Source organism: Prosthecobacter sp. GW821-HT29F12, assembly GCF_058803405.1.
In genome coordinates this window covers 57672-115342 of sequence record NZ_CM179517.1, presented here as the reverse complement: position 1 = coordinate 115342, position 57671 = coordinate 57672, and the positions used below count along the sequence as shown (strand labels likewise).

Genomic DNA, 57671 nt, shown 5'->3' with positions numbered 1-57671 from the left:
ATGACGTGGCGATCTATCGTGGGCCTGTGGATGTCGCGGCACTCAAAGCGAAGTATCAGTTTGTGCCTCCGCCACCACCCGTGGCGAAGAAAGAGGTGCCTGCCGGACGCGTGCTGGTGCAACTGGCCGAGGAAGGCATGCCCGAAGCCAATGCTTGGCCGAGTGAGCACCCCAAAGTGGGTGAAACCTACACGGAGGACGTGTTCGGCTTCTTCGATGTGCCGCAGAAGTATGTGGACACCGGAGTGCGTGGCGAGCGCCACGTCCCTTTCCTGCTGCGCGCTGCCGCCAGCGTGACATTCCCAAAAGGCAAACACCGCCTGCTGCTGCGCGCACGTGGCGCCACGAATCTCTACATCGACAACAAAACGATCCTCACCACGCCCTTCCCACCCAATGACAGCGATGGTCATCATCTGGTGACCGACCAGCAAGGCTATCTCGACTTGGGTCCTGACTTCCGTTTTGTGCCTCCAGGCAATCGTGAATCGTGGTGCGAGTTTGAAGGCACCGGCAAACCACAGTTCATCGTGCTGGAGACCCTGGTGGGCAGCTACGCTGGCAAGGCGGCACGCCGTCCCGAACTCGGTGAAACCGTTGTCGCCTGGTCTCAGCAAGGCACTGAAACCTGGAAACTGATCACCCCCGGCAAACGCGAAGTGGCTTATAACGATGCTGGCTGGACCGCTTACGAACAGGAGCGCAACGCCCACTACGCTGAGATCAACGCCAAGAAACGCGCCGAGCTGCGCGCACAGTCCGCGCCTTACTGGGCCACGCGCCGTAAAGCAGCGGAAGCATGGCTGGCCAAGAATCCAGCGGGCGAAGGGAGCATTGATGCGTTCATCGCCGCGAAGATCGACAGCGTGAAATCACAGGATGCCCACAAAGGCAGCATTGATTATTTCAAGGACATCCAGCCCATCCTCGAAGCCAAATGCACCGAGTGCCATCGCGGCGCGAAAGCCAAAGGCGGATTGCATCTCGACTCGCTCGCAGATGCGGTGAAAGGCGGCAAGTCTGACGGTGCTGCGGTCGATCCCGGCAAGCCGGATCACAGTTCCATCATCGCCCGCATCACTTCTTCTGATGAAGACGAGATCATGCCGCCCAAGGGCAAGCCTTTGACCAAGGATGAGATCGCGCTGTTGACCACGTGGATCAAGGAAGGCGCACACTGGCCGGAGATTCGTGCTGATCACCTCACGCTCACACCCCTGACGGATGACCTCACCTTCCTGCGCCGCGTCTACCTTGACACCGTGGGTGTGCCGCCATCGCTGGAGGAGATTGCCGCATTTGAAAAGAACCCCGACCGCAAGGCGGCCATCGACAAACTCCTCGCCGACCCACGCTGGGCAGACAACTGGATGGGCTACTGGCAGGATGTGCTGGCGGAGAACCCAAACATCCTCAACCCCACACTGAACAACACAGGCCCCTTCCGCTGGTGGTTGTATGAGTCGTTGCAGGACAACAAGCCGATGGACTTCTTTGTCACAGAACTCCTCCGCATGCGCGGCAGCGAGCGCCTCGGCGGCCCCGCCGGATTTGGCACGGCCTCGCAGAATGATGTGCCGATGGCGGCCAAGGGGACCATCGTCAGCACCGCATTCCTTGGCGTGGAAATGAAATGCGCACGCTGCCACGACTCACCTACTGGCAAATCGTTGCAGCAGGATCTCTTCGAACTCGCCGCCATGCTGGGCACGAAGGAAATCGAAGTGCCTAAGACCAGCAGCGTGCCGATGGATAAGATCCACGCTGGAGGTCGCAAACCTTTGATTCAAGTGACGCTGCAGCCCGGCACCAAAGTGCAGCCTAAGTGGCCCTTTGCTGAGTTCTGCGATGAAGCCGCAGCGAAACTTGCGGAAGATCCCAAAGACAGCCGCGATGTGCTGGCCGCCATGATCACCGCGCCGCAAAATGAGCGCTTTGCCCAGGTCATCGCCAATCGTGTGTGGGCACGCTTCATGGGCCGCGGCATCGTGGAACCCATCGAAGACTGGGAGAAAGGCAAACCCACGCATCCCGAGTTGCTCAAGTGGCTGGGTCGTGAATTCGTCAGCGGCGGCTACGACATGAAACACCTGGCGCGTCTTATCTTGAACAGCCAGGCCTACCAGCGCGCCACGGATCCAGCCTTGAAGCAGACCAGCCCTCTCTTCACCAGCCCAGCGCCACGGCGCCTGCAGGCGGAGCAGATTGTGGACTCGCTCTTCGCAGCCACCGGCAAGCCCTTCCACACCGAAGAAGTCTGCCTCGACATCGACAATACTCGCGACCTCAAGAATGCCATCCATCTGGGCAAACCGCACCGCAGTTGGATGCTCACCAGCACCAGCAATGAACGCGACCGCCCCAGCCTGGCCCTGCCCCGCATCCAGGCTGTCACGGATGTGCTCAGCGCCTTTGGCTGGCGTGGTTCTCGTCAGGATCCCATCAGCAAACGCGACGCCGATCCGAACGTGTTGCAGCCCGCCATCCTAAGCAACGGCACGCTTGGCATCTGGCTCACACGCTTGAGCAACGACCACGGCATCACCACCCTCGCGTTGCAAAACGAATCCCTCGACCAGTTCATCGATCAGCTCTTCCTCAAGCTCCTCACCCGCCATCCCTCCTCTGAAGAACGTGCTCTTTACACGAAGCACCTGAGTGCTGGCTTTGACGCGCGCATTCAGCCGGCATCTAAGAGCCAGACACCAGCTGTCACCCGCACCCGCGAAAAATACGTGAGCTGGTCCAATCACCTCGACGGCGAAGCCACCACGGTGCGCATGGCCCAGGAAACCGCCGCCCGTGCAGGTGACCCGCCGACGGAAAAACTCGATCCTGCATGGCGTGGCCGCATGGAAGACGTGCTGTGGGCGCTGCTGAACGCGCCTGAGTGGGAGTTTAGCCCATAAAGAATGACACCACCGGCCTCCACTACCCCACGAAAGTGAGGGGCCAGAAAGAATGAAACCGATCTTTTGCTAACGTTTGATATCACATCATGAAACGCCGCTCCTTTCTCACCTCCGCCGCCGCATTTGGCGCGGCACCGTTGTTTGCGAACAACACGCCTGTCCACATGCCGAAGGGCAAGGCGGAGCATTGCATCTTCATCTGGCTGGGAGGTGGCATGGCACAGATCGACACCTTTGACCCGAAGAAACTCGGCAACAACACGGACAAGACCAAGGTCGCCGGCTCGCTCTACAAGGCCATCGACACGACCGTCCCCGGTGTGCAGGTAACGGAGCACCTCAGCCAGACGGCCAAGGTCATGGAGCACGTGACGGTGATGCGCACGGTGAATCATCACGTCATCGACGAGCACGCCTTCGCCACGAACATCGTCCACACAGGGCGCATGATTTCTGGAAACGTGGTGTATCCCAGCATCGGCTCCATCATCGCGCATGAGCGCGGTGCCGTGGGTGGTGAGGTGCCGCCGTACATCCTCATCGGTTATCCGAATGTCAGCCGTGGTCCGGGCTTCCTCGGCGCGAAGGCGGGTTACGTCTATCTCACCGACACCAACACCGGCCCCGCCGGCTTTTCGCGTCCGGATTTCGTCGATGAAAAACGCGCGCTCACCCGTGAGCAATTGCTCGCGCCGCTCATGGCTCGTGCACCGAAGGAATCCGCCATTGCCGACTACAAGACCGCTCAGGAGCAGGCGCTCAGCCTCTCCGGCCCGCAGTTCATGCGGCATTTCAATCTCAAGGAAGAACCCGCCGCACTGCGCAATGCGTATGGTGGTGAATTCGGCCAGCGCTGTCTGCTCTCCCGTCGCCTTGTGCAGGCAGGGGTGCGTTTCATCGAGGTTTCACACAACCTCAACTTCATGAACGGCACCGGCTGGGACATTCACAACGAAGGCTACAAAAACCAGCACCTCCTCATTCAGGAACTCGACACCGCCCTTGCTGCGCTGATCCGCGACTTGAAGGACAAGAAGCTCCTCGACAAGACCCTGATCGTCGTCGGCACGGAATTCGGTCGCCCGCCAGAGTTCGATGGACGCGGTGGTCGTGGCCACCAAGGCACCACCTTCTCCATGGTTCTCGCCGGTGGCGGGCTCAACCACTGTGGTGCCTACGGAGTCAGCGATGAGCTATCCAAAAAGCCCGTCGAGAATCCCGTCCCTCTTGTGGATTTCCACGCAACGATCCATGCCGCGATGGGCATCGATCCCAGCAAGGAGCTGATGGATGGCACGCGTCCCGTGCCGATCACCGATGGCGGCAAGCCGGTTGCGGCTTTATTTGGCTGAGCCGAGGCTCCTGCCCTTCAAGTTTCGGCTTTCCCTTGCGAAGCTTCGCCATCCATCGGCGTACTCTTTGCACATGAAATCCGCCTCCCTGCTCTGCGCCCTCTCCCTCACCACCGCGCTCCTTTCCCACGCTGCCGATGACGACGGCTTTGTGCCCATGTTCAACGGCAAAGACCTCAGCGGCTGGGTGAATGCGAACTGCGCACCTGAGACATGGAGCATCAAAGACGGCATCATTCGCTGCACAGGCATTCCCACTGGCGCCATGCGCACCGAGAAGCAGTATGAAAATTTCATCCTGGAGTGCGAGTGGCGGCACCTCACCAGCGGCGGCAACTCTGGCGTTTTCATCTGGGGCAGCCCCATCTCCGCACCGGGCGTGCCCTTCCTCCGCGGCATTGAGGTTCAGGTGCTGGACCAAGGCTACATGAAGCACGCTGATCCCACAAAGCCGCGCTGGTTCACCACGCATGGCGATGTCTTCCCCATCCACGGCGCCACCATGGAGCCGCATGGCGACCATAACGGCCAGCGCAGCTTTCCCAGCGAGGAACGCAGCAAGTCCTCGCCCGAATGGAACCACTACCGCATCACCGGCAACAACGGCACGCTCACCCTCGCCGTGAATGGCAAGGTTGTCAGCGGTGGTGACAAATGCTTCTGGCGCAAAGGCTACCTTGCCCTCGAATCAGAAGGCGCATCCGTCGAGTTCCGCAATGTGCGCATCAAAGAACTGCCCTCCACCGGTGCCACCACCGCCGACTCCGCCCCGCTGGATCAAGGCTGGAAGCATCTCTACAACGGCCTCGATCTGCGTGGCTGGAAAGTGGCAGCAGGAACCGAAGCTCACTGGAAACCCTCCAACTGGAACATCAAACTCGAAGCGACCGACGGCCAGGAATCCACGCCACTGTGGAGCGAGGCTGAAATCGCCAATGGCGAATTCATCGCGGACTTCCAACTCCTCAAATCCGCCGACCTCAACACGCCCTGCACCGGCTTTTGCGTTCGTGGTCAAACCAGCCCCGCCGTCCTCATCGGCACCGGCAAAGCTCCCATCGTCTTCGGCCCGGATCAAGTGAAGCTCGGCAAATGGTACCGCCTCCGTCTCAAACTCGACGGCACGAAAGCCACCGCGACGCTGACTGAAACGCAGGAAGCCAATCCGCAAACCCTGGAAGCCACGCTCGAAGGCCCAGCGAAAGGCCACGTGGGCATCGCAGATTTCGGCACCCCGATAACCTTCGCAAATTTCTTTGTGCGGGAATGATTGGAAGTGCGATGGACACTCCTGTCCGTCGATCAGCGCGCCCTTCACACCCGGCGGCCAAGGTTTGTCCATCGCACCTTGCAGGAGAACTCAAAACGACTCCACTCACATCCCCAGCGCCTTCACCAAAAACGCCCACTCGTCCGCCGTCTTCTCGATCGTCTTGTTCAGTGCCGTCCCAGCCCCATGCCCCGCGCTGGTCTCAATGCGGATCAGCGTAGGCGGTCCATCCTTTGCCTGACACTCCTGCAAACGAGCACCAAACTTGAAACTGTGCGCAGGGACCACACGGTCATCATGATCACTCGTTAGCACGAGCGTGGCCGGATACCGCGTGCCGGGCTTGAGGTTGTGATAAGGCGAATATTTCAGCAGCGCTCCGAATTCCGCAGGGTTTTCCACGCTGCCGTAATCGCTCTTCCACCCCCAGCCGATGGTGAATTTCTCGAAACGCAGCATGTCGAGCACACCCACGGCAGGCAAAGCGGCAGCATAAAGTTCGGGACGCTGCGTCATGCATGCACCGACGAGCAAGCCTCCGTTGCTGCCGCCTTGAATCGCGAGCTTGGCGCTCGTGGTGTATTTGTGCGCGATGAGCCATTCAGCAGCGGCGATGAAATCGTCGAAGACGTTCTGTTTGCCCAGCTTGATGCCGGCCTGATGCCACTGGCGACCATACTCGCCCCCACCCCGCAGGTTGGGCATGGCAAAGACACCGCCCATCTCCAGCCACACGGCGCGTGAGACGGAGAAGCCGGGCGTGAGGTTGATGTTGAAGCCGCCATAGCCGTAAAGCAGCGTCGGATTTGAGCCATCAAGCTTCAGTCCCTTTTTGTGGACGATGAACATCGGCACCTTGGTGCCATCCTTGCTGTGGAAGAACACCTGCTGCGTCTCGAACGCGGAACCGTCGAAGTCCACTTTCGGTTTCCGCCACAGCTTGCTCTCGCCGGTTTTCAAATCCATGCGGTAGATGGCGCCCGGTTCGGTGAATCCGGTGAAGGTGTAGAAGGTGGTGGTATCATGGCGATGACCGCCAAAGCCCCCCGCACTGCCGATGCCGGGCAGTTCCACATCACGGATGAGCTTGCCGTCGAGATCAAAGCACTTCACCTCGGTCTTCGCATCCCGCAGATATTCGCAGAACATCTGCCCGCCCACCGTACTGACGCCTTCCAGCAGCACCTTCGGCACCTCGGGCACCACGATTCGCCAGCTGCCACGTTCCGGCTTGCGCACATCGATGGCGATGACCTGGAAGCACGGCGCATTCAGATCTGTGCGGAAGTAAAAGACCGGTCCTTCATTGTCGATGAAGTCATAGCGTGCATCGTTGTCCTTGAGCAGCTCCACCACAGGGCCGCCACCGGAAATCTTCTGGTAGAACACGCGGTTCTTCGGCTCCGTGCCAAGCCAGACCTGAATGACGAGATACTCGCCATCCTCCGTGACGCCGCCACCAAAACCCCATTTCGGCTCGTCCTTGCGCTCGTAGATGAGTAAGTCCTCGCTCTGCGGTTTTCCCAGCGGGTGGAAGTAGAGCTTGTGAAATTCGTTCTTTGCCGTGAGCGCCGCACCGGCCTTCGGCTCATCGTAGCGTGAGTAGTAGAAGCCGCTGCCATCTTTCCGCCAGGACACGCCGCTGAACTTCACCCACTTGACCACATCGTCCAGATCGCGCCCGGTGGCGATGTCGCGCACGCGGAGGGTTGTCCAGTCGCTCCCGGCTTCGGAGACGCCGTAAGCGATGAGCTTGCCATCTTCCGTAGGCGCATAATCAGACAACGACGTCGTACCATCCTTGGACATCGCATTGGGATCCAGCAGCACCTTCGACTCCCCTGCCAGCGACTCCGCCGTCATCAGCACCGCTTGATTCTGCAGGCCCGAATTGTGCGTAAAGAACCACCGGCCGCCATGCTCAAACGGCTGCCCCATGCGCTCGTAGTTCCATAGCTTCTGCAGCCGCGTCTTGATCTCCTCGCGACGCGGTAGTTTTTCCAGATACGAAAACGTCACCTGATTCTGCGCCTTCACCCAGGCCTTGGTTTCCTCCGAGTTGTCATCCTCAAGCCAGCGATACGGGTCGGCGGTCTTCACGCCATGGTGTGTGTCCACCACGTCTTCCTTGCGCGTCTGGGGATAGGTCAAAACTTCGGCGGTGAGAGAGGCGGTGGTCATGAGGAACAGGTATGCGGCACGCATGGTGGCATCCTGCCTGTCATTTCAAACTTTGCATTTTCCAATTCTCATTTTGCAATCCCACCCGCCCCCGCCACGCTCATTGCACATCTTTCCAGCCACCATGCTCATCTCTCCTGATCAATACGAAAAGCTCGGCACTTTCTACCTCGGTCGTGAATACGATCTCGCCTCAAAGCAGGTCAAAGACGACATCATCCTCTATGACTCGAAGGATCTGGTGACGCATGGGGTGGTGCTCGGCATGACGGGCAGCGGCAAGACCGGCCTGTGCCTATCCCTGCTCGAAGAAGCGGCAATGGATGGCGTGCCGGTCATCGCGATCGATCCAAAAGGCGACATCGGCAATGCGCTGCTCACCTTCCCCAATCTCACGCCCGAGGAGTTTCGCCCGTGGATCAATGAAGACGAAGCACGGCGCAAAGGACAATCGCCCGACGATTATGCAGCGGCACAATCCGCGCTGTGGCAGAAAGGGCTCGGCGACTGGGGCCAGAGCGCGGACCGCATCAAAAAACTGCGCGCCACAGTGGACATGGCGATCTACACACCTGGCAGCAATGCGGGGCTGCCCGTGTCCATTCTCAGCTCGCTGAACTGCCCGCCTGCCGAGGTGATGGACGATGCCGAAGCTCTCGGCGACCGCATCGAAAGCACCGTGTCCTCCATGCTCGGGCTGCTGAACGTCAATGCAGACCCGATTCAGTCGCCAGAGCACATCCTGCTCAGCAACATCGTCGCGTTCTGCTGGAAGAAGGGGCAAAACATCACACTGGAAAATCTGGTGCGCCAGATCCAGCAGCCGCCGATTCGCAAAGTCGGCGTGGTGGATCTCGAAAGCTTTATGCCTGAGGCCAAACGCACCACGCTGGCGATGAAGCTGAACAATCTGCTCGCATCGCCCGGCTTCAGCACCTGGCTGGAAGGCGAGGCGCTGGACATCCAACGCATGTACTACACGCCAGAGGGCAAGCCGCGCATCACCATCTTTTGCATCGCGCATCTGAGCGACACAGAGCGCATGTTCTTTGTCTCGCTCCTGATGAACCAGCTTCTTGGCTGGATGCGTACCCAGCAGGGCACCACCTCCCTGCGCGCCATCTTCTACATGGATGAGATCTACGGCTATCTCCCGCCGACGGCGATGCCGCCTTCGAAGAAGCCGCTCATGATCTTGCTCAAACAGGCGCGTGCGTTTGGCCTCGGCATCCTGCTGGCCACGCAAAACCCTGCGGACCTCGACTACAAGGCGCTGGCAAACATCGGCACATGGTGGCTCGGACGCCTGCAAACAGAGCGCGACAAGATGCGGGTGCTCGAAGGACTCGAAGGAGCAGCCAACACAGCAGGTGGCAAGTTTGATCGCCAGCTCATGGAGCAGACGCTAGCCGGACTGGGCAACCGCGTCTTCCTCATGAACAACGTGCATGAAGACCATCCCGTCGTCTTCACCGTGCGCTGGCTGATGAGCTACCTCAGCGGCCCGCTCTCGCGTCCCCAGATTAAGGCGCTCATGGACCCGATCCGTCCAAAGTCTGGTTCCAAAGCCGCCGCAGCCGAGGACGATGGCTTCGCTCCTCCCGGTGCGAGCAGTGCCGCTGCCACCAACCGCAACACCCTGCGACCAAAGCTGCCTGACGGCGCCACCGAACTTTTCCAGCCGAGCGACGATGACGGCGAGCGCATCACCTACACTCCTGCCATCCTGCGCAGCGCGACGGTCATGTTTGATGATGCAAAGCGGAAGATCAGCGGCCGCAGCATCATCACGCTTGTAAATGAGATCGACATCGAGAAGCAGAAGGTGCTGTGGGACAAATTTGTCGATGTGCCGAAGGATGACGATCTCTCCAAGTATGAAAGCGAACCGAAGGAGAACGCCGCCTATGCCGACCTGCCCGGACCCGCGCTGAAAACGACGACCTACACCAGCATCAAGAAAGACTTCACCGAATGGGTGTTTGCCAATCACAGCCTTGAACTCTTCTTCTCACCACTGCTGGAGGTCTATTCTAACCCAGGCGAGAAGCAGGACGAGTTCAAGGTGCGCATCACACAAACGACCCGTGAGCAACGTGACGCCGCCATCGAGGAACTGCGCGCAAAAACCGCGAAGACGATGAAGTCGCTGCAGGACAAGGCCGAGAAAGCCGCAAGCAAGGTGGATGTGCAGCAGGCCCAATCCAGCGGTGCCAAACTGAGCGCTGCCGTTGAGATTGGCAGCAGCATTCTCGGTGCCATTTTCGGCCGCAAGACCAGCCTCGTGAAAGCCAGCACCATCAGTAGCGCCTCCCGAGCATGGAAGGAAGGCGTGGATGTCAAAGCCGCCCAGAGCGAGCTGGATTCTCTCAAAGCCGACATGGCGGAACTGGAAAAGCAGATCGCCGATGACACGCAAAAAATCCGCGATCAGTATGATCCAGCCACGCTTGTGTTTGAGACCTTCAAGCTCAGCCCGATGAAGAAGAACATCCAGGTGACAGCGACGGGGATCTTGTGGCTGGCGAAGTAGAAGCCAAACAGCCGGGGTCTCCGACCCCGGCTGGAACTGCGGAGCTAGAGAAAGGAATCCCAGCACCTTGCTCAATACACATCCCGCCGATACCGCTTCGCTTCCTTCATCGCATGCACATAAGCAGCGGCTTCCTCAGCCGTCTTGCCACCCTCTTGTTCGATGATCGTATGCAGCGCCTTGTCCACATCGCTGGCCATGCGTGAAGCATCTCCACAGACATAGAAGATGGCCCCTTGCTCCAGCCAGGCCCAGAGCTCGGCGCTGTTTTCCAGCATCTTGTGCTGCACATAAATTTTCTCGGCCTGATCGCGGCTCCATGCGGTGCTGAACTTGGTCAGCGTACCGTCGGCAAGATAGGCTTCAAACTCATCCTTGTAGAAGAAGCAGGACTTGGCGCTGACTTCCCCAAAGAAGAGCCAGGCTTTGCCTTTGGCACTGGTGGCCTTGCGTTCTTCAAGGAACGCACGGAACGGGGCGATGCCCGTGCCCGGCCCGCACATGATGATGGGCGTCTCTTCGTGTGGTTCGGGAAGGCGGAAGCCTTTGCCATGATTCACGAAGCAGGGAATGAGCGTCTCATTCGGCGTCACGCGTTCAGCCAGGAAGGTGGAGCACACGCCACCACGCGCACGGTTGTGGCTGGTGTAGCGCACCGTGGCGACGGTAAGGTGCACCTCCGTCGGATGCGCCTTCTGGCTGCTGCTGATGGAGTAGAGGCGGATGTTCAGCTTCTTCTGCGTGGCCATGAACTCCTCAGGCGTGAACTTCGCGATGGGATTTTCCAGCAGCAGGTCCACGACAAAGCGGCCCCAGAGGTACTCTTTGAGCGCTTCTTTTTTCTCCGGCACGCTGAGGTCAGCCAGCAAGGTGTCACCTTCCGTCTTTTCGATGATGGCCTTGATGAGCTTGTTGTCGATCTCGGTGATGAGAGCACCTTCGATCAAGGCCTGCCGAATGGGCACCTCGGCGGCGGTCTTCGGGTGCTTGACGATTTCCGTGCCTGAGAAGCCGAGCGCCGCAAGCGTGTCATCCACCAGCGCCGGATCATTCGTGGGCTGCACGGCCAGTGAATCACCGGGCGTGTACTCCAAACCTGAAGCGCCGAGGTCGATCTCATAATGTGCTGTGTGCTTGGGCGCATCCGGTCCGGAGAGGTTGAACATCCGCTTCACCTTGGCGATGCAGGGGTTCTTGACGTTGTAAACGGGCTTGCCGACTTCAGGAGTACTCATGAGCGGAGCCTAGAAGGCCGCTTGAAGTTGTCAAACCTGCCCGACTTCAGCCAGGGAGAATCAACATGGCCTTGGCTCCCGCCGTGCCCTCACGATTCGTCAGTTCCACACTGCCGCCGTGCAGTTGCGCGACTTCTTTGACAAAGCAGAGACCGAGACCGGTGCTCTTCTTGCCGCTGTCGGGGCGGGGCAGCGAGTAGAAGCGCTCAAAGACGCGTGTGCGGGCATAATCCGGGATGCCTGGGCCTGAATCTTCAATCTCGATCACCACCTGCGCGTCAAAGCGATAACCCCGAACGGTGATGACACTCCCTTTCGGAGCGAAGTCGATGGCATTCTGCAGCAGGTTGCCCACGGCGATTTCGAGGAGCCAAGGATCCCCTTTGACCACGAGCTCGCCGCTGATATCACGCTCCAGCCGCACCTCTTTGGCCAGAGCGATGAGCGCCAAATGGTCCCATGCACCATCAAGCACTCTCACGAGATCGACACGTTCGCTGGTCTCAAGCTTCTTCTGCTTTTCAATCGCCGCCAGGTGCAGCAGGCGCTCCAGCAGATCGCGCAGCCTGCCAGCTTCGGCATGGATGTTTTGCAGAAAGCGAGCGCGTTTTGGCTCCGGCACATCGCCCTGAAGAATTTCACCTGCACCGAGGATCGCGGCCACGGGGCTCTTCAATTCATGCGTGAGGCTTTGCACGTAATGCTCCACGTATTCACGGCCTTCCAGCGCATCCCGCATGTCCTCCAGTGCCTTAGCGAGAGTCTTCATCTGATGCCCCGGCATGCGCGGAGAGGTGGAGCGCTCCCCACGGCTCACGGCCAGAGCATGCTGGGTCAGCACCTCCAGCGGGCGCGTGGCCCAGCGTGCCGCGAGATAAATGCCCAGCAGCATGAGCAGCACCGTCGTGATGATAGACCACTTCAGCCAGCGCTCCGTCTCCCACACAAAAGCCAGCACACCGCGCTGGGGCTTGGCCACGCTGAGCATGCCGATGGTCCTGCCATCATGCAGGATAGGAGCGCCGACATACATGACAATGGAAAGCGGATCGTATTCACTCATGCGGGAGGAGCGCGCGCCGTACTGTCCCATGAGGGTGAGGTTCACATCGCGATGATTGGAGATCGCACCCGGCTTCTCAATGCCAGCGGAGTCAAAGATCACACGCCCCTGCGAATCGGTCACATAGACCTGCATGTCCACCTTCGTCTTGCTAAGGTTGTAGATCTGCGCCTTGAGCTGGCGCTGCTGAGCCGCGCGCACCGCCTTCTCGACGACCTGCGGTTTGAGCACACCGTTGTCTGCATCCGCGCCGATGACTTCCGCGAGGATATTGGCCACATCGACCATCGGCTCTTCGATGGCTTCAAAGTACTGCCGCTCCACGCGGTGGATGAGCTGTGTAAAGAGCACAAACAAACCCACCGTCGCCACTACGGCGAAGCCCAGCAAAAAGCGCGCGGTGAGGCTCATGCGTCGGGCCAGGTTTCGAGAAGTGAGTAGCCCATGCCTCGATGCGTGACGATGGGGTCGAGCCCCTCACGCACGCCGCGCATGCGGGCGCGCAACGTTTTGACATGCGTGTCCACCGTGCGCTCCATGGAGGCATCCGGCTCTTCGGAGGCATGATCCATAAGCTGCTCGCGGCTGAACACTCGACCAGGATGCGCCGCGAAAGCTTTGAGCATGCGGAATTCGTAGCGCGACAGATTCAGCGCAGTGCCGAAGTAAATGGCCTGACAGCGGGTGTCGTCGATGACCAGCGGGATGGAGGTGTCAGAGCCATTCGCAGGGAGCGGAATGGCCGAGACACGCCGCAGGATGGCGCGCACGCGGGCCACGAGCTCTCGCGGGCTAAAGGGCTTCACCACATAATCGTCCCCGCCGATTTCCAGCCCCACCACCCGGTCCACTTCGCTGGATCGCGCGGTAAGGAAGAGAATCGGCAGCGACTGCGTCTTGCGGATCGTTTTGCAGACCTCAAAGCCTGTCATGTCGGGCAGTCCGACATCGAGTATGACAAGGCTGAAATCCTGCAATTTCATCTGCTCCAGAGCAGCATTGCCCGTGGCGGCACTCGTGACGGCAAAGCCGTCGGCTTCGAGCGCATACACGACATTTTCGCAGATGGAAGGCTCGTCTTCGACAATGAGGATTTTGGCAGGCATTTCGGCTGGGGTGAATGTTTGAACCGCTGACGGGACGCTGACAACACGCTTGTTTGGAATCTCTTCATCATCCGACTGCGCATCTTATCAGCACTCGCTATGAGTTGTTAGGTCAAGCCTGGGGAGATAGAGCAGATTTCCGAATCCAGTTCAGACTCGTTTTCAGGCACAGCGCAGAACTCATCTTCATCATCGAAGAGGACAGGCCGCCCGTTTTCATCAAGCGGGGCGCTGAATATGGGACTCAAGATTACTACCAGTACAAGACAGGCAGCCAGCAGCAGGGAGAGGCGGAATGCTTTCATCGACGTCCATGCTCAAAAGGGACGTGAAACCTTGATGAAGCCGGCATGAAATGGACGTGAAAACGCACTCCACAAATTCGACTTCCCCCAAAGGAAATCGGCTGGCAGCAGCGTTGGTTTACACTCCACCCATCGTCATGCCAAGACTCATCCTCTCCCTCCTGATCTGCAGCAGCATTCTCAATGCCGTCGAGGTGCCGCCTGCCCTGCGCGACTATGCGCTGCCAGACGCCGCCAAGCTACAGGACAATCAAGGCCGTGACAATGGCGTGCGGTTTGTGGATCTAAACGGCGATGGCCATGAGGACATTGTGCTCTCCAATGCGCGTGAGTACGGTGTGTTTCTCTTTGTGCCAAAGGAACGTGCCAAAAAAGGCCTGCAATGGGACGAAGGCTGGTCACAGGTCATGCGCGAAGGCAAGGCGGGAGATGCGAACAGCCTGCCACTGATCGTTCGCGTGGATGGCAGCGACAACGGCATCTCCTTTCATGATGGCGCGATGTGGAGTGGTACCAAGCAGCGCATTCCGTTTGCCGAACTGCTCAAGGTGCCCGGACCCGCGCCGAAGTCGCCGCAGGATTCTCTGAAGGCGCTGCATGTGAAGCCGGGATTTGAGGCGATGCTAGTGGCCGCTGAGCCGCTGGTACAGGATCCGGTGTTCATCGACTGGGATGCGAAAGGCCGCATGTGGGTGGTGGAGATGGGGGACTACCCCTTTGCCCCCGGCGAAAAGACCAAGGATGGCAGCGTGGGGCAGGAAAAAGTTTCTGACCTGCAAATGGGGCGCGTCAAAATCCTCGAAGACACGAATGCCGACGGTGTGTACGACAAGTCCACCCTCTTCCTCGACGGGCTGAAGCATCCCACGGGGCTCGCTCCATGGAAGAACGGGGTCTTCATCGCCAACATTCCGGACATTTTTTATGCCGAGGACACGGATGGCGATGGCAAGTGCGACAAACGTGAGACCTGGTACACCGGCTTCACCGCCGGCAATCCGCAGCATTTGGTGAATGGCTTCTGCTGGGGGCTGGATGGCTGGTTCTACGGAGCGAATGGGGACAGCGGCGGCGACATCACCTGTGTGAAGACGGGCAAGAAAATCGCCCTTGGCACCAACGATTTCCGCTTTGATCCACGCACCGGCGAGTTCGCATTGGAAGGCGGACGCAGTCAATACGGCAAGTGGCGCGATGATTTTGGCAACTGGTTCGGCAACAACAACAGCACCATCGGCTGGCACTACTGGCTGCCGTTTCGGTATCTCGAACGTCATCCGGAAGCGGTGGTAAAATCCATCCGCAGTGACATGAATGATGAGAGGCGCCTCTACCCCGCAAGCCCGCCTGTGCGCCGCTTCAATCAGGGTAGCGCAGTCAACACGCTGACCTCCGGCTGCTCGCCGATGCCCTTTCGGGACAACACCTTCGGCACCGATGGCGCGCAGGTGATGTTCATCTGCGAACCGGCCAACAATCTGGTGCATCGTGAAGTGTTGAATTACGACGGCGGTACCATCACCTGCAGACGCCATCCAGACGATGTGAAAAGCGAGTTCATCGCCAGTGAGGACAACTGGTTCCGCCCCAGCATGGCACGCACAGGGCCGGATGGCGCGCTGTATGTGGTGGACATGTACCGGCTCGTTCTGGAGCACCCGGAATGGATTCCGGCTGAGATCGCACGCGGTCTGGATCTGCGCGGCGGGGAGGATCGCGGAAGAATTTACCGCATCAGCAAGAGCGGGGCGGCAGCCGGATCGCCCAAAGGCGGGACTGCCATGCTCGATCCCATTGCTGCGATGGGTTCTGCCAATGGGTGGATGCGTGACACGGCGCAGCGTTTGTTGCTTGAGCGGAATGAGACCTCTGTGGTGGCCGCGCTGAAGCCATTGCTCGGCGCTGCACCGGCAGTGCGAATCCAGGCAGCATTCACGCTGATGCAGCTTGGCGGCATGAGCGAGGATGAAGTATTTGCCTTGATCCATCCGCTGACGCCGCAGGTGCGTGCCGCAGCCTTGACGGCCACAGGCATGCTGTCGGATGCGGTGTTCAGTGATTTTGAGAAGCTTCTGCTCAAGCAGGTGCCGCAGAAAGCCCCCAGCAAGGTCGTGATGCCGATGATCACCAACCAGAATCCGAACCGGCAGAAGGTCGTGGCCAAATACGTGACGGAGGCAGCCAGCCTCAGTGGAGATGCAAAACGCGGCGCGGCGGTGTTTCAGAAGGTCTGCATGGTGTGTCACAAAGTGCGTGAGCTCGGTGTGGAAGTCGGGCCTGATCTGACCACAGTGGCCACCAAGCCGCGTGAGCAGCTCATCGAGGCCATCTTCGATCCGAACCGCGCCGTGGAGCAGCGCAATGCCGCAACGCAGGTGACGAAAAAGGATCAGTCCCTGCTCGTCGGCCAGCTGGCCTCCGAAACACCGGGCAACATTACCATTCGACTCCCCGGCGGCGCTGATATCGTGGTGCTGCGCAGCGACATCCGCGAACTCAAAACGCTGACCACTTCGATCATGCCCGAAGGACTGGAGAGCGTGCTCAGCGCGCAGGATGTGGCAGACGTGCTTACCTACATTGGCAGCAAGCCCTGAGGGTACAGCCCACAGAGTTAAAAGAACCATGCCCTTGTTGGAATATGCGTGACATAGGGGCGGGTGTTTGGCTAGGCTTGAGCCATGAAGCGTGCGCTGTGGCTGTCCATCCATCTCTTTCTCACCAGTTGTGCGTCGGCCGGCTCAATCTCTTCATACACACCACAGCATGGAGACATCGTGTTCCAATCATTGCCTCACATTCCAGTCATTGATGCGATCGAAGGCAGCACACATTCGCCGTATTCGCACTGCGGCATTGTGGTGAAGCAAGACAACGTCTGGCATGTGCTGGAGGCCATCGGCCCGGTGCGGCTGACCCGGCTGGAGCGATGGGTCAGTCAAGGACGGCAGGAGGAGTTTGCAGTGTGTCGGTTAAAGCCCGCCTTTCAGCCGAAGATTGATGCCATGATCACGGCTGCGGAGAAGTTCATCGGGCTGCCGTATGACATCCAGTATGAGCTGGACGATGAAAAGATCTACTGCTCGGAGCTTATCTACAAAGGCTTCCTGAAGGCCAGTGGGGAGCGCCTGGGAAAAACGGTGAAGCTGGGAGATCTCGACTGGCGTCCGCATGAAAAGGTCATCCGTGCCATCGCGGGAGATCCGCTGCCGTTGGACCGGGAGATGATCACGCCGCGTGATCTGGCCAAGGCGGAGCAGCTGGAGGCGGTTCTACCGCTGGAAAAGCACCTCGTCACCACGCGGTGAGCGGACTCTACTTCACATCACGCCACAGCCAGCGCAGAGCCTCGGGCAGACTGGGGGCCATGCCTTTGCTGCCATGGAAGCATTGCGTCCAGTCGATGCGAAAGTCGTAGTTCATGTACTTCAGCGCGGCAGCCATCTGCTTGTTGGCGATGGGCCAGTTGCCAAATTTGTTGTCGAGATCGTTTTCGCCATCCAGCAGGTAGATGCGGATGGGCTTGCGCTCGGAGGCACGGATCAGTGAGGGATAAACATCTCCGCCTTTCAGATCCACGAAGGAGCCGACCCAGGAGAGCACTTTGCGGAATTTGTCAGGCCGCTCCCACGCGACGGTGAAGGAGCAGATGCCGCCGGAGGAACCACCTGCGATGGCCCAGGCTTCAGGCTGAGGTCGGAACTTGGTTTGATAGCGCTTCTGAACCTCGGGCAGAATTTCATCGATCAAGAAACTCGCATAAGCTGGCCCAAGCGAGTCGTACTCAAAGCCACGATTGGCGGCCTTCTCACCGGGCTTTTGCTTCGTCATGCGACCCGGATCAATGAAGACGCCCACCGTGCGTGGCATCTCTTTCTTATGAATGAGATTATCGAAGACCACCGAGGCACGCATCGAGCCGTTGGGATCTGCATGGCGCGAGCCGTCCTGCCAGACCATGAGGCAGGTTTCCTCTCCGGGCTTGAAGCCAGCGGGCAGGTAAACGGTCACCGTGCGCACAGTATCGGGAAAGACCTCGCTGGTGTTCCACTCAAACTTCTCCAGCCTGCCCTGCGGCACATCTTTGTGTGGCAGGCTGTCGGCAGTGTACTCGAAATGTTCGACGTGCACCGTGCCTGCGAGGTGAGGCATTCCTTCAGACTCCACGCGGTAACCGGTTTCGGTGAAGTTGGGCAGGTCAGTCACGAGCACCTGCAGGCCGTCCTCTCCCAAGGCTGTCATGTCGCCGATCAAGGTGCCATCCTGCTGCACGACTCGTGCGGGCTTGGGGTCAATGATGGCCCAGGCGACCGTGGTCGCTTCAATCTTTGCCGCCGCCCTGCCTTGTGTCAGGTTTTGCCTACCAAAAAGGCGCACGACCTGGTCATGCAGCATTTGCTGCGCCTCGGAAGTCGATGTTTTTCCCAAAGCCGCCGCGATCTGCCGCGGTGTGATGGAGGGCAGTCCACCCGGTTTGTTTTGAGCAGCACTGAAAGTGACTGCGAAGAGGAACAACGAAAGGAGGGCGAGACGCATGTGTGTGGTTCTAACGCCACATACTGCGGTGGAATATCGCTGATTTCCCTGGATGCAGTTTTAGCGATCCGAGTAATGACTCATCACGAAAGGAGCGGGAGCCTTAAGTCTCTGATTTAAAGCGCTGCCGTGAACGGCATCTTGCCATGTGGCAGTGCCGCCGTGCGCAGACGCGCCTCAATGCCTTCCATCATGGCGCGCACGTGGCGCCATTTGGTGCGGTCGCGCATGAGGTCCATGCTCTTTTCATACGATCCCCACTGAATGACTTCGATGTCCACATGGCGCACTCCCCAGTTGTCCATCATGGAGCGGTTCGGTTTGTACAAATCGATGGTGCCGGTGCCGACAAGGGCGCTGCCGTAATCATCCACCACATAGGTGACGCCGGGTTGGCCGGCGATGCGGAACAGCGTGCCGACTGGAAAACGCGACCAGTCTGCCGCAGCGCTGCGCACGTTGCCAAATCTCAAATTGGTGCCGATCGCATTCTTCACCCCATAGATGATGTGATCGCTTTCATCATGCGTGTAGGCGGTGGTGCGCACTCGCATCTGAGAATTGCGATACAAATTTGAAGCTGCCAGCAGCGGCGGCTTAGGATCATCCAGCACAAAGGTGTAGCGCTTGATCGTGCTGGGACGGAACGGAACATTGTTGGCCAAGGCCTTGCGCACCTCGTATTTGACGCCTGTTTGCAGTGGGGCGGACGATTTGTGCCGCATTTCTTTCCAAGTAGAGAGCAGCGATTGCTTAGGCAGAGCGCAGCTAGAAAGCGTGGCCATCAAGACACCACAGAGGCCAGAGGTCATCAAACGTGAGTTGTACATGGCTGGATAGTTTTGGAATTGCGAAAAAGATACCGTAATTTTCATATATCTTCAATATAAAAAGAATAGATTCCATATTGTTAAAGTTTAATAGACCTTAATTTCCATACCTTCTGGATAGGTTCACTTCTCGCCTTCAAGCCAGCCGAGCAGAGTGTGTTGCCTCCCCTTCCCTCTTATTCTGCCTGCTCGTCCCACAGCTTTCGCCAGTGGTCGAGGCGCTCTTTGATGCGGCCTTCGAGGCCGTTGGCGGTGGGGTCGTAGTACTGTTTCCCGCCTTCCAGACAGCGCTGAGGAACGAAGCCTCCCTCATAGTTGTGCGGGTACAAGTACCCTTCCCCATGGCCAAACTCTTTGGCAGCCTTTTTGTGATGGGCATCCCGCAGGTGCTTCGGCACAGGCAGAGTTCGTCCGTTTTTCACATCCTCCAAAGCGGCATCGATGGCGGTGTAGGAGCGGTTGCTCTTCGGCGCGGTGGCATTGTAAATGGTGGCATGCGCCAGAATGATCCGCGCCTCCGGCATGCCGATGAATTCGACGGCCTGCTGCGCAGCCACTGCAACGCGCAGAGCGTTACTATCAGCCATGCCAATGTCCTCGCTGGCGGCGATGACAATGCGCCGGGCGATGAAGCGGATGTCCTCCCCGGCATAGAGCATCTTGGCCAGCCAGTACAGCGCCGCGTCGGGATCTGACGCGCGCATACTTTTAATGAAGGCGCTGATCGTGTCGTAGTGCGCATCGCCGTCCCCGTCATACACCACGGTCTTTTGCTGCACGGACTCCTCCGCAGCCGCGAGCGTGATCACAATCTCGCCCGCGGCATTCGGCTGCGTGGAGAGCACGGCAAGCTCCAGCGCATTGAGGCAGCGGCGCGCATCCCCATCCGCCACGGTGGCGAGATGCAGGCGCGCGTCCGATTCGATACGGGCATTCATGCCACCCAGGCCGCGCTCCACATCGCTCAAGGCGCGGTCCATCAGCGCCTCAAGGTCGGGAATGCCCAACGGCTCCAGCGTGAAAACCTGGGAGCGGCTGACCAGCGGGCTGTTCACATAAAAGAAAGGATTGTGCGTGGTCGCGCCGATGAAGCGCAGCGTCCCGCGCTCCAGATGCGGCAGCAGCACATCTTGCTGCGCTTTGTTAAAACGGTGAATCTCATCCACAAAGAGGATGGTCGTCTTGTTATAGAGCCGGATATGATGCCCCGCATTCTCCGCCTCTTTGCGGATGTCCGCCACGCTACTCTCCACGCCGCTGAGCGTGACGAAGCGCGATTTCGTCTCCTGAGAGATGATGTGCGCCAGCGTCGTCTTGCCCACCCCGGGCGGTCCGTAGAGGATGATCGAAGAAAAGCGGTCCGCCTGCACGGCACGGCGCAACAGCTTGCCCTCGGCCAGAATGTGCTGCTGGCCGGCATACTCCTCCAGCGTGCGCGGCCGCATGCGGGAGGCCAGTGGCGCGCCTGCATGGTGCACCGCTGCACCCGCACGTGGTGGTTCAGGGGGCGGTGAGGCAAAAAAATCGTCAGCCATTCAGGTCAGATGTAGTAACGATGAATGAAGCTGAATGGCCGCAACGGCAAATCGCAGTTTGCACCTGCTGCGGTTTGGTGCTCGATAGCACCTGACCATGAAGCTCTCCAAAAAAGCCGAATACGCCCTCCGCGCCCTCGTGGCGATGGGTCGTGAGCGCGAGGGCACGAATTTCTCCATCCAAGATCTGGCCAGCAAGGAACACATCCCGCTGAAGTTTCTGGAGCAGATCCTGCTGGCCCTGAAAAACGGCGGCCTCCTGCGCAGCAAGCGCGGCGTGGGTGGCGGCTACCAGCTCGTCACCCACCCGGCGCGAATCACGATTGGAGAGGTGGTGACGCTTTTCGACGGCCCGTTTGACCCCATCCCAGGGGCGGACCAAGATGCGTTGGGGCAGGTCTTCAGCGGCCTGCGCGACCAGGTGGCCCAGTGGTTTGCGGAGCACACCGTGGCACAGATCATCGCCCAGGAACGCTCGCGCGAGACGGTGTCGTTTGATATTTGATCACTTTCCGAAGAGCCACATGGCCAGGATCAGCGTCCATGCGATATTGAACACCTGACCACCGAGAAAGGCCAGCGCCGGCTTGCCCTCGCCCAGTGTAAAAAGTTCCCCCAGCCGCGTCTCCAGACCGATGCACACAAACGCAGCGGCGAACCACACATCGCGGAAGTTCTTGATCGGATCCTTGGCCGTTTTGAGCGCATCCGCCGGAATGAAATACGAGAACGCGATCGAGGCGATGACGAAACCGATCACAAACTTGGGAAAGCGATCCCAGATGACCGCCGCCGAAACTTTCTGCCCCGATGCAGCGCCACCGCGCAGCGTCCACCAGATGGACAGGATGAATGCAGCCACACCAATGAGGACATTCTGGGACATTTTGACGATGGAGCCGATGTCGATGGCCCTTTCACCAACGGCCTTGGCAGCAGCGGTGACTGAGGCAGTGGTATCCAGCGTGCCTCCAAGCCAGGCCCCAGCCACCTCGGCGGACAATCCCAGCGATTTGGCCACCCATGGCATGAAAAGGATCATCGGCAGTGCGCAGACCAGAACCAGTGAGGTCACATAGGAGAGCTTCTTTTTATCGCCTTGGATGGCACCGCAGGCTGCGATGGCGGCAGAGACCCCGCAGATGGACACTGCCGTGGCGAGCATCACGCCGAACTCGTCATCCACCTTGAGTTTTCTCGCGAAAAAGAAGCAGGCATACCAGACCACCGGAATCACCAGCACCGCCTGGATCATGCCCGGCACGCCAGCTTTCATGATCTCCGGCAGCGCAATGGTGGCGCCATGGATCACGATCCCCACCTTGATGAAAAATTCCGCACGGGCCGCGCCCCGCAGCCAGTCAGGCATGGGCAGCAAATGGCTCCATGCCAGGCCCAACCCCAGGGCAAACACGACATACTCCACCCCCCAGGCCTTGATGCTCGAAACCGCCGCGATCTGCTGAGAAGCCCAGGCCAGGGCAAGCACCACCACCGCTCCAAACAGCACCCGTGGCCCAAAAAACAAAGCCGCGAAGGCAGCCAGCGTCCCCATCATCACCCATACTGACGGAGCCCAACCTGCTGCCAGAGCCCCTAAAATCGGCAGCCCTGCCAGCACCGCCAGCCAGTCTTCATTATTCCACCAATGGTTTGCAGCAGGAGGTTGGGAGTCGGCAGGCGGGGTGTTGTCTTCAGGCATGGTTGAATGGGTAAAAAAATCGCGGTGGAAAAACCACCGCGATTCAAACGCCCGCTGAGAAGGAGATTTTACTGCCAGTTGCCAAAGGCATAGGGATTGTTGCCGGGCTGCTGGCCATAGCCATTGCCGGGGTAATAACTGGACTGCTGGCCGTAGCCGTAATTTGGCTGCTGGCCATAGCCATAGCCATTCTGAGGCGGGCAGCTCTGCTGGCCATAAGGCTGGTTGTAATTCGACTGGCCGTAACCTTGCTGGGGATACTGACGCTGGCTATTGCTCAGCATGCTGCCAGCAAGGGCACCGAGGACGCCGCCGATGGCGGCTCCTTCCAGGCCCCGATGGCGCTGATTACCGATGATGCCACCCGCGCCAGCACCGATGAGAGCGCCTGCGACGGTGCCGCCTGCCGAGGAGCGGCCATAGCCGCCGCCACCGCCATAGCCTTGATTGTATCCACCGTAGCCGCCCCCGCCGTAGCCATAGCCGTAGGGATCAGCGCAGGAGGTCAGGGTGAATGTCAGCAGCAGGGTTCCAAAGGTCAGCGTGCGAACGAGGGAAGTCTTCATGAGGAGGTGATGTAAATCTTGTCCTGCACTCTGACGCGTCCTTTCACGAACTATTCGATTATATTTCCGCTACATCTCCAAATGCATCCCGGCAGTTGCAAAAAAACCATGCTGCGGCTCGTTGTCGGCCCACCATGAAGATCCTCCCTGCCCTTCTGCTTGCCACGCTCGCCGCCGTTTCCCCGCTCGGGGCGGCAGATTCGTATGACATCGTCGTCTATGGCGGCTCCTCCGGAGGAATCACGGCGGCTATCCAGGCGGCACGCATGGGCAAAACGGCGGTGCTCATCGAACCCACAAAGTTTCTCGGCGGCCTGACCACCGGCGGGCTGGGTGCCACAGACATCGGCAACAAGAAGGCCATCGGCGGCATGTCGCGTGAGTTTTACGCCAACGTCTTCAAGTACTATAATGACCCGGCCAAGTGGCAGCACCAGACCCGTGAGGAATACTTCGCTAAAAAGCAGCACGGCAACACGGGCAGCGAAGACACCATGTGGACCTTCGAGCCGCATGTGGCCACGGAGATCTACGACTCCATGCTGGCCACCGTGAAGGACAAGGTGACCGTGGTTTTCAGCGAACGCCTGGATCTGAAAAAGGGCGTGGTCAAAGACGGCACACGCATCACCAAGATCATCATGGAGAGCGGCCGTGCCTTTGAAGGAAAGATGTTCATCGACGCCACCTATGAAGGCGATTTGATGGCCAAGGCCGGCGTGAGCTACGCCGTGGGTCGCGAGCCGAATGCGCAGTTTGGCGAAACGATCAACGGCGTGCAGAAGGTGAAAACGATCCACCATCAGTTCACCAAGAACGTCGATCCCTATGTGAAGCCCGGCGATCCGAAAAGCGGCGTGCTGCCCGGCATTGATCCCGGCGACATCGGCGAAGATGAAAGCGGCGACCGCAAGCTGCAGGCCTACAACTTCCGCATGTGCACCACCGACGTGCCGGAAAACCGCCGTGATTGGGAGAAGCCCGCCAACTACGACGAGAAGTGGTTCGAACTGGCCCTGCGCAATGTCGAGGCCGGTGACGAACGCATCTCCTGGGCTCCCACCTGGATGCCGAACCGCAAGACCGACACGAACAACAACTTCGCCATCAGCACCGACTTCATCGGCCAGAATTTTGATTACCCAGACGCCGACTATGAAACCCGTGCGAAGATTTGGAAAGCCCACGAAGACTGGCAGAAGGGCCTCATGTGGACCTATGCACACCACCCCCGCGTACCTGAAAAAATGCGTGCCGCCTTCCAGAAACTGGGTCTGGCCAAAGATGAATTCAAAGACAACGGCAACTGGCCCCGCCAGCTCTACGTGCGCGAAGCACGCCGCATGATCGGCGGCTACGTCATGAGCGAGAAGAACTGCAAGCGCCGCGAGATCGTGGAAGACAGCGTGGGCATGGGTGCCTACAACATGGACTCGCACAACGTGCAGCGTTACATCACCAAGGAAGGTTTTGTGCGCAATGAGGGCGACATCCAGATCGGCACCCGCCCCTACCCCATCAGCTACCGCAGCATCACGCCGAAGGCGGAGGAATGCACCAATCTCCTCGTCCCCGTGTGCCTGAGCGCCACGCATATCGCCTACGGCAGCATCCGCATGGAGCCCGTCTTCATGGTCATGGGCCAGAGCTCCGCCACCGCCGCCGCCATCGCCATCGACTCCGGCAAAGACCTGCAGCAGATCGATATGGCCAAACTCAAAGAAAAGCTCCTCGCCGACGGCCAGATGCTCGACTTTGAATCACCGCCGATGCCGGAACATGTCTCGATCAGCAAGGAGAAGCTCGGCGGCATCGTCGTCGATGACAGCGAAGCCGAGCTCACCGGCTTCACTTCAGAAGGCCACAGCACACCGGGCTTTGTCGGAGAAGGCTATCGCCACGATGGAGATACCGCCAAAGGCGAGCAGAAAGCCCGCTTCACCCCCAACCTGCCTGCCGCAGGCCAGTATCGCGTCGCCGTCACCTACACCGCCTTGGCCAATCGCGCGGACAACGTTCCCGTCATCATCCACCACGCCGATGGCGAAGCCACCGTGGTCGTGAACCAAAAGAAGAAAGCCCCTGAAAAAGACGTGCTTCTCCCCTTGGGCACCTACCGCTTTGAAAAAGGCAAAGCCGGCTGGCTCGAAATCCGCAACGAAGGCACCAAGGGCCACGTCATCATTGACGCGGCGCAGTGGGTGCCTGCGAAATGAGTGGATCGATTTTATAAGGAAGGCAGGAACCAGCTTGGTTTCCTGCTTTCCTCATTCCTGGCTTTTACATGCGGCGGCGTTGCAGAACTATCGCGAGGGTGGCGAAGAGAAGCAGCAATGCACGGGAGGGTTCGGGGACGGCAACGATCAGGACACCAGTGGTGAAGAGTTCGGACGTATCCCAGATCAGCCCTGCTGTCAGCGTGGGCAGATCATACTGAATGGTGGTGACGGACACAGGGCCGGTCAGGCCAGACCAGTCGAAGAGCCGCCATTGATCGCCTTCTGCCCAGCCGGTCATGTCGTTGGGAATCGAAACTCGCAGCAGTGTGTCCGCATCCAGACTCACAGCACCAGAAATGATGGCGCGGTCGGCCGCAGCGGCGTTGCCGGTGTTGTCCCCCTGCCCGGCTCCGGAGAAGAGATCAAAGTTTAGGACAGAGGCTGCTGAAAAACTAAGAACACCTGTGCCGGAGGTTTGAATGGTGAGCGTGCTGGCCGCCGACGGAATTCCCCCAGCCTGCTCCGTGCCGATCTGCAAGGTGCCGCCAGTCAGAGTCACGCTTTGATCCGCGCCCGGGGCAACGCGCCCGCTGCCGCCAAACACCGCGCCGGACTGGACTGCGACCGCCCCCAGCCCGGTGCCAGAGCCAGTCGCAGTGGTCACAAGCAGGGTGCCTTGAGTCACCGTCGTACCGCCGCTGTAAGTGCTGTTCCCGGTGATGATCCAGGTGCCCGTTCCGACTTTTTCGATCTTGCTGGTGATGCTGACGTTGACGTCGGGCAGACTGACGATCTCATTGGCTCCGGTGTTGGTGCCCCCAAGGCGCAGCACGCGCTGCACAGGGTTGCTGCCTGCGGCGGTGAAGGGAGAGGTGAATTTGACCGTGCCTGTTCCGGTGTTTTCCAGAACTGCGGTCACTGAGATCACATCGGTGGCCACGTCGGCGTTGCTGATGTTGATCGGGCGGTTGGTCACGGAGTCGGTGTCTCCAATGTAGCGCAGTGTGGCCAGCACATTGTAATTCTGTGCGGAGGTGGTGGCCGTGGCCATGTCGATGATGCTGGTGGCGCTGTTGTAGTCGCCAGTGCCTAGCGAACTGGCCTGCCCCCGGTCCGCGAGCGAGGTGACTTCGATGGTGTTCTGCAGCAGCGTGGTCTTGCCCCTGTAGGTGTTCGCCGCGCCCAGCTGCAGGGTGCCGAGCGAGATGGTCAGATTGAGGTTGTTTTCGTTCGCACCTGAGCCGCCGATGAAGCCACTGCGAAAATCGAAAGTACCTGAGACGTAGTGCAGGAAGGTGCTAAGGCTGGTGGTTCCGCCCACGACCGCATTGTTCGAGCCTGTGCCTTCCGTGCGCAGCCCGCCATACTGGGTGACGGCATAGCCGGTCGAGGTGCTGCCGAGGATCAGCTTCCCGCTGGTGCTGCCGCTGCCCAGCGTGAATGTGGTGCCGTAGTAAATGGCATAGCTGATGGAGGAACTGGTGGTTTTGACGAGTTGCAGCGCGCCATCCTGAATCCGCGTGGCGCCGGAATAATCTCCGGTGGTGTAGCTGGTATCGTACTCGTAAATGACCGTGCCTGCGCCGGTCTTGGTCAAGGCTGTGCCTACAACGGTGCCGCCTGAGTTGGTGGTGTTTAAAATGCGGCTGCGGATGGTCAGGGGGGCGTCGAGGTTGTTCTGAAAGATGGTCAGCTCTGTGGAGCCCACCGCCGCGCGTATGCCACCACCGGTGATCGTCGTGAGATTCGCGCCGACATTGGGCGTGACCAAAATGCCCCCGAGGGTGAGGACGACAGAGCTGGCGTCCTGCGTGAGGGTCGTGGCCTGGGATTGATTGAAACGCAGACTGCCGATGCTGGTGCTCGCGCTCAGTGTCGTGGCGGTAATGCCCGAGGCTATGTCCGCATTGTCAGCCAGAGTGGTGGCGGTGCTCAGCGTGTAACCGCTGATGCTGGAGAGCCCCACAAAAAAGCGCAGTCCGGAAACCGCCACCGTGGTGGCCGCCCAGTCATCCAGCCCAAGCGTGGCAAACGCGACGCCACCGGCGCCGGTGACCAGGGCATTGTCTGCGCCGCTTGTTGTTTTGATGGAGCCAAGGGTCGGCAGATCCAGACGCAGCGTGCCTCCCACCACCGTGCGGGAGATGGCGCCAAAGGTGATGTCCATGCTGCCAGTGCCAGATGATACCGCCGTGATGCGCGAAGAACCGCTGGCGATTGTCAGCGTGCCGAGAGCCTGACTGCTGGCACCGTCCACTTTGCCCGTGGTCTTGAACGTGCCACCGCCCAAAGTCAGAGTGCCTACGGTGCTGCTGAGGGTGACATTGGTGTAGAGCATGTTGGCCGCTGGTGCGTCCGCTGCGCTGAAGTCCAGATGCAGCACCCCGTTGTTCACGGTGGTGATGCCGGTGGCCGTGCTGGTGCCCATCAGGGTCAGTGTACCGCTGCCTTCCTTGGTGAGAATGCCCGAGGTGGCTGTGATGGCCCCATGCACCTCAAAGTTGCCGCTGCCTGAGAAGGTGTAACTGGTGGCACCGATCTGCGCGGTGATGCCGCCCGCAAGAATGAGCGTACCGCTGTCGGAGCCAAACCGTGTGGTGGACTGGATGCGCACCGTGGGCGTGATCGTATTGACGCCGCTGAGATTGCGGATGGCTCCGTCCAAGGCGATGCCATGGCCGTTGGCCTGGATAGTTTCGTTCAAGGTGATGCCACCAGAGAGGTTCAACGACGCGCCAGTCATTATTTTGGTAATGCCGGTCGAGCCCGTGGTGCCGAGAGCATTGCCGTCACGCACCTCCAACACGCCGCTGTCCACCGTCACCACACCGCTGAAGGTGTTCGCTGCGGCAAGCACCGTGCGTCCGACGCCATTGATCTCGAGGCTGACACTGCCGCTGCCATTGTTGGCGATGGAGGCATTGATGGTCAGTGCGTTCGAGGTGGACATGTTGGTCAGCAGCAGCTGCCCGGCGGCATTGTCCACGCCACCGGCGGTGAGAAAACTGCCGTCTCCGAGCGATCCAACCGCCAGCGCCTGGGCACCCTGAATGATCTGCACGCCGCCACTGTCGGCGAGCCGCAGTGTTTTGCCCGCCAGATCAAGCTGACGCACGTTGCCGGTGTCGGTCATGGAAAGTGTGGCCAGATCCGTCACCCCGGCGGTGAACGATACGGCACCGGTGGAGGAACCTGAAATTTGCAGGTTGGCAGTTGTCGTGTAGCCCGGCAGCACGCTGACGTTTGCACCTGTCTGATAGACAAGATCTCCGGCAAACACGCCGACCACCCCGTCGGTCAGACCTGCCCATCCTCCGACACGACCATCCCCACTGCGATAGGTGGCCCAGGCGCCCACCAGATCCTGGGTGGCACCGCCGACGCTGCCGGTGATCTGCCCTGTCACTGGAGCCGTGATGGCCAGCACAGCACTGCCCGTGCGGGTGATGTCGCCCAGGTCAACGCTCATGCTGCCGCCAAAGCCCGACACGAGCGTGATCGCTGTGGCGCTCTGCTGCACGCTGAGGCTGCCGAACGTCTGGCTGTTGGCCTTGCCTGCGGCACCGACGAGCTGCAGCTCCGTGCGTGTGGTCAGGCCTCCCAGAAGCTGCAGCGCTCCTGCCGTTGTGCCATGATACAGCATGTCTTGAGTCGATGCCGTCGCGGCGGTGAAGTCCAGAATGTTCACCCCGCCTTCGGTGCCTGCGTTTTCGGAAGTACTGACGTAGCTGAGAGCACGCCCCAGGACGGTGGCTCCCGTGTAGGTGCTGGGAGCAGCGTAGGTCAGAGTCAGCGGCAGCAGTGTGTTGACGGGTGCATAGGCGGTGCGGCTGAAACTCCAGCTGCCGCCCGTCTCGCCGATGCCGCCGCTAATCGTGGTGTTGACCGTGTTGATGTGCGTATGAAAACGGGCGTCACCGCTGAGAGTGATGGCCCCGCTGAAGGTGGAGTTGGAGGCGTCCACGCGAACCGCGCCGTAATTGGCGGCCCCCACGCCGGCAATGGTGAGCGCCGTGGTGTAAGTGCCGGTGCCTGTGGGATTGAAGATGGAGTAGGTCTTCACATCAATGCTGCTGAGGCTGCTGATGTAAGTGGGGAGGCCAACGCTGAGATAGATGCCGCTGGTGGCTCCGGCTGCGCTGCTCAATGTGAGCGTGCCAGTGAGATCAGGATTCACCGAACTGATGCGCACAAAAGCGGTGGTGGAACCACCCGATTTCTGAAAGGTGAGATTGCTGCCTTTGAGCAGTGACGTGAAGGTGATCCACTGGCCGCCTGTGCTGCCGCCAGAGGCTGCATTGGCAATGCTCACCAGCCCTCCCGTGCCGAAATTGAGCGTGCCCCCCGTAAACGCGTGAGCGGTGGTGCCGAGCGGAGCCCCCAGCGGATCAAAGATCATTCCGGCCAGCTTGATCTCACCGTCTAGAGTGAGCGTCCCCCCCGAGGTGCTCGAGGTGTAGCCAAATTCGGCGATCGCCACACCGCTGTTGTCCCAGGCGCTGTACACACTGTCCTTGTACCAGCGCAAATTGGTGCTGACTCCAGTGTTTGTACTCCAGGTGCCGTTGCCATTTTGAAGGCCCGTCGTGGCGAGATCACCATCCCATTGATAGGTTTGCGCACAGGCAAGGGATGTCATCAACAACAGGCCCAGGAATACTAGAAGTCGTTTCATGTGTGAGAGGGTGAATGCCCTCCCCGCGACTTGACCGTGGACTTCCATGACCAGCATAAGGCTGTTCTTCGATTCAAGTTTTTTGGGGGGGGACCTCTCACCCAAGCATCAGCCGTGCCTTCCCCCTCAACAGCAACCAGCTTGGCACAATAGTACCACTTTATGCGCCAGCCGTTCTAGTTGTGATTAAATGAATTTTCCCACCCGATAAAGGAGTGATTTATCACACTCAAAAACAGACCCAAAAATCAGCCATGTCCAACGCATGAGTGCGAAAAAAGCAACTTTGTCATGATTACCCTCATGCATCGTCACCGAGCGCTTTTGAACTGATCAAAGCTTGCTCTCATTCACTTCGGTCTTTTCATTTCGAACATGTCCTGTGTCCGGCAGTACCAGTTGGGACTCTGCATGCGGCCGATGGGATGATAGTTCCCGGGCTTCACCAGCCACGTTTCAGGATCCAGAATACCATCGCGCACATGCACGCGCAGCACTTCGCCAATGATCAGTCGGTTGTCGCCGATTTCGATGATGCTGTGGCTGCGGCATTCAAAGCTGGCGGGTGCTTCGGCGATGCGTGGCGGTTTGACCACGCTGCTCGGCACCGCGGTGAGCCCGGCATGCAGCAGCTCGTTTTCACCCGGCGGCAGCGTGGCCGCACAGAGATTCATTTTCTCGGCGAGCGCTTCATCGACGAGGTTGACGACGAACTCGTGCGTCATGCGTATGTTGCGCGCCGTGTCCTTCGGCACTCCGGCAGAGCGATCTCCGGGACAGAGGCCGACGATCGGCGGAGAATCCCCCAGCACGTTGAAGAAGCTGAACGGCGCCGCATTCACACGCCCTTCAAGATCGACGGTGGTCGTCAAGGCAATTGGCCGCGGGGTGACAAGCCCGGCGAGAATCATGTAGGCGTCTTCGCGCAGGGGTCCTGTAAAGTCGAGTTCCATGATCTGTAAATATAAGCGTGCAGGGAGTCAGAAGCCCCATTTTGTTACGAAGCAGACTCAGAAACGGACTCGGCACGATACGCTTTTGCCAGCAAAGTCACCGGCTGCGTCACTTCGCGGCAAGGATGACTGCCACAAGCGCGCAGCCCATTGGCGATCTGCAAATGACACCCAGGATTGCTCGTGGCAACCACAGGCGCCCCGGCCTGGCGAAGGTTGGCGATTTTTCGGTCCAGCAGCTTCTGGCTCTGCTCGGGCTGGGTGATGTTGTAGATGCCCGCGCTGCCGCAGCACCAGTTCGACTCCGGCAGCTCCTTGAACACAATCCCCGGAATGCTGTTCAGAATCTGCCGTGGCTGTGACACGACCTTCTGACCATGGCAAAGATGGCAGCTTTCATGATACGTCACCTCGCCAACACCTGCACCTGCGGTGGGTTTGCGGAAGCGGATCTGCACGAGCCATTCGTGGATGTCCTTCACCATCCTGTCCCACTGCTTGGCTTTTTCCGCATAGAAAGGATCATCATGCAGCAGGTGCCCATAGGTCTTCAAATGCGATCCGCAGCCGCCAGCATTGGTGATGATGGCATCGATATGATCGAGATCAAAGCTGTCGATCTGCCTGCGGGCCAGCTCGCGCGCGAGTTCAAGCTCGCCATTGTGCGCGTGCAATGATCCGCAACAGCTCTGCGAGCGCGGCGTGATGACTTCGCAGCCATTCGCCAGCAAGACATCCGCAGTATCGCGATTGATGTTCGAAAACGCCAGATCCTGAATGCAGCCCGTGAGCAAACCCACGCGGTAGCCTTTGCTCTGCTGCGGCACTTCCTCCGGCCAGATCAGGTCATCAGAAAATTTCTCCGCGATCTTCGGCGTCTGTGGCTCCAGCTTTTTCAGCGAGGGCGGCATGAGTCCAAAGAAGCCTACCTTGCGCATCAGCTTTTCCAGCCCGGTGCTTTGATACACACGCAGCACACGCCCGATCAAACGCAGCAACCAAGGACGCATGAAGATGACATTCAGCGAGAGCCAGCGCCAGAAGTCGCGCTGCATGCCGTCATTCACCTGCGCCTGTTCGACTTCAGCGCGCGCCGTTTCAAACAGCTCGGCATAGTTCACTCCAGCCGGACACGCCGTTTGGCAGGCAAGACATCCCAGGCAGTAGTACATTTCATCGGAAAGCGCCCTGGTAACCTCCAGGTTGCCGTCCGCCACCGCACGCATGAGCGAGATGCGTCCACGCGGGCTGTTGCGCTCCATTTTTGTCTCCACATAGGTGGGACACGTCGGCAGGCACATGCCGCAGTGCATGCACTGCTGCAGCACGGAATAGTCGATGGATTTGAGGAGATTGGCAGATGGCATGATCAGTTCCTCAATCAAAAATCTTCCCGGGGTTCAGCAGGCCCTGGGGATCGAGGGCTTGTTTGATGCTGCGCATGAGTTCGTAGCTGCCTTCGCCGAGCTGGCGCCTGAGGAAGCCTTTTTTGGCGAGACCGACGCCGTGCTCACCAGTAACAGTGCCGCCGAGGCGGATGGTTTCATCCACGATTTCTTCGAGCGCGATTTCAATGCGGTGCATCTCTCCGTGATCGCGTTCATTCGTGAGGAAGGTGGGATGCAGATTGCCATCGCCAAGGTGGCCAAAGGTGCCAATCTGCAGCTTGTGCTTCTTCGCCACGCTGTCGATGAAGGCGACCATTGTGGCGAGCTCGCTGCGTGGCACGGTCACATCTTCGAGGATCGTCGTGGGCCGCACACGGGCCAGCGCGGAGAAAGCATTGCGTCGCGCGGCGGCGAGCTTGGCGCCTTCCGTCTCATCCGCAGCAGCGCGAACATCGCGAGCGCCGTTGGCTGTGGCGAGCGCCATCATCTGGGCAGCCTCTTCTTCGACGACAACGGGATGCCCGTCGGTCTCCATCAGCACCAGCGCCTCCACATCCGTGGGCAGACCGATCTTGGCATAATCTTCGACGCACTGCACCGTGACGCGATCAAGGAACTCCAGCGTGCAGGGAATGATCTTCGCGGCGATGATGGCGGAGATTGTCTTGGCAGCAGCGTCCATCGAATCATACAGCGCCAGCATCGTTTTGCGCGCCTTGGGCCGCGGCAGCACTTTCAGGATGACTTCCGTGATGATGCCCAGCGAGCCTTCGCTGCCGATGAAGAGGTCCTTCATGGAGTAACCCGCCACGTCTTTGACGCACTTGTTGCCAAGGAAGGTCAGTGTGCCGTCGGGCAGCACGACTTCCATGCCCATGACGTAATCGCGCGTGACGCCATACTTCAGTCCGCGCAGACCGCCGGAGTTTTCAGCCACATTGCCTCCGATGGTTGAGATCTTCATCGAGCCAGGGTCCGGCGGATAAAACAGGCCCACCTTCGCGGCGGCATCGTCGATTTCCTTGGTGATGACACCGCTCTGCGCCCGCACCGTGAGGTTTTTTTCATCGACCTCGATGAGCTTGTCCATCTTAACGAGGCAGATCACTAGACAGCCTGCCAGCGGCACGCTGCCACCGCTCAATCCGGTGCCTGAGCCACGGGTGACCACGGGGACGTCGTTTCTGCGAGCGAGTTTGACGCATTCGGACACTTCCTCGGCGGTCAGCGGAAAAACGACCGCACCGGGACGCTGCTTGAGGGCGGCGGTTCCATCGAAACTGTACGGCACAATGTCCTCCGCTGAGGTAAGTACTCTATCCGGAGCTAGGATTTCCTTCAGAGAGTGAATAAAGGGGGCTTCAATTTGGTTCACGGCGGGCATTCTGGCGAGTTCGAGGTAGAGCGTCAACGCGGGCTGTGGTTGATTATGATCACATGAAATTCAATCACCTCATTCGTTTCACTCCCATTTATCAAAGCCGCGTCTGGGGTGGCCGCCGCATGGAGACCCTCCTGGGGGCCGCGCTGCCGGATGCCACCACTCCCTTTGGTGAAGCCTGGACGGTGTGCGACCGCCCCGAGGCCCCGAGTGTGACAGCGGATGGCGTGACTTTGCATGAGTTCTGGACGAACCACCGCGAGGCGGTGTTTGGCAAAGCCCTGCTGAAATCCACCAGCCCCACCTTCCCGCTGCTGATGAAGATTCTTGATGCCTGCGATGATCTCTCGATTCAGGTTCATCCGCCCGCGAGCATGGCCGAGGAATTGAAAGGCGAGCCGAAGACTGAGATGTGGTACATCGCCCATGCGGATCCGGGTGCGAAGATCTATGCCGGTCTGAAACCGGGAGCGACGCGCGCGGATTTCGAAACCGCGCTGCAAAACGGCACGGTGGCCGATGTCGTGCATGTGATCGAGGCACGCACGGGCGACTGCCTCTTCATCCCAAGCGGCCGCGTCCATGCCATCGGCGCAGGCTTGCTGATCTATGAAATCCAGCAGAACAGCGATACAACGTATCGTGTCTTCGACTGGAACCGTTTGGGGCTGGATGGTAAACCGCGCGCACTGCATGTGCAGGAGTCCATGAAGAGTATCGACTTCACGGATTTCGAGCCCGGCGTGCAGCAGGTCCAGTCCAACGGCACGCTTGTGAACTGCGAGTATTTCAACGTCAAAGTGCTCAGTGGATCAAAGCAGGCAGGTGTCCCAGGCGAAAGCCTCACAATCGCTGTCGTCAGCGGCAAGATTACCGTCGGTGGCACGACTCTCAAAGCGGGAGACTTCGCCCTCGTTCCCGCGTCACTCGCCTCACCCTCACGTTTGGTGAAGCCCGCAGACGCGGAAAGTCAGTGGCTGGAGATCCGCGTGCCTGTGTGATTCAGCCGGGCATTCCCGCCCGCCCTACTTTTTGGCCTCAGGCACTTCGGCTTTCTTCACCTCAGGCACTGCCTGCTCAGCAGGCTTGGCAGGAGCAGAGGCTGGCGCAGGTTTCTTGATCTCAGGCACAGGCTGCTCGGCAGGTTTGGTCGCAGCAGGTGCGGCCGCCTTCTTCGTTTCAGCCGCAGTCTTTTCGACTTTCTTGATCTCCGTCTTGGGCTTTTCAGCGACCTTCTCGATCTTTTTGACCTCAGGGTCTTTTGGTGTGCTGGGCACGGCGATGAATTTGGCCTTCTCCGGATCCATCTTCGGCAGCTTCCCCTGCGGCACGGGCGGCAGTTTTTTCTCCGGAGCTGGCTTGGGAGCGGCCGCAGCAGACTTAGCCTTGGGCTCAGGTTGAGGAGCCTCCTTGTCACAGGCAACGAGCAGCAGAGCGATTAGGCACAAGCGGTGGTTCATGAGGCACGAATGGACACCGAACGCGCGTGCGCATCAAGCCCCTCAACTGCGCTGATCGCGCTGACAATGGGGTCGGACTTCGCGCAGCTTTCGCGATCCAGACGAATAATGCTGGTGCGGCGCTGAAACATGTCCGCCGTGATGCCCGGGAAGGATTTGCCGGAGCCGCCGGTGGGCAGCGTGTGGCTGGGACCAGCGAGGAAATCGCCGACGGCGACCGGGGAATGATTGCCCAGGAAGATGGCCCCCGCCGTGCGAATGAGCGGCAGGATGGTGTCTTCACGCGTGGTGATGAGCGTCAGATGCTCGGGGGCAAAGTCGTTCGCCAGACGCGCTCCGTCCTCCAAACTGGGGACGAGCATGAGGAAAACGCCTTTCTCCAGCACCGGGGTCAGTTGAGCCTGACGGCTGAGCGTTTGAGACTGCTCCCCGACCTGCGCGACGACGGCATCAAGCAGTGCGGCATCGTCCGTGAGGAAACCCGCCATGCTGTCCTTGCCATGCTCAGCCTGCGCGAGGATGTCCGCAGCGATGAAGGCAGAATTGCCAGACTTGTCAGCGAGAATCAGCACTTCGCTCGGTCCAGGCAGCAGATCAATGGAGACGACACCAAAGCTCTGGCGCTTGGCCTCGACCACATAGCTGTTTCCAGGACCAAAGATTTTGACCGCCGGACGAATCGTGGCAGTGCCAAAAGCCAGCGCCGCAATGGCCTGCGACCCGCCGATTTTATAGACCTCGGTGGCACCCGCGAGTTTCAGCGCGGCAAGCAGCCCCGGATTGACCGTGCCATCGCGCCCACAGGGGGTGCAAACAACGATCTCCGGCACGCCAGCAGCCGCAGCAATGGCAACGGTCATGATGGAGGTGGAAACCAGCGGCGCGGTGCCTCCCGGCACGTAACAGCCTACACGCTCGAAAGGGTGGAAAACTTCGCCGACCGTGGCTCCTTGCTCATTGGTGAATTCCCAGCCCTGGCGCATGCTTCGCCGGGCGAAGGCGGATACGTTGCGGTGGGAGGATTCGAGGGCGCGCTTGAAAGTGGGGTCAGCAGACTCCCAGGCAGCCTCCAGTTCCGCCTGCGGAACGCGCATTTGCTCAGCAGTGAGCTTGGCTCCGTCAAATTTCTCCGTGAGTTCCAGTACGGCAGCATCACCACGCTCGCGCACGGCCTTGATGACACCTGCGACCACCTCACGCACGGCATCGCTGGCCTCAGCACGGCGGTTGAGGGCGGCGGCAGCAGTGGCGTAGTCGGGATCGGTGGGGCGGATGATCTTCATCGGGTAAGTTTACGTGCCAAGAGAGGAGGCAGAGTCAAGGATTCAAGAGGGCAAGGGGGGCCTATCGCCAAACAACATGCACGACATCAGACCGCCTCAAGGCAGAACAGCGGAAGAAATCAGCGGCTTCGGTCAGTCCTCATCAGCTCCCGCGTCACAGTCGTCTAGATCCTCACCGGCACCAGCGTCATCCCAGTGCTCGTTCGGGTCGTTGCTGCGGCTTGCCTGCGAACTCCTATGCCGTTTCTCATGGAAATACGATGCGAGAGCAATGCCCGCCATGAGCCCGATGATGACAAGAAAAATCGCCATCGGATCTGTCCTCAACAGGTTTACGGCACCACTTCACCGGAGCCGGTGTACACCCACTTCTCCACACGTCCGTTTTTGATGCGGGCCTGGGCTTCGGTCTCGAACTTGCCAAACATGGTCTGCGTTTCGTATTTCACGTTCACAGTCCAGTATTCGGCGCCGTCGATTTTTTCCTGCGTGGGATCGCTCCAGGACTTGATGTTGTCGGGCTTGATTTCGGTGACCTCGCCGGCCTTCATGCTGGCAAGGAGCAGCGGATAGGAGCCGTCAGCATCTTTGGTGGGCTTGTCATTGCTGCTGCTTCCGCCACCTGTGGAGGCGGCCGGGGCGTTTTTGGCGCGCTCAGCTGCGGCAAGGCGGTAGGCATGGGCTTTGCGGGCGTTCTCGGTCTGGACGACCTTCACCTGCTCATAGGCAGCGGTGAAAACATCCTTGAAGTCGGTATCATCCATGGCTACGAGGCCGCGCATCGGAGAACCAGCGGAGGCTCCCACCACCAGATTGGTCCCCTCCTGGCCCATGACGAAGATTTTGGTGCCCGCCTTGAAGGTGGTGGCCGCAGTGGCCTTGCCCATCTGCATCTTCAGTTCGAGGTCTTTCTTCATGGTCACCTGCTTGGGCGTGTTGAAGAAGCCCTTCGGCACCACGGCCCAGTTCTGGGTCAGCTCATCCACAGGGGGGAACACGGGAGCGACGAAAGCGTTCGGATCGATCTCCGCTGGCGCGGGGGCTTTGGCCATCTCAGGTTTCGGCTCCTCAGGCTTCATTTCTGGCTTAGGCTCAGGCTTGGGCTCAGCTATGACGATCTTCGGCTCCTTTTTCACCGGCTTCGGCGCGGGAGCCACGGCCACCTCTTTCTTGGGCTCTTCCTTTTTAGGAACGTGCTTGGTAAACTTCATGGCATCAGCAAAAGGCGGATACACATACTCGTAGGAGACGTAACCGACGGCGATGGCCAGGGCGATGACAATAAGAGGTTTCATGGCAGTGGGGGAGTCTAGGAGAGAGGCCGGAAATAATCAACCGCCCTCATGCACCATTCTGGAAACGGGCCAGCCGGGGTTTTCTTGGGCTTGATCTCCCCTGCCCCACGCGGCTTGTGTAGGCCCATGCCTAAAGACGTGATCCGCGTGCGAGGTGCACGGCAGCACAACCTCCAAAACATCGACGTGGACATCCCGCGGCACCAACTCGTGGTCCTGACCGGCGTCAGCGGCAGCGGGAAGTCGTCCCTGGCGTTCGACACGCTCTTTGCCGAGGGCCAGCGCCGCTACGTGCAGAGCCTCTCCGCCTACGCCCGGCAGTTCCTTGGCCAGATGCAGAAGCCGGACGTCGATTTCATCGAGGGCCTGTCCCCGGCGGTGGCCATCGAGCAGGTGCATTCCAATCCGAACCCGCGCAGCACCATCGCCACCGTGACGGAGATCTACGACTACCTCCGCGTCCTCTACGCCGTGGCGGGCCAGCCCTACGACCCGAGCACCGGTGAAAAGCTGCACCGCAGCACCCCTCCGGAGATCGCCGACAAGGTGCTGGCTCTGGGTGAAGGCACCCGCGTCATGGTCCTCTCCCCCCAGCCACCGGCCAGCGGCGCGGACACCCGCACCCTGTTTGAAAAGCTCAAGCGCCAGGGCTTCGTGCGCGTGCGGCTCAACGACACCGTGGTGGAGCTGGAAGATTCCCTCAAGCTGGAGGACGCAGAAACACAGCAGGTGCAGATAGTCATCGACCGCCTCGTCGTCCGTGCCGACTCTCGCCAGCGCCTCATGGAGGCCATCGAAAGCTCACTCCATTGGAACGAGCGCGAGGTGCAGTTTCTCGTGAACCTCGACGGCAGCGAAGAAATCCTCAGCTACACCACCGCCTTTGCGAATCCGCGTACCGGCTACGTCATCGAGCGCCTCACCCCCCAGCATTTTTCCTTCAACACCCACCTCGGCGCCTGCCCCGTCTGCGAAGGCACCGGCACCACGCCCACGCCAGACCCCACCCTGCTGGTGCCGGACGAGTCCAAATCCCTGAACGATGGCGCCATCAAAGCCTGGTGGGCACGCCACCCGAAGGTAAAGCAGATTTTCAATCAAAGCATCGAGGCCTTGGCCAGGCACTTCGGGGCCGCGATGGACGTCCCCTTTCAAGACCTCCCCCAGGACTTCAAACACGCGCTCTTTCACGGCACCGGCGCTGCGCCCATCAGCACCGGCTGGAAAAAGACGGAGAACAAACGCAGTGTCGCCAAGCCCTTCGAAGGCCTGCTGCCCGAAATCGCCCGCATGTATCAAAACGCCGAGAGCGATGTCCTCCGTGCCGCCCTCTCGCGCCTGATGAATCCACAGCCTTGCACGACCTGCGGGGGCATGCGCTTGAAGCCGGAATCGCTGGCGGTCAAGCTGCGTGCTCAGGACAAAGAGCTGAACATCCACGACTTCACCGCTCTGCAAACCCGCGATGCCCTGCAATGGATGCGTGAACTCGAAGTAACCGAGCAGCAGAAAGCCTATGTCGGCGAACTACAGCGCGAGATCAGCAAGCGCATCGAATTCCTGGAGCAGGTCGGCCTCGGCTACCTCGCTCTGAACCGCGAAAGCGGCACGCTCTCCGGCGGCGAGATGCAGCGCATTCGCCTCGCCTCACAAATCGGAGCCGGACTCGCCGGTGTGCTCTACGTGCTGGATGAGCCCAGCATCGGCCTGCATCCCAGTGACAACGAACGCCTCATCCAGACTCTCCTTCGCCTGCGTGATCTCGGCAACACCGTGCTCGTCGTGGAGCATGACGAGGCCACCATGCGCGCCGCAGATTACATCATCGAGCTCGGCCCCGGCGCCGGGCAACTTGGCGGCAAAATCACCGCTCACGGGACTCCCGCAGAGATCGCGGCGAATCCGCATTCCATCACCGGCGGCTACTTGAGCGGCAGAGTGCGCATCGAGGCCAAGGCACTGCCCCAAACCCTGCTCACAGAATCACTGGGACCGCGCTCCAAGCACTCTCTCACCATCCACGGCGCCACCGAGCACAACCTGCGCAACGTCACCGCCGCCTTCCCGCTCGGCAGCTTCACCTGCGTCACCGGCCCCTCGGGCAGCGGCAAATCGACCCTCGTCGATGACATCCTCATGCGCGCGCTGCGCCGCCACTTTTACGACGCCAAAGACATCCCCGGCACGCACGAAAAAATCACCGGTTTGGAACATCTCGACAAAGTCGTCGTCATCGATCAATCCCCCATCGGCCGCAGCCCGCGCTCCAATCCCGCCACCTACACCGGCGCGTTTGGCCCCATCCGCGAACTCTTCGCGCAGCTCCCGCTGGCCCGCATGCGCGGCTACGATGCCGGGCGCTTCAGCTTCAACACGCCCGGCGGCCGCTGCGAAAAATGTGAAGGCGATGGCGTCATCAAGATCGACATGCACTTCCTCGCAGATGTCTACGTCACCTGCGAATCCTGCAAAGGCCGCCGCTACGGCGCAGAGACCCTCGAAGTCACCTTCAAAGGCAAGAACATTGCCGATGTCCTCGATATGACCGTCAGCGAAGCCGTACGCTTCTTTGACCGCAGCACCAGCATCGGGCCCAAACTGCGCACGCTGGAAGAAACCGGCCTCGGCTACATCCGCCTCGGCCAGAGCGGAGCCTCCCTCTCCGGTGGTGAAGCCCAGCGCATCAAGCTCAGTGCCGAACTCGCCAAACGCAGCACCGGCCGCACCCTATACGTCCTCGACGAACCCACCACCGGCCTCCACAGCGCCGACATTCAAACGCTCCTCGGCGTCCTCCTCCGCCTGCGCGATGCTGGCAACACTCTCATCGTCATCGAACACCACATCGATGTCATCCGCTGCGCAGACTGGATCATCGACCTCGGCCCCGGCGGCGGCACCGAAGGCGGCTACATTTTAGCATCAGGGACTCCCAAGCAGGTGGCCGCCAATGAGGGGAGCGTGACAGGAAGGTTTTTGCGACGCGAGGAGTGATGCAGGCACTCTTGCCTGCAACGAACATCCCATGTCTCCCTCCTGCGGGCAGGAGTGCCCGCATCACTTCAGCGCCCGGACCAGCGGCTTGCCCATGCACACCGGCGGCTCCTGAATCCCCAGCCCCGCTGAAAGCGTCGGCGCAAGATCCGTAATGCTGAACTCATCCGCATAGCGCCCCGCTTTGAAAGGAGCACCGTAGAAGATGATGGGGATATGCGTGTCATACGAGAAAGGCGAACCATGCGTCGTCCCCGTCGCCGCCTTCCCCGTGCCCGCGATGAGCCAAGGCTTGAGAATCAACACCGCATCGCCACTGCGCTCGCCATTGAACCCATTGGCGATGCGCTGGCCGATCACGCCCGGGGCGCGGCCTTCCAGCAGTTGGTCGCGACCATACACCGCATGAAACACACCTGTGGAAAGCGCCCACTCACGAATGAAAGCGGTGAGTGTCTCTGGCAGGAGCTTCTTCTCCTCCAAGACAGCGTGGTCATAGTAGAGGTTTCCATCCACCAGGCGTGGCTTCAGACTGCCTTTGGCAGACAAAAAGTAACGTCCCGCTCCAAAACGTTCCACCACCTTGGTCTGCAACTCTCCGAACATGTCAGCGACGGGCGGGCGGCCACCATCCAGTCCATCCTCCTTCGCATTTTCTGGATTCGGTGCCACGCCATGATCGGCGGTCAGTACCATCACCACATTGGCCAGCCCCACTTTTTTGTCCAGGTAGGCAAATAGCTCCTTCAACTGCCGGTCCAGCCGCAGGGTGATGTCCTGCACCTCCTGAGAATAGGGTCCAAACTTGTGGCCGCAGTAGTCGATGGAAGAAAACGAAACACAGAGCAAATCTGGCTGGGTCCCCTGCCCCAGTTTCTCCCCTTCGATGGCCGCTTTCGCGAACTCGGCCAGGAGCTGATTGCCAAATGGTGTGGAGAGGATCGGCTCATAACCTTCCGCCTCTTCCTTGATCACCTTGTGCGGAAAGGTGCTGGTCGTTTCGCCGGCCAGATGGGATTCGCCCACTGCCGCATCCGGCATGGGATACTGCTTCTCATCCAGCAGCCGGTCCCAGGTCTGCCCCACAAAGGCATCCGGCCTCTTGCTGTCGTTAAAAGCCTTCACCCAGGCCGGCAGCTCCTTCTGATAGTAGCTGCTGGTGATGAAATTTCCCGTGGCCGACTCAAACCAGTAGGCCCCCGTGGGCTTTTTCCCGGCGGGCAGGATGGCCCCGCGATCCTTGACGGACATGCTGACCACCTTGGAGCCCCAGTGCAACCGCATTTGATCCGCCACAGTCGCGCCGATGAAATTGCGCGGCGACATCTTGCCCACCTTCGCTTCCGGCTGAGTGCCCACGCCCGTCACGCTGGAATCCTCCACGCAGTACATCATGGCACCGCTGCGCTTGTCAAACCAGTCATTGCCGATGACCCCGTGCATCATCGGCGAGCTGCCGCTGAAGAAGCTCGCATGTCCCGGTGCGGTGACGGTAGGGTAATAATTATACTGGGCGAAGGTCATGAAGGCGCCTTTGTCCGTTAGCTCGCGGAACCCGCCTTCGACAAACTTGTGATGAAAGCGGTCCAGGTAGTCGTAGCGCAGCTGATCCACAAGAATCGCGACAACAAGCTTCGGGGCCTTGGGCGGCGCAGCCTGGGCTCCAACGGAGCAAGCAGCGAGGGCGAGGGCGAGGAGAGAGATCAGAGTGCGATACTTCATAGGTGAAATGGGAGCGCAGTAAACAACCGGAAAGCAGCGAAAGTTTCAAGCGCTTCAGATCATCATGAGTCTTGGCTGCACTCCTGACTTGAACTGAAAGGCAACCACAGGCATCGGAACTGCGTAAAATTCACACGAATGACCTCCCCTGAAACCACCCAGCTCGCAGCACATGTGAAGGGCATTTCCAAAAGCTTTGGCGATGGAGGTTCCAAGCTGCAGGTTCTGAAGGAGATTGATCTGGAGGTGCGCCGTGGGGACATCACCATGCTGGTGGGGCCCTCGGGCTGCGGCAAGACAACGCTCATCAGCATCATCGCCGGCACGCTCAAGGCGGATGCAGGGGAGCTTACCGTGTTTGGCCATGATCTGCGCAAGATGTCCACGGCGGCGATCACACGTTTCCGCTCGCGGCACATCGGCTTCATTTTCCAGTCCTTCAATCTCATCCCGACGCTGACCTGCGCGGAAAACGTGAGCGTGCCGCTGCTGATTCAAGGCGTAGGAGCTGCCAAGGCGGAAAAGCGGGCGAAGGAAGTCTTGGATCAGGTGGGTCTGGGAGACCGCTGCAAAAACCGCCCTTCGCAGCTTTCCGGCGGGCAGCAGCAGCGCGTGGCCATCGCCCGTGCGTTGGTGCATGAGCCACAGCTCATCATCTGCGACGAACCCACCGCCGCACTGGACGCAAAGAACGGCCACGTGGTCATGGAACTATTCGAAAACGTGGCGCGCGGCAAAGATCGCGCCGTCCTGATCGTGACCCACGACAACCGCATCTTTCACCACGCCAACCGCATCGCCAACATGGACGACGGCCGCGTGGTGGAAATCCATGACGTGGATGCCGACCATCCACCGCCAGAGCATTTAAAACAGGTGGAGCGGCTGTGAAAAAGCAGTCCAGTTGCGCCGCAACTGGAATCCTGATCACTCCGGTTGCGGTGCAACCGGGCTGCTTTCATCACCTTCCGGCTTCGGCTGCATGTCCGGCAATGAATCAAGATACAACGCCTCCACCTTCTCACGCGCCCATGGTGTGCGGCGGAGGAAGACAAGGCTGGACTTGATGCTGGGCTGCCAGTTGAAACAGTTGATCGGGATCATCCGGCCAAGCATCTCCCAGCCGTAGTGTTCGACGAGCTGCGTGACCATCATTTGAAGGGTGATGCCATGAAGCGGATTTTTGGGGCCGGCGGCGTGCATGATGAGTTCGTGGTATGAGTTTATTCTTCCGGCAGGTCGCCTGATTTCGCGGCTTTGACAATCTTCGCCTGCGCCTTCGCGTCCAGTGCTTTCACTTTGACATAGCTGCCATCAAAATAAGCGCGTGCACCATGATAGTAGCCGGTATTCGCCCCGATGACTTCGAGCTTCTTGTCGCGGAGGATGAAGCTGAGATTCGTCTCGTCGGTCTTTTCCTTGTCCCGGCCTTTGTCGCTGAACCAGCCAATTTTTGAATTCCATACCGCAATGCCCGAAAGCCCGCCCACATGCGAGGTGGGGCCGCGCACGCATTGGATGATGAAATGCAGATGCCCCTCGCGCTCCACGACCTCAATGCTGCCGCCGTAGCTGTCCGTCCAGTAGCCGGTCAGCGTTTCGTCTTTCCACTCGTGAATCAAACCTTTGAGCCACTCCGTGCGCATGTCTTCGAGGCCCGCGGCAGCCTCCAGATATTCCGGTGAATCGAGCGCCAAGTCACCCTGGGCATCCGCACCGGTGAACATGGGCGAGCGTGCCAGATAATCCCGATACTCCACCCACGCCCGCTGGTCTTCCTTGAGCTTGTTAAACTCCTCTTCCGGCAGCGTCTGCTTGGCCGCAGCCCAGGCTGTATTCAGGGCGCGATCGGCTTTCTCGAACGCCGCTTTCGCCGCCTTGGCATCCAAAGGTTTGTCCTGTGCACTGGCAGTGCAGAGGCAGACCGTTAGCGTCAGAAGTGTTAAGAATGAAATCGCGTTTCGCATGTGGCATCAGATTAGCTCCCGGCATCCGCATGTCCACGTTTTGCCGCCTGTTATTTCGCTCTCTTGATCATCAAGCTCCGGCAGGTTTTGAATGCATGTTCACGCCTTGCCAAACAATGTTTTAACTCTAGCCTCCGCCGTCTTCGCTCCCCTACGTCATCTACATGAATCTCTACGAACAATTCGTCCAATGGGCCGGCAGTTTGAATGCACAGCAGGTGGCGGACTGGCTGCGACATCTGGAATGGAACCGCGTAGTGCCGGAAATCACGGGTAAGTTCATCGGTTTCCTGCTCGGATTTGGTGCCAGCTGGTTCCTGCTCTTCCGCCGTCATTTGAAATCACTCGACCGACTGCGCCGTGGAGATTCGGATGATGTGCTGTTTCAGGCCCACTTTCTCGCGCCCGTGCCAGGCTCTGACAAATACGTCCTCCTCTTTCGCAATCTGATGCCGAGCACCACCGTGAATGATCTCTACGACAATCCTGCCGCACGGAAAATTGTGCGCGAACTGGCCGACATCACCACCCTGCGCAAGCCGGTGCTGCGCACGGAAGGCGTGCTGGGCTTTGAATTGCTCAACGACGCCTTTAACCACATCGCTGGACATCTGGCCATCACGCCATTCCCTCGTGAAACCTGGCTCTTCGCCATGACCTGCGAGGACCGCCAGGTGGTGCGGCGCAAATGCGTGCGCTGTTTCCTCGTGCGTCCTGCCGAGCTGGAACGCTTTGCCAACTGGCGCTGGTGCCGTGACAACGTGGTCTGCGAGCAGCCCTGGCACTGGTACCGCATCGTCGCACTTCACCAACTCGCCACCGTCTGGCAGGAAGAAGAGAAGGCCGCACAAAACCCCTCTCCAAAAACGCAGGGGATGCCGCTCGTGGACAAACACGCCACTCACCGCCGCATCCGCGCACTGTCCGCCGGCATCTTCGCCAACGAAAAACCCGTGGGCACGCCGGCACAGATCGACTGGCCTGCGCAGGAGTGGGAGCTCAAAAAACTGGGCCTCGATCTCAACGCGACGAACCCTTGAGCCATCTGAGCACGAGGATCAACGCGAACACCCCAAGCCCCACGCCCCAATACAAACGCGAGCGGTCAGGCTCAGGCGGGGGGGCTGACGATTGCCCCTCAATCTTCACCGTCTGCGGCAGCAGATCGGCGATCTGACTTAACTCCGGCAGTTGCTGCCCGGGCTGCGCCTGCGCCTTCACCATCTGCTTCCAGTCCACCGCCATCACGAGATCCACGCCGGGATTTTGCTCTTTCACCTGGCAGGAGCAGGAGCCAATGAGAAACTGCGCCGCACGATCCACCGTTTCCACCTTGATGCCTTTGCCCACCAGCGCATAAAGCACCCGGCCCTGCCCAAAAATCGGAAACGCGATCGGCTCATGGAGGCTGCGCAGGTCCGGCTCACTCGCCAGCAGCATCGCTATGAAGGCGCTCTCGGCAGCTTCATCGCGTTTCAGCCTCAGCGTCGAAAATGCCAGGCGCAATCCATCGCCAGGAATCGAAACGAGGCCGTTCTTCACGTCCTGCTGGTCGAGCTTCGGCAGTTCCATCACGCTGCTGAGGTATTCGAGGCGTTCTTCAAGAAATTTTGCCGCCGCCGCATCCTTCGTCTTGTCGCCACATTCCAGCAGCACCCACACGGCGCTTTCTCCATTGCCAAGCCGCTCTGCGATCTGCTGCCGCGCCGGTGAATCAACCAGCAGCTTGGCATTCGCCTCGGTATAATCCGCCGACCAGATCACCTCATCGTTCCGCATCGTGAGCGGCTGCCGCAGTTCAATGCGTTGCTCCGCGCCGAACGTGACCTTGAAGTTGCCCTCCAGCTTCACCCCATGCGGCACAATCACCCGATAAGGATCTGCAGCCCAATGCTCCAGTGCATAACGAAACACCGGGACGGAGCATGCGAACGCAGTGGTCGCGCACAAAAGGAGGATGAGGACAAGACGACGCAGCATGGGCACCGCACAATACGCAGCACTTTGGATGAATTCGCATCCCGTGCGCGTTTTAGTTCGATCATGCGACCGCTCCTGCTCCTCCTGCTTGCCCTTTCCACCGCCAGCGCCGACTGGCCGACCTACCTGCACGATGCCTCACGCGTCGGCGCGACCACAGAGGACATTCAGCTCCCGCTGCAGTCCGCATGGACCTTTGAATCCGCCTCCGCACCACAGATGGCCTGGGCCGGCGAGGATGGCAGAGTCTTTGAAAGTCACGTAACCCTGAACCGCATCCGCTTTGATGAGGTGTTTCATGTCGCCATCAGCGCTGGGAAGATCTTTTTTGGCTCGTCTGTGGATGGTCGCGTGATCTGCCGCGATCTCGCCACTGGCAAGGACCTGTGGTCCTTCTTCACCAATGGCCCCATGCGTCTGGCACCTGCCATCGCGGCGGGAAAAGTTTACGTGGGCTCCGATGACGGCTATGCCTACTGCCTCGACGCCAAAACGGGCAACCTCGTGTGGAAGCTGCGCGCCGGACCACACGACGAACGCATCCTCGCCCGTGGCCGCATGATCTCACGCTGGCCGGTGCGCACGGGGTTGCTGGTCGATGACGGCATCGCCTATTTCGGCGCGGGCGTCTTTCCACATGAGAAAGTCTTCATCTACGCCGTCGAGGCGGCCACCGGGAAGATCATCTGGAAAAACGATGCGATCAGCGAGAAGGACGCCGGCCGCAACGACCTCTCCCCCCAGGGCTACCTGCTCGCGACGAAGGACATTCTTTTTGTCCCTTCCGGCAGATCGCTCGCGGTGTCGATTGATCGCAAAACAGGCGAACTCATCGCCAAACCCGAACCCGGCTGGCGCGGTGATGCCGGCGGCCCCATCGGCGGCACGCAGGCATTCCTGGCCGACGATCAAATCTACGCCGTGGGCGAGCATCACATCCTCGCCCTGGATCAGGAGAAGCAGAAATCGGGCTACGCCTGGTTCGCAGGCACTCAGATGACCCTGGCCGGCGACATGGGCTACATGGCGAATGGCACCAAAATCATCGCCGTGGACCGCACCAAGCACGCCGAAGGCACCCGCATCCGCCACGGCCATGAAGTGGCCATCTCCAAGCTCAGCGCCGATTTGAAAAAACACCCCGCAGTCGCCGCAGCGAAGAAGTTCCAGGCCGCCGAAGCCGCCACGCGCAAGGTAAAGGACGATCCCAAGGCCTTTGCAATCGCTCAGGCGGATCTCGCCGCCATCGCCGAGAAATACGAACCCCTCCGCATTGCCTACAAGGCGAAGCAGGATGAGATCGCGCAGCACAAGGCCGATCTCGCCGCCTCCACGGATGCCGGAGTGAAATGGTCACTCGATACGCCCCATCAATCCGCACTGATCATCGCGGGCAAAACCGTCATCGCCGGCGGCAAGGGTGAAGTGATCGCCATTGACGCCGAAACCGGCAAGCAGGCATGGAAAGCAGCCGTGGATGGCGAGGCGCGTGGACTGGCTGCCTCAGACGGTCATCTCGTCGTCAGCACCACCACGGGCCGCGTGTATGTCTTTGGTGCCAAAGCAGCAGACATCATCGCTGAGAAGAAGCCGAATGACTTTCCTTCGGACAAAGCCCATGCAGAAGCAGCAGAAGCCATCTTGAAGCAAACCGGCATCACCAAGGGCTTCTGCATCGTCCTGGGCAACAACAAAGGGCAGCTCGCCTATGAACTCGCCAAACGCAGCCAACTCGTCATTTTCGGTGTCGATGCCGATGAGAAAAAAGTCGCCACCGCGCGCCGGGAACTCCTCGCTACGGGTCTCTACGGCACCCGCATCACGGTGGATCACCTCGATCTCGCGGTGATGCCGTATTCAAGTTACTGCGCGAATTTGATCGTGAGCGACAGCTCAGAGCCGCTGGGTATCCCGGCAGATGTGGCGCGGCACCTGAAGCCCATTGGCGGCAAGTTCTGCTTCAAGGCGACACCTCAAACTGCCGCATGGCTCGCCGCCACAAAACTGACGGATGAGAAAGCCACCCTTGCGAGCAACGATGGCTGGAGCGTCCTCACGCGTTCCTCCTTGCCTGGCGCGAGTTCATGGTCCCACCAGTATGGCAACGCGGCGAACACCTCCAGCACCGACGACCACCGCATCAAAGGCGGCCTGAGCGTGCTCTGGTATGGCGATCCCGGCCCCGGCAAAGTGGTCAATCGCCACGACGGAGCCGTAGGACCGCTCTCGGTGAACGGACGCCTGTTTGTGCAGGGCGAAGACAGCGTGATGGCCTATGACGCCTACAACGGCCAGCTTCTCTGGGAGACCAAGAACCCGGGTGCCATGCGCATCGGCGTGTACAACGCCCGCGAACCCGGCAACATGGCCGCGAGCGACGACTTCCTCTTCATGCTCATGGAGGATGAGTGCATTCAGTTTGATGCGGCCACGGGCAAGATCGTGCGCACCCTGAAAATCCCCGGTGCAGGCACCAAAAAAGATCTGCAGTGGGGCTACATTGCCTATCAAGACGGTCTGCTCTATGGCACCGAAACCGAGCGCGTCGAAAAGGCGGCGGAAGTGGCACGCCGTGGCAAGAGCGGTTCGATTTCGACCGATCGCATCTTTGCCTTTGATGTGAAGACCGGCACATTGAAATGGACGCATCAGGGCAAGCACATCTCCCACGTCAGCATCGCCATCGGAGACGGCCGCCTGTTCTTCATCGATGCCTCGCTCACCCCCGAGCAGCGCGCCCTCATGCTGGCAGAGGACAAGTCCGCCCTCGCCAAGCTCACCGGCAAGGAGCGTGAACTGGCCGAGGACCGCGTGAAAAACAACGACCTGCGCATGGCCGTGGCGCTCGATGCCGCCACCGGCGTCCAGCAATGGGCCAAACCCGTCGATGTGACGGATTGCAGCGAGATCGGCATCGGCGGCGGCGCCCTGACCCTCATGTATCACAACGGCCACCTCGTGCTCGGTGGTGCCAACGCCAACGGCCACTACTGGGAGCAGTTCTTGAGCGGTGAGTTCAAACGCCGCCGTCTCGTCGTGCTGGACGCGAACAAAGGCGACAAAGTCTGGGCCAAGGACGCAAACTACCGCCACCGCCCGGTGGTGATCGACAACGAAATCATCGCCGAACCGTGGAGCTACGATCTTTACACCGGCGCTCAAAAAACGCGCAAACATCCCCTCACCGGCGAGGAGTCCGCATGGATGTTTGCCCGCCCCGGCCACCACTGCGGCGCGATTTCAGCCACTCCTAACATGATGTTCTTCCGCTCCAAGTTCACCGCGTTCTATGATCGCGACAGCGACAGCGGCACCGAACATTTTGCCGGCCATCGTCTCGGCTGCTGGATCAATACCATCCCCGCCAACGGTCTCGTCATGATCCCCGAGGCCAGCGCGGGCTGTGTCTGCCTCTTCTCCATCGCCAGCACCGTGGTGTTTGAGCCACGTGAAGACCGCATGAACTGGGGCGTGTACAGCGCGGATGGCCCCTCCCTGCCTGTGCAGCACATGGCTTTGAATTTGGGAGCCCCGGGAGACCGCCGCGATGCACACGGCAAGCTCTGGCTCGGCTACCCACGCCCCAGCAGCCGTGCAGGCATCGATCTGCCGCTGGACTTCAAACCGCAATACACCAGCAAAACCGGCGGCGCGTATGCCTTCAACTCCGAAAGTCATTCCATCGCAGGCCACGATACCCCCTGGATCTTCACCAGCGGTCTGCGCGAACTGACAAAGCTCGACATCCCGCTTCTCGCCAAAGGCCAGCCGCCCGCGACCTACACCGTGAAGCTCATGTTTGCAGCGCTGGCAGACGATCAGCCCGGGCAGCGTGTCTTCGACGTCAAGCTCGGTGACAAGATCGTGCTTAAAGCCTTTGACCCCGCCACCCGCAAGGGAGCCATCGTGGAACAGTTTGAAAACATTCCGGTGACCGACAACCTCGTGCTGGAACTGATTCCCGCATCTCCCGCCAGCGCGCCCATCCTCAATGGCATCGAAATCCTGCGCACCAACGCCAAGGAAATCACCGGAGGAGTGGCGCAAAGGTAAGGCGCACCCCATGAAGCACTTCATCGTTCCACTCATCCTCTGCGCGTCTTCCTTCGCCGCTGACACTCGCGACGCTATCTTCCAAAAGAGCATCTCGGAGATGTTTCCGCAGCTCGTGGAAATCAGGCGGGACATCCACATGCATCCGGAATTGTCGAACGAAGAGGAGCGCACCGCCAAGCTGGTGGCGGATCGTTTGAAGGAGCTTGGTTTCACCGACATCAAAACCGGCGTGGCAAAGCATGGCGTGGTTGCGCTGCTGAAAGGCGGGCACGCTGGCCCCTGCGTGGCCGTACGTGCTGACATGGATGCGCTGCCCATCAAGGAACTGCGCAGCGTGCCCTACCGCTCACAAAACCCCGGCGTCATGCATGCCTGCGGTCATGATGTACATGTGACCTGCGCGCTTGGAGTGGCAGAATTGCTGTCGAAGCATCGCGACCTCGTCAAAGGCAGCGTGAAGTTTCTGTTTCAGCCCGCTGAAGAAGCCATGCCCGCCACTTTCAAAGGCGAATGGGGTGCCAAGCTCATGGTGGCTGAAGGCGCCATGGAAAATCCGAAACCTGCGGCGGTCTTCGGCCTGCACACCACAGCCGTGGTGCAGCCAGCGGGCACCACGGATGATGCAGCCCATTATCTGAAAGCCGGACAGATCGGCTTCACACCCGGGATCGACAATGCGAACAGCGACCGCTTCCACATCACCATCCATGGCAAGATGGCGCACGGTTCCGCGCCGCACAAAGGCGTGGATGCCATCGCCGTGGCCGCAGAGGCCATCATGGCGCTGCAGATGATCAAGAGCCGCCAGACCAACACCCGCCAGCCGCTCGTCATCAGCATCGGCACCATCAGCGGTGGTGACCGCGAAAACATCGTCGCGGAGAAAGTCGAACTCGGCGGCACCGTGCGCACCTACGATGCCGCATTCCGTGACGGCATCATCGAGCAGATGGAGCGCATCCTCAAAGGCGTCACTTCAGCCCACGGCGCCACCTATGAGATGGAGTACCGTAAAACCTACCCAAGCATTCTCAACGACCGCAAGCTCATCAATGCCACGCTGCCAGCCTTCAAACGAATCGTCGGTGAGCAGAACGTCATTGAACTCATCCCCGGCATGGGCGGCGAAGACTTCAGCTACTTCGCGCAAGTCGTCCCCGGCTTCTACTTCCGTCTCGGCGTGGCGAATGAGGAGAAAGGCATGACCTACGGCGGCCACACGCCCATGTACGACTGCGATGAAGAGAGCATCAAAACCGGCGTCGCCGTGATGGCGGCGGCAGTGTGTGATTTTCTGGATGCAAACAAATGACCATCACGGCGTTTCTGCATGACCATGCAGGCCAGCCACCTCCACCGCTTCGTCGTCTTCGCCATCACCCTTTGCGGCACCACGCTCTGTGCCGCTGATTACACGTCTCCTTACAAAGTCGAATTCACATTCAAGCAGGAAGATCTGATCGGTGATCTCCTTGAAGGACCACGCGGCAGCTGGAAGGATCAGGCGAGCGTGCCCTACCGCGACTGGTATGATGCCTCCTATCAAAAACGCTGGCGTTACTGGGGACCTGCGGCCAAGCATTTTGATCCTCCCGCAGGCATCGCATCCAAAAGCCCGGAGTGGTCGCGCCAGCGCGTCATTGCCACGGGCTTGCGCTTTGTCGGCTACACCTACCAGCACCACCACATCCCGGACTGGGAGCCGCCGGCAGACTGGCCCAAGGATGAGAAACAAACCACGCCAGTGACCAAGGGCCTCGATTGCAGCAACTTCACCGCCTTCGTTTACAACCTCGCCCTCGGCATCAAGCCGACCGGCGACGTCCAGGATCAATCCATGCTGACCGCCGCCCCCGGTCCCGGCGCAGGCCGCACCACAACGGTGAAACGCATCGAGCTTCCCTCCAAATACGAGGACTTTGAAACCACCCTGCTCACCGGCGACCTCCTGTTCGTGAAAAACAACAGGGGCGAAGTCTCGCACGTTGTCTTGTGGGTCGGCAAAATCGGCCGCAGCCCCGACGGCGTGCCGCTGATTCTCGACAGCACGGGCAGCGGCACCAAGGACAGCAACGGCGTGTCCATCCCCAACGGCATCCACCTGCGTCCATTCAAACGCGGTTACTGGTACGCCAGCAAGGCCAGCCATGCCCTGCGCATCATTCCAGAGGGACCGTAAAGCTGCAGCGCGGAGGAACCCGCCCCGGCTGCAAATGCCAGCATGAATCGTGCTGTCTCGTCCAAAGTACCAACGGCTGAAGAACACCCAACTGCTGGCACCGGGTGGAAGTGCCCCACGATCACCCCACGCAGGAGCTCTTTCTCCTCTCCCTGCCATTCAGGCTAATGGCCATAGACATCCAGAGGCTGATCTCCGCTCAGGTCTGATCGGCGGCAAACGCAAGGCAAGGCAGGGTTTCACCCCATGGCATCCTGAGCAGCATTCAACTATGCAGCCCCGAACGTGCGGAAAATCCGGACGTTTCTCGAAACCAACCCAACAAAAACATACTCATGAACAAACCCTCATCGAAAAATAATACCTTGCGAAGCAAGGGCTCCTGCGGGGGCCTTCTCGCATTGGCACTGCTAACCTTGGGCAGTCTTGACCCAAAAGTCAAAGCAGGCCAGATCTGGGATGGCGGAGGCGGGGACGCCTTGTGGTCAACTAGCACCAACTGGGACCTTGACACGGCGCCAGTTTATAGCGCGGGCATTCAGTTTGGGGGGATTGTGAACCTAACCCCGAACAATGACCTTGTCGGTCTTAGTGTCGGCGACCCTCTCGTCCCTCTCACCCCTGGCATCACCTTCAATCTGGGTGCGGGCGCTTTCAATCTCACTGGGAATGGGATCACTCTCAGTGGTGGTATCGTCAACAATTCGGCCAGCGTGCAGACGATTAGCTTTGGTGGTACGGGCATCACCCTGGGTGCAGCACAGACGTGGAATTCAGGCCTTGTCCCGTTGGGGGGGCTGAGTGTGGGCTCTGCGGTTGATCTGGCAGGTCAGGCACTGACGGTCGATGGCACCAACAATACAACCATCTCGGGTGCGATCTCTGACACGGTTGTCGGCGGCTCACTTGTCAAAAATGGTGCAGGAACGCTTCTTTTGAGCGGCACGAACACCTTCACTGGGACCACCACCGTCAATCAGGGCATCCTGCAGCTTCAAAACGGAGCAGCGATTGCAGACACGTCCGCAGTGACCGTGACGGCACCAGGTTCACTCGACCTGCTCACAAGTGAAACCATCGGCAGCCTTGCAGGCAGCGGCGACACCACCCTCAACGCCAATACCCTGACCACAGGCGGTGACAACACCTCAACCACCTACAGTGGTGTTCTGAGTGGCGTCGGCGGCTCACTGGTCAAAAATGGCGCAGGAACGTTCACGACATCGAACATCCTTCCCAACACCTATACGGGCACCACGGCAGTCAACGCGGGAACTCTCAATGTGCTGGGCACCCATGCCGGTGGCGGAAATTACACCATTGCCGCAGGCGCCACGCTTTCAGGCACGGGAATCATCACAGAGGCTGCGGGAGCTTCCATCTTCAACAACGGGGCGATTGTTGTAGGCGATTCCACAGTCATTCCTGTTGCATCCACACTCTCAATCACCACCTCAGGCGCAGGCGCGATCACCATGGGAGCCGGCAGTACTTTGGCGGTCGATCTCTTCACCGGTGCCGGTCTTGGAAACAACACCGTCATTCCAGGTTCTTCTGACACGTTCAACCTCGGCGGCAATCTCAATTCTGTTGCTGGCGGCACCCTGGTCATTGGCAATCCTACAGCGATGACAGGCTTCACGGGTGGAGACAGCTGGAAAGTGGTGAATCTCGTTCCAGGCTCCATTACCGGCAATCTGGGTCTCACCGGCAATCTCGACACCTCTGCTCTGAATCTCACAGCGACTCAGGTGGGCAATTTCAGCCAGACTTCCGGTGTCTTCACGATCATCGACACCATCACCGGTTTGCAAATGGCCAACGCCATGGGGCAGGCCGTGCTTGCCAGTACTCAGAGTGTCCTCACGGATGTGAATGGACGCCTGTTCTTCCTCCGTGCGGGTCAGGGCGACCTGTCCGATGACAGCGAGTACGACCAGGCCGTGGTCAATGATCCGGGCAACGGTTCTGGCAAGAACCCTGCACCAAGACCAACGGTTCAGCGCCGTCCCCAGACGGGTCTGTGGCAGGTTTTTGCCACGGCAAACTACAACAACGCCAGGCTCGGTGCTCTCGGCAGTCAGCAGGCGGGAATCCAGTCTGACAGCTGGAGTCCAGGAGTCGGCGCTGAGGTTCATGTCACACCGAATGTGGCCATTGGTTTCGCCCTCAACTGGCTGGAGTCCAAACAGACCTTCGGGAATGGCGTCGGCTCCATGGACATGAATGGTTATGCGCTGAGCGCCTACACTTCTTATGTGAAGAAGGCATTTTGGGCGGATCTCCTTTATAGCTTCGGCAGCTATGACATCGAAACGAACCGCAACCCGATCGGGTTCGGCATGGCTAACGGTAACACCGACGCCTACACCAACACGGTGCAGTTTAACTCGGGCTGGAACTTCCGTTTCCAGAACAACAGCTTGGTGACCGGTCCGTTCATTGGACTCGACTACACCCACGTCTCCATTGACGCCTATGGAGAGTCTGGTGGCGGCCTTGGGGCCCTGGCCTACAACAAACGTACCGCTGAGTCCCTGATCTCCCGCATTGGCTGGTCGGTGAGCAAGTATGTCAAAACAGACTTCGCCGTCATCACTGCACAGGCCCGTCTGAGCTACGAGCGCCAGAACTTGAGCAACAACAGCGGCGCCACCATTGGCCTCATCAATCAGCCATTCGTGGTAAGCGGCGGCAGTCAGAGCTATGGCCAGGATTACATGGTCGCAGGAGCTGGCCTGAACTTCCAGTTCACCCCGAACCTCGGCTTGCTGCTTAACTACCAGGGTCAGTTCTTCCGTCAGTCTGTGGAGGCACATTACGTCGGCCTGCGCCTCAGCTATAAGTTCTAAGTCATTAACGTTCACCGTTAAATCCCGGGAGGCATTGCTGAAAGGCAATGCCTCCTTTTTCCATGGATGCTAGGTGGTCTTTGCACCAGCACCTCACATGGATTACACTCCTTGCCGCTTCGAAAAACGGCGGTTCACACTGCCCCAACCACGAAATTCCGATGGATCATATTCCGACAGCTGATTCCACCTGCGCTTCTGAAGAGATCACCGCCAACTGGAGCGATGAAGTGCTGGAAGGGGTTGATTTCTCTCGTTGCAAGTTCTCCAACTGCACCTTCGAGAGAACCACTTTCAACAGGTGTACTTTTCAGAGTTGTGAATTCGAATCATCTGACCTCTCTTTGGCCAATGTGACAGGATCTTCTTACAGTTCCGTCATTTTCCGGAACTGTAAGCTGCGAGGCATCAACTGGTACCAAACCGGATTTGCATTCAATGCGACCTTTTTAGACTCACTACTGGACTACTCCAGCTTCTTTGGAATGAAGCTTAACAAGACCAGGTTCTCAGGCACCCGTATGAAGGAAGTCGTGTTCACCGATGCGTCAGTTCGTGAAGCCAAGTTTGACGGGTGTAATCTTGCGGGCGCTGTCTTCAATCACACAGACCTAGAACGAGCGATTTTCACGGGAGCCCAGAACTACGTGATCGATGTGACCCAGAACAAGGTCAAAGGCGCCGTTTTCGAACTTCCAGAGGCGATGAGCCTGCTCTCCTGCCTGGGGATCGAGATCAGATAACTGATGGGCCTGAAGCCCACAGCCAGGCATTCACCCGCGTTTCGCCCGCAGCACATCCTCCACCTCACCCAGCGGCAGGCAGTTGATCACGTCTTTGCGCGTGAGCCAGCCTTTGCGCGCGGCTTTGATGCCGTAGATCACCGCCTGCAATCCGTGCGTGCTATGCGCGTCAGGATTGATGCTGCATTTCACGCCTTTCGCTTTCGCGAGCTTCCACCAGCGCCAGTCCATGTCGAGACGCCACGCGCTCGCATTGAGCTCAATGATCGTGCCTGTTTCCGCTGCCGCATCAATCACCGCAGCCACATTGACGTTGTAAGCTGGGCGCTGCAGCAGCAGCCGGCCCGTGAGATGTCCCAGCATGGTAACGTGCGGATTTTCAATGGCACGAATGATGCGCTTCGTCATCTCGGCCTCGGGCAGATTGAACACGTTGTGCACGGAGGCGACCACGTAGTCGAGTTGGCCCATGATCTCATCACTGAAGTCCAGACTGCCGTCCTTGAGGATGTCCACCTCGCTGCCGGCAAAGATGCGGAAACCCTTTTCGGCCATCTCTTCATTCAACGCCTTGATCTCCTGAATCTGCGCCAGCAGCCTCTCTTCGCTCAGCCCGTTCGCCTGGAAGGATGACTTGCTGTGATCGGCGATGCCGAGGTACTGCAGGCCGAGTTCATGCGCGGCATCCGCCATCTCGCGCAAGGTCGCGCCGCCATCGCTGGCGGTGGTGTGGTTGTGGAAAACACCACGAAGATTTTCAAGCAAAACGAGGCGCGGTAGCCCACCGTGCTCAGCCGCGTCGATCTCGCCCGTATTCTCACGCAGCTCGGGGTCAATGAAGTCGAGATCCAGCGCGCGGTAGAGTTCCGCTTCATCATGAATCGGTGGAATGACAGGCGCATCCGCATGATCCGACACCGGAGTGAATGCATACTCATTGAGCGACCAGCCACGCGCGAGCGCACGTTGTCGGATGGCCACATTGTGCTCCTTGCTGCCGGTGAAGTAGGCGAGTGCAAAGGGGAACTCCTTGCTTGATACGGCACGCAGATCGCACTGCACCCCGTGAGTCACATGCACGCTGGCTTTCGTCGGCCCTTTGGCGATGATATCCACCACCAGTGGCAGTTGCACAAAGTCCTCGATGACCAGCTCCGGCTTCCGAGTGGCCACCAGGAAATCAAGATCATGCACCGTCTCCTTGCCACGGCGGAAACTGCCGCACACCTCGGCGTGCGAAACGTTCGGGTGCTGACGCAGCGCCTCCAGAATCTCCTGCACCAGCGGCTGCACCAGATCCAAACGAAACTCCGCCGCATGCTGCTCACGGAAGGCAATGCTTTCGAGAATTTTCTCCACCGTTTTACCGCCAAACCCGGAAAGCTTTGCCGCCTCGCC

At 59.5% G+C, this 57671-nt stretch carries 39 protein-coding genes (2 of these 39 cut by a window edge); 17 read left to right on the top strand and 22 right to left on the bottom strand.

Features of this window, described 5'->3' with window-relative positions:
• The 3 genes from AC3RLQ_RS00385 to AC3RLQ_RS00375 all read left to right on the top strand — a co-directional run.
• Positions 1-2909 carry the 3' portion of a DUF1553 domain-containing protein gene (locus AC3RLQ_RS00385; protein ID WP_493033294.1) on the top strand. It extends 700 nt beyond the left edge of the window, so the window shows 2909 of its 3609 coding nt (coding positions 701-3609); the start codon falls outside the window, past its left edge; its stop codon occupies positions 2907-2909.
• 89 nt (positions 2910-2998) lie between these two features.
• Positions 2999-4264 carry a DUF1501 domain-containing protein gene (locus tag AC3RLQ_RS00380; RefSeq protein ID WP_422321274.1) on the top strand — a complete coding sequence of 422 codons (1266 nt, stop codon included), beginning with the start codon at positions 2999-3001 and terminating at the stop codon, positions 4262-4264.
• A gap of 73 nt (positions 4265-4337) precedes the next feature.
• The gene (locus AC3RLQ_RS00375) at positions 4338-5534 is read left to right on the top strand and encodes a 3-keto-disaccharide hydrolase (protein ID WP_493033292.1); all 1197 of its coding nucleotides are present in this window, start codon (positions 4338-4340) and stop codon (positions 5532-5534) included.
• A gap of 105 nt (positions 5535-5639) precedes the next feature.
• On the opposite strand, the gene AC3RLQ_RS00370 is transcribed toward AC3RLQ_RS00375, so the two are convergent.
• Complete coding sequence (locus tag AC3RLQ_RS00370) at positions 5640-7739, bottom strand: prolyl oligopeptidase family serine peptidase (protein WP_493033290.1); 2100 nt, start codon at positions 7737-7739, stop codon at positions 5640-5642.
• Positions 7740-7839: 100 nt separating this feature from the next.
• Here AC3RLQ_RS00370 and AC3RLQ_RS00365 point away from each other — a divergent pair, with 100 nt between their 5' ends.
• Positions 7840-10248, top strand: a complete 2409-nt coding sequence (locus tag AC3RLQ_RS00365; protein ID WP_493033288.1) for an ATP-binding protein — start codon at positions 7840-7842, stop codon at positions 10246-10248.
• A 71-nt stretch (positions 10249-10319) separates the two neighbouring features.
• On the opposite strand, the gene AC3RLQ_RS00360 is transcribed toward AC3RLQ_RS00365, so the two are convergent.
• The 4 genes from AC3RLQ_RS00360 to AC3RLQ_RS00345 form a co-directional block, all read right to left on the bottom strand.
• Entirely contained in the window at positions 10320-11483 is a 1164-nt protein-coding gene (locus tag AC3RLQ_RS00360; RefSeq protein WP_493033286.1) for a diflavin oxidoreductase, read from the bottom strand.
• 46 nt (positions 11484-11529) lie between these two features.
• Complete coding sequence (gene creC / locus AC3RLQ_RS00355) at positions 11530-12957, bottom strand: two-component system sensor histidine kinase CreC (protein WP_493033284.1); 1428 nt, start codon at positions 12955-12957, stop codon at positions 11530-11532.
• On the bottom strand, positions 12954-13652 hold the full coding sequence (gene creB / locus AC3RLQ_RS00350) for a two-component system response regulator CreB (RefSeq protein ID WP_493033282.1): 699 nt from the start codon (positions 13650-13652) through the stop codon (positions 12954-12956). The genes creC and creB overlap by 4 nt, the downstream gene beginning before the upstream one ends.
• 107 nt (positions 13653-13759) lie before the next feature.
• Positions 13760-13957: a hypothetical protein gene (locus AC3RLQ_RS00345; RefSeq protein WP_493033280.1), complete on the bottom strand. Its 198-nt coding sequence runs from the start codon at positions 13955-13957 to the stop codon at positions 13760-13762.
• A gap of 137 nt (positions 13958-14094) precedes the next feature.
• Here AC3RLQ_RS00345 and AC3RLQ_RS00340 point away from each other — a divergent pair, with 137 nt between their 5' ends.
• Both AC3RLQ_RS00340 and AC3RLQ_RS00335 read left to right on the top strand, forming a co-directional pair.
• Entirely contained in the window at positions 14095-16554 is a 2460-nt protein-coding gene (locus AC3RLQ_RS00340; protein ID WP_493033278.1) for a PVC-type heme-binding CxxCH protein, read from the top strand.
• Between the two features lie 84 nt (positions 16555-16638).
• The gene (locus tag AC3RLQ_RS00335) at positions 16639-17265 is read left to right on the top strand and encodes a YiiX/YebB-like N1pC/P60 family cysteine hydrolase (RefSeq protein WP_493033276.1); all 627 of its coding nucleotides are present in this window, start codon (positions 16639-16641) and stop codon (positions 17263-17265) included.
• 7 nt (positions 17266-17272) lie between these two features.
• Here AC3RLQ_RS00335 and AC3RLQ_RS00330 read toward each other — a convergent pair whose 3' ends face one another.
• The 3 genes from AC3RLQ_RS00330 to AC3RLQ_RS00320 all read right to left on the bottom strand — a co-directional run bounded on the left by AC3RLQ_RS00330 (position 17273) and on the right by AC3RLQ_RS00320 (position 20858).
• On the bottom strand, positions 17273-18493 hold the full coding sequence (locus AC3RLQ_RS00330) for an alpha/beta hydrolase (RefSeq protein ID WP_493033274.1): 1221 nt from the start codon (positions 18491-18493) through the stop codon (positions 17273-17275).
• A 116-nt stretch (positions 18494-18609) separates the two neighbouring features.
• Complete coding sequence (locus AC3RLQ_RS00325) at positions 18610-19323, bottom strand: 3D domain-containing protein (protein ID WP_422321262.1); 714 nt, start codon at positions 19321-19323, stop codon at positions 18610-18612.
• Between the two features lie 176 nt (positions 19324-19499).
• On the bottom strand, positions 19500-20858 hold the full coding sequence (locus tag AC3RLQ_RS00320; protein ID WP_493033271.1) for a replication-associated recombination protein A: 1359 nt from the start codon (positions 20856-20858) through the stop codon (positions 19500-19502).
• A gap of 97 nt (positions 20859-20955) precedes the next feature.
• On the opposite strand from AC3RLQ_RS00320, the gene AC3RLQ_RS00315 reads away from it, so the two are divergent.
• A complete protein-coding gene (locus AC3RLQ_RS00315) occupies positions 20956-21363 on the top strand; it encodes an RrF2 family transcriptional regulator (protein WP_422321260.1) in 408 nt (135 codons plus the stop codon).
• On the opposite strand, the gene AC3RLQ_RS00310 is transcribed toward AC3RLQ_RS00315, so the two are convergent.
• Together AC3RLQ_RS00310 and AC3RLQ_RS00305 are read right to left on the bottom strand one after the other, a co-directional pair.
• Positions 21364-22560: a YeiH family protein gene (locus AC3RLQ_RS00310; protein WP_493033269.1), complete on the bottom strand. Its 1197-nt coding sequence runs from the start codon at positions 22558-22560 to the stop codon at positions 21364-21366.
• Between the two features lie 68 nt (positions 22561-22628).
• Positions 22629-23126 carry a hypothetical protein gene (locus AC3RLQ_RS00305; RefSeq protein WP_493033267.1) on the bottom strand — a complete coding sequence of 166 codons (498 nt, stop codon included), beginning with the start codon at positions 23124-23126 and terminating at the stop codon, positions 22629-22631.
• A 134-nt stretch (positions 23127-23260) separates the two neighbouring features.
• Between AC3RLQ_RS00305 and AC3RLQ_RS00300 the strand changes: the two genes are divergently transcribed.
• On the top strand, positions 23261-25342 hold the full coding sequence (locus AC3RLQ_RS00300; protein ID WP_493033265.1) for an FAD-dependent oxidoreductase: 2082 nt from the start codon (positions 23261-23263) through the stop codon (positions 25340-25342).
• Between the two features lie 64 nt (positions 25343-25406).
• Here the strand turns inward: AC3RLQ_RS00300 and AC3RLQ_RS00295 are convergent, their stop codons facing one another.
• The 4 genes from AC3RLQ_RS00295 to AC3RLQ_RS00280 all read right to left on the bottom strand — a co-directional run bounded on the left by AC3RLQ_RS00295 (position 25407) and on the right by AC3RLQ_RS00280 (position 33745).
• Positions 25407-30020, bottom strand: a complete 4614-nt coding sequence (locus AC3RLQ_RS00295) for a beta strand repeat-containing protein (protein WP_493033263.1) — start codon at positions 30018-30020, stop codon at positions 25407-25409.
• A 350-nt stretch (positions 30021-30370) separates the two neighbouring features.
• A complete protein-coding gene (locus AC3RLQ_RS00290) occupies positions 30371-30973 on the bottom strand; it encodes a flavin reductase family protein (protein ID WP_493033261.1) in 603 nt (200 codons plus the stop codon).
• 44 nt (positions 30974-31017) lie between these two features.
• The gene (locus AC3RLQ_RS00285; RefSeq protein WP_493033259.1) at positions 31018-32340 is read right to left on the bottom strand and encodes a (Fe-S)-binding protein; all 1323 of its coding nucleotides are present in this window, start codon (positions 32338-32340) and stop codon (positions 31018-31020) included.
• A gap of 10 nt (positions 32341-32350) precedes the next feature.
• On the bottom strand, positions 32351-33745 hold the full coding sequence (locus AC3RLQ_RS00280) for an FAD-binding oxidoreductase (protein WP_493038798.1): 1395 nt from the start codon (positions 33743-33745) through the stop codon (positions 32351-32353).
• A gap of 53 nt (positions 33746-33798) precedes the next feature.
• Between AC3RLQ_RS00280 and AC3RLQ_RS00275 the strand changes: the two genes are divergently transcribed.
• Positions 33799-34743, top strand: a complete 945-nt coding sequence (locus AC3RLQ_RS00275) for a type I phosphomannose isomerase catalytic subunit (RefSeq protein ID WP_493033257.1) — start codon at positions 33799-33801, stop codon at positions 34741-34743.
• A 24-nt stretch (positions 34744-34767) separates the two neighbouring features.
• Here AC3RLQ_RS00275 and AC3RLQ_RS00270 read toward each other — a convergent pair whose 3' ends face one another.
• The 3 genes from AC3RLQ_RS00270 to AC3RLQ_RS00260 form a co-directional block, all read right to left on the bottom strand.
• Complete coding sequence (locus AC3RLQ_RS00270) at positions 34768-35202, bottom strand: hypothetical protein (RefSeq protein ID WP_493033255.1); 435 nt, start codon at positions 35200-35202, stop codon at positions 34768-34770.
• On the bottom strand, positions 35199-36485 hold the full coding sequence (hisD, locus tag AC3RLQ_RS00265) for a histidinol dehydrogenase (protein ID WP_493033253.1): 1287 nt from the start codon (positions 36483-36485) through the stop codon (positions 35199-35201). The genes AC3RLQ_RS00270 and hisD overlap by 4 nt, the downstream gene beginning before the upstream one ends.
• A 332-nt stretch (positions 36486-36817) precedes the next feature.
• A complete protein-coding gene (locus AC3RLQ_RS00260; RefSeq protein ID WP_493033251.1) occupies positions 36818-37780 on the bottom strand; it encodes a hypothetical protein in 963 nt (320 codons plus the stop codon).
• Between the two features lie 126 nt (positions 37781-37906).
• On the opposite strand from AC3RLQ_RS00260, the gene uvrA reads away from it, so the two are divergent.
• Positions 37907-40774, top strand: a complete 2868-nt coding sequence (gene uvrA, locus AC3RLQ_RS00255; RefSeq protein ID WP_493033249.1) for an excinuclease ABC subunit UvrA — start codon at positions 37907-37909, stop codon at positions 40772-40774.
• A gap of 63 nt (positions 40775-40837) precedes the next feature.
• Here uvrA and AC3RLQ_RS00250 read toward each other — a convergent pair whose 3' ends face one another.
• Positions 40838-42496 carry an alkaline phosphatase family protein gene (locus AC3RLQ_RS00250; protein ID WP_493033247.1) on the bottom strand — a complete coding sequence of 553 codons (1659 nt, stop codon included), beginning with the start codon at positions 42494-42496 and terminating at the stop codon, positions 40838-40840.
• A gap of 138 nt (positions 42497-42634) precedes the next feature.
• Here AC3RLQ_RS00250 and AC3RLQ_RS00245 point away from each other — a divergent pair, with 138 nt between their 5' ends.
• The gene (locus AC3RLQ_RS00245; RefSeq protein WP_493033245.1) at positions 42635-43387 is read left to right on the top strand and encodes an ABC transporter ATP-binding protein; all 753 of its coding nucleotides are present in this window, start codon (positions 42635-42637) and stop codon (positions 43385-43387) included.
• 36 nt (positions 43388-43423) lie between these two features.
• Here the strand turns inward: AC3RLQ_RS00245 and AC3RLQ_RS00240 are convergent, their stop codons facing one another.
• A complete protein-coding gene (locus tag AC3RLQ_RS00240) occupies positions 43424-43699 on the bottom strand; it encodes a VF530 family protein (protein WP_461523764.1) in 276 nt (91 codons plus the stop codon).
• A gap of 20 nt (positions 43700-43719) precedes the next feature.
• Positions 43720-44463, bottom strand: a complete 744-nt coding sequence (locus AC3RLQ_RS00235; RefSeq protein ID WP_493033243.1) for a lysozyme inhibitor LprI family protein — start codon at positions 44461-44463, stop codon at positions 43720-43722.
• A 164-nt stretch (positions 44464-44627) separates the two neighbouring features.
• Between AC3RLQ_RS00235 and AC3RLQ_RS00230 the strand changes: the two genes are divergently transcribed.
• Positions 44628-45503 (top strand): hypothetical protein, encoded by an 876-nt coding sequence (locus AC3RLQ_RS00230; RefSeq protein ID WP_493033241.1) that lies wholly within the window; start codon positions 44628-44630, stop codon positions 45501-45503.
• Here the strand turns inward: AC3RLQ_RS00230 and AC3RLQ_RS00225 are convergent.
• Positions 45484-46443: a hypothetical protein gene (locus tag AC3RLQ_RS00225; protein ID WP_493033239.1), complete on the bottom strand. Its 960-nt coding sequence runs from the start codon at positions 46441-46443 to the stop codon at positions 45484-45486. The genes AC3RLQ_RS00230 and AC3RLQ_RS00225 overlap by 20 nt on opposite strands.
• Positions 46444-46506: 63 nt before the next feature.
• On the opposite strand from AC3RLQ_RS00225, the gene AC3RLQ_RS00220 reads away from it, so the two are divergent.
• From AC3RLQ_RS00220 to AC3RLQ_RS00200, 5 genes are all read left to right on the top strand, one after another.
• The gene (locus AC3RLQ_RS00220; protein WP_493033237.1) at positions 46507-50496 is read left to right on the top strand and encodes an outer membrane protein assembly factor BamB family protein; all 3990 of its coding nucleotides are present in this window, start codon (positions 46507-46509) and stop codon (positions 50494-50496) included.
• Between the two features lie 10 nt (positions 50497-50506).
• Positions 50507-51811, top strand: coding sequence for a M20 metallopeptidase family protein (locus AC3RLQ_RS00215; RefSeq protein WP_493033235.1), 1305 nt, complete (start codon positions 50507-50509; stop codon positions 51809-51811).
• Between the two features lie 24 nt (positions 51812-51835).
• Positions 51836-52678 (top strand): NlpC/P60 family protein, encoded by an 843-nt coding sequence (locus tag AC3RLQ_RS00210; RefSeq protein ID WP_493033233.1) that lies wholly within the window; start codon positions 51836-51838, stop codon positions 52676-52678.
• Between the two features lie 554 nt (positions 52679-53232).
• Positions 53233-55530, top strand: a complete 2298-nt coding sequence (locus AC3RLQ_RS00205) for an autotransporter domain-containing protein (RefSeq protein ID WP_493033231.1) — start codon at positions 53233-53235, stop codon at positions 55528-55530.
• A gap of 47 nt (positions 55531-55577) precedes the next feature.
• Positions 55578-56273, top strand: a complete 696-nt coding sequence (locus AC3RLQ_RS00200) for a pentapeptide repeat-containing protein (RefSeq protein ID WP_493033229.1) — start codon at positions 55578-55580, stop codon at positions 56271-56273.
• Between the two features lie 30 nt (positions 56274-56303).
• Here AC3RLQ_RS00200 and polX read toward each other — a convergent pair whose 3' ends face one another.
• Positions 56304-57671 carry the 3' portion of a DNA polymerase/3'-5' exonuclease PolX gene (gene polX, locus AC3RLQ_RS00195; protein ID WP_493033227.1) on the bottom strand. 375 nt of this gene lie beyond the right edge of the window, so the window shows 1368 of its 1743 coding nt (coding positions 376-1743); its start codon lies off the right edge, out of view; its stop codon occupies positions 56304-56306.

Excerpts from the sequence above, each read along its gene's own strand:
- AC3RLQ_RS00380 (WP_422321274.1), top strand. The coding sequence starts at position 2,999 with ATGAAACGCCGCTCCTTTCTCACCTCCGCCGCCGCATTTGGCGCGGCA.
- AC3RLQ_RS00375 (WP_493033292.1), top strand. The coding sequence starts at position 4,338 with ATGAAATCCGCCTCCCTGCTCTGCGCCCTCTCCCTCACCACCGCGCTC.
- AC3RLQ_RS00370 (WP_493033290.1), bottom strand. The coding sequence starts at position 7,739 with ATGCGTGCCGCATACCTGTTCCTCATGACCACCGCCTCTCTCACCGCC.
- AC3RLQ_RS00365 (WP_493033288.1), top strand. The coding sequence starts at position 7,840 with ATGCTCATCTCTCCTGATCAATACGAAAAGCTCGGCACTTTCTACCTC.
- AC3RLQ_RS00360 (WP_493033286.1), bottom strand. The coding sequence starts at position 11,483 with ATGAGTACTCCTGAAGTCGGCAAGCCCGTTTACAACGTCAAGAACCCC.
- creC (WP_493033284.1), bottom strand. The coding sequence starts at position 12,957 with ATGAGCCTCACCGCGCGCTTTTTGCTGGGCTTCGCCGTAGTGGCGACG.
- creB (WP_493033282.1), bottom strand. The coding sequence starts at position 13,652 with ATGCCTGCCAAAATCCTCATTGTCGAAGACGAGCCTTCCATCTGCGAA.
- AC3RLQ_RS00345 (WP_493033280.1), bottom strand. The coding sequence starts at position 13,957 with ATGAAAGCATTCCGCCTCTCCCTGCTGCTGGCTGCCTGTCTTGTACTG.
- AC3RLQ_RS00340 (WP_493033278.1), top strand. The coding sequence starts at position 14,095 with ATGCCAAGACTCATCCTCTCCCTCCTGATCTGCAGCAGCATTCTCAAT.
- AC3RLQ_RS00335 (WP_493033276.1), top strand. The coding sequence starts at position 16,639 with ATGAAGCGTGCGCTGTGGCTGTCCATCCATCTCTTTCTCACCAGTTGT.
- AC3RLQ_RS00330 (WP_493033274.1), bottom strand. The coding sequence starts at position 18,493 with ATGCGTCTCGCCCTCCTTTCGTTGTTCCTCTTCGCAGTCACTTTCAGT.
- AC3RLQ_RS00325 (WP_422321262.1), bottom strand. The coding sequence starts at position 19,323 with ATGTACAACTCACGTTTGATGACCTCTGGCCTCTGTGGTGTCTTGATG.
- AC3RLQ_RS00320 (WP_493033271.1), bottom strand. The coding sequence starts at position 20,858 with ATGGCTGACGATTTTTTTGCCTCACCGCCCCCTGAACCACCACGTGCG.
- AC3RLQ_RS00315 (WP_422321260.1), top strand. The coding sequence starts at position 20,956 with ATGAAGCTCTCCAAAAAAGCCGAATACGCCCTCCGCGCCCTCGTGGCG.
- AC3RLQ_RS00310 (WP_493033269.1), bottom strand. The coding sequence starts at position 22,560 with ATGCCTGAAGACAACACCCCGCCTGCCGACTCCCAACCTCCTGCTGCA.
- AC3RLQ_RS00305 (WP_493033267.1), bottom strand. The coding sequence starts at position 23,126 with ATGAAGACTTCCCTCGTTCGCACGCTGACCTTTGGAACCCTGCTGCTG.
- AC3RLQ_RS00300 (WP_493033265.1), top strand. The coding sequence starts at position 23,261 with ATGAAGATCCTCCCTGCCCTTCTGCTTGCCACGCTCGCCGCCGTTTCC.
- AC3RLQ_RS00295 (WP_493033263.1), bottom strand. The coding sequence starts at position 30,020 with ATGAAACGACTTCTAGTATTCCTGGGCCTGTTGTTGATGACATCCCTT.
- AC3RLQ_RS00290 (WP_493033261.1), bottom strand. The coding sequence starts at position 30,973 with ATGGAACTCGACTTTACAGGACCCCTGCGCGAAGACGCCTACATGATT.
- AC3RLQ_RS00285 (WP_493033259.1), bottom strand. The coding sequence starts at position 32,340 with ATGCCATCTGCCAATCTCCTCAAATCCATCGACTATTCCGTGCTGCAG.
- AC3RLQ_RS00280 (WP_493038798.1), bottom strand. The coding sequence starts at position 33,745 with ATGCCCGCCGTGAACCAAATTGAAGCCCCCTTTATTCACTCTCTGAAG.
- AC3RLQ_RS00275 (WP_493033257.1), top strand. The coding sequence starts at position 33,799 with ATGAAATTCAATCACCTCATTCGTTTCACTCCCATTTATCAAAGCCGC.
- AC3RLQ_RS00270 (WP_493033255.1), bottom strand. The coding sequence starts at position 35,202 with ATGAACCACCGCTTGTGCCTAATCGCTCTGCTGCTCGTTGCCTGTGAC.
- hisD (WP_493033253.1), bottom strand. The coding sequence starts at position 36,485 with ATGAAGATCATCCGCCCCACCGATCCCGACTACGCCACTGCTGCCGCC.
- AC3RLQ_RS00260 (WP_493033251.1), bottom strand. The coding sequence starts at position 37,780 with ATGAAACCTCTTATTGTCATCGCCCTGGCCATCGCCGTCGGTTACGTC.
- uvrA (WP_493033249.1), top strand. The coding sequence starts at position 37,907 with ATGCCTAAAGACGTGATCCGCGTGCGAGGTGCACGGCAGCACAACCTC.
- AC3RLQ_RS00250 (WP_493033247.1), bottom strand. The coding sequence starts at position 42,496 with ATGAAGTATCGCACTCTGATCTCTCTCCTCGCCCTCGCCCTCGCTGCT.
- AC3RLQ_RS00245 (WP_493033245.1), top strand. The coding sequence starts at position 42,635 with ATGACCTCCCCTGAAACCACCCAGCTCGCAGCACATGTGAAGGGCATT.
- AC3RLQ_RS00240 (WP_461523764.1), bottom strand. The coding sequence starts at position 43,699 with ATGCACGCCGCCGGCCCCAAAAATCCGCTTCATGGCATCACCCTTCAA.
- AC3RLQ_RS00235 (WP_493033243.1), bottom strand. The coding sequence starts at position 44,463 with ATGCGAAACGCGATTTCATTCTTAACACTTCTGACGCTAACGGTCTGC.
- AC3RLQ_RS00230 (WP_493033241.1), top strand. The coding sequence starts at position 44,628 with ATGAATCTCTACGAACAATTCGTCCAATGGGCCGGCAGTTTGAATGCA.
- AC3RLQ_RS00225 (WP_493033239.1), bottom strand. The coding sequence starts at position 46,443 with ATGCTGCGTCGTCTTGTCCTCATCCTCCTTTTGTGCGCGACCACTGCG.
- AC3RLQ_RS00220 (WP_493033237.1), top strand. The coding sequence starts at position 46,507 with ATGCGACCGCTCCTGCTCCTCCTGCTTGCCCTTTCCACCGCCAGCGCC.
- AC3RLQ_RS00215 (WP_493033235.1), top strand. The coding sequence starts at position 50,507 with ATGAAGCACTTCATCGTTCCACTCATCCTCTGCGCGTCTTCCTTCGCC.
- AC3RLQ_RS00210 (WP_493033233.1), top strand. The coding sequence starts at position 51,836 with ATGCAGGCCAGCCACCTCCACCGCTTCGTCGTCTTCGCCATCACCCTT.
- AC3RLQ_RS00200 (WP_493033229.1), top strand. The coding sequence starts at position 55,578 with ATGCCTCCTTTTTCCATGGATGCTAGGTGGTCTTTGCACCAGCACCTC.